The organism is Paraburkholderia sp. BGA-UO-ETr-F21, assembly GCF_059567925.1.
Map to the genome: position 1 here is coordinate 1 of NZ_JCAQOY010000027.1, position 54,074 is coordinate 54,074.

General features: G+C 59.9%; 65 protein-coding genes (1 of these 65 running past the window's edge). 20 read left to right on the forward strand and 45 right to left on the reverse strand.

The genetic code is table 11. The features are described 5' to 3' along the window. Positions 1 to 152 precede the first annotated feature (152 nt). The 3 genes from AC57B1_RS15610 to AC57B1_RS15620 are packed head-to-tail and all read left to right on the forward strand — an operon-like array spanning position 153 to position 2,546. Entirely contained in the window at positions 153 to 1,583 is a 1,431-nt protein-coding gene (locus tag AC57B1_RS15610) for a PIN domain-containing protein (protein ID WP_454862555.1), read from the forward strand. Continuing rightward, positions 1,543 to 2,010: an ASCH domain-containing protein gene (locus tag AC57B1_RS15615; protein WP_183802233.1), complete on the forward strand. Its 468-nt coding sequence runs from the start codon at positions 1,543 to 1,545 to the stop codon at positions 2,008 to 2,010. The genes AC57B1_RS15610 and AC57B1_RS15615 overlap by 41 nt, the downstream gene beginning before the upstream one ends. Beyond that, entirely contained in the window at positions 2,007 to 2,546 is a 540-nt protein-coding gene (locus AC57B1_RS15620; RefSeq protein ID WP_183802236.1) for an ATP-binding protein, read from the forward strand. The genes AC57B1_RS15615 and AC57B1_RS15620 overlap by 4 nt, the downstream gene beginning before the upstream one ends. A gap of 619 nt (positions 2,547 to 3,165) precedes the next feature. Here AC57B1_RS15620 and AC57B1_RS15625 read toward each other — a convergent pair. From AC57B1_RS15625 to AC57B1_RS15640, 4 genes are all read right to left on the reverse strand, one after another. Next, positions 3,166 to 3,762: an SEN1982 family lipoprotein gene (locus AC57B1_RS15625; protein WP_183802239.1), complete on the reverse strand. Its 597-nt coding sequence runs from the start codon at positions 3,760 to 3,762 to the stop codon at positions 3,166 to 3,168. 864 nt (positions 3,763 to 4,626) lie between these two features. Beyond that, on the reverse strand, positions 4,627 to 5,619 hold the full coding sequence (locus tag AC57B1_RS15630) for a thioesterase, FlK family (RefSeq protein ID WP_183802242.1): 993 nt from the start codon (positions 5,617 to 5,619) through the stop codon (positions 4,627 to 4,629). Next, positions 5,616 to 7,217, reverse strand: a complete 1,602-nt coding sequence (locus AC57B1_RS15635; protein WP_183802245.1) for a class I adenylate-forming enzyme family protein — start codon at positions 7,215 to 7,217, stop codon at positions 5,616 to 5,618. The genes AC57B1_RS15630 and AC57B1_RS15635 overlap by 4 nt, the downstream gene beginning before the upstream one ends. A gap of 18 nt (positions 7,218 to 7,235) precedes the next feature. Then, entirely contained in the window at positions 7,236 to 8,651 is a 1,416-nt protein-coding gene (locus AC57B1_RS15640) for a purine-cytosine permease family protein (protein WP_183802249.1), read from the reverse strand. 178 nt (positions 8,652 to 8,829) lie between these two features. On the opposite strand from AC57B1_RS15640, the gene AC57B1_RS15645 reads away from it, so the two are divergent. From AC57B1_RS15645 to AC57B1_RS15675, 7 genes are all read left to right on the forward strand, one after another. Then, complete coding sequence (locus AC57B1_RS15645) at positions 8,830 to 9,708, forward strand: LysR family transcriptional regulator (protein WP_260332560.1); 879 nt, start codon at positions 8,830 to 8,832, stop codon at positions 9,706 to 9,708. Between the two features lie 397 nt (positions 9,709 to 10,105). Next, positions 10,106 to 10,561, forward strand: coding sequence for an Xre family toxin-antitoxin system antitoxin (locus tag AC57B1_RS15650; RefSeq protein WP_183802255.1), 456 nt, complete (start codon positions 10,106 to 10,108; stop codon positions 10,559 to 10,561). Next, the gene (locus tag AC57B1_RS15655; RefSeq protein WP_087135629.1) at positions 10,558 to 11,028 is read left to right on the forward strand and encodes an RES family NAD+ phosphorylase; all 471 of its coding nucleotides are present in this window, start codon (positions 10,558 to 10,560) and stop codon (positions 11,026 to 11,028) included. Before AC57B1_RS15650 ends, AC57B1_RS15655 begins: the two co-directional genes overlap by 4 nt. Before the next feature lie 501 nt (positions 11,029 to 11,529). Beyond that, complete coding sequence (gene imuA, locus AC57B1_RS15660) at positions 11,530 to 12,192, forward strand: translesion DNA synthesis-associated protein ImuA (RefSeq protein WP_260332548.1); 663 nt, start codon at positions 11,530 to 11,532, stop codon at positions 12,190 to 12,192. Then, entirely contained in the window at positions 12,122 to 13,597 is a 1,476-nt protein-coding gene (locus AC57B1_RS15665; RefSeq protein WP_183802261.1) for a Y-family DNA polymerase, read from the forward strand. Before imuA ends, AC57B1_RS15665 begins: the two co-directional genes overlap by 71 nt. 3 nt (positions 13,598 to 13,600) lie before the next feature. After that, positions 13,601 to 16,747, forward strand: coding sequence for an error-prone DNA polymerase (locus AC57B1_RS15670; protein ID WP_183802264.1), 3,147 nt, complete (start codon positions 13,601 to 13,603; stop codon positions 16,745 to 16,747). A 19-nt stretch (positions 16,748 to 16,766) separates the two neighbouring features. Beyond that, complete coding sequence (locus AC57B1_RS15675; RefSeq protein ID WP_183802267.1) at positions 16,767 to 17,066, forward strand: DUF2471 family protein; 300 nt, start codon at positions 16,767 to 16,769, stop codon at positions 17,064 to 17,066. A 186-nt stretch (positions 17,067 to 17,252) separates the two neighbouring features. Here AC57B1_RS15675 and AC57B1_RS15680 read toward each other — a convergent pair whose 3' ends face one another. The 20 genes from AC57B1_RS15680 to AC57B1_RS15775 all read right to left on the reverse strand — a co-directional run bounded on the left by AC57B1_RS15680 (position 17,253) and on the right by AC57B1_RS15775 (position 25,085). Beyond that, a complete protein-coding gene (locus AC57B1_RS15680) occupies positions 17,253 to 17,432 on the reverse strand; it encodes a hypothetical protein (RefSeq protein ID WP_183802270.1) in 180 nt (59 codons plus the stop codon). Between the two features lie 15 nt (positions 17,433 to 17,447). After that, positions 17,448 to 17,633, reverse strand: coding sequence for a hypothetical protein (locus AC57B1_RS15685; RefSeq protein WP_183802273.1), 186 nt, complete (start codon positions 17,631 to 17,633; stop codon positions 17,448 to 17,450). A gap of 9 nt (positions 17,634 to 17,642) precedes the next feature. Continuing rightward, on the reverse strand, positions 17,643 to 17,924 hold the full coding sequence (locus AC57B1_RS15690; protein ID WP_221306637.1) for a hypothetical protein: 282 nt from the start codon (positions 17,922 to 17,924) through the stop codon (positions 17,643 to 17,645). Between the two features lie 19 nt (positions 17,925 to 17,943). Then, a complete protein-coding gene (locus AC57B1_RS15695) occupies positions 17,944 to 18,228 on the reverse strand; it encodes a hypothetical protein (protein WP_454862557.1) in 285 nt (94 codons plus the stop codon). Between the two features lie 35 nt (positions 18,229 to 18,263). After that, positions 18,264 to 19,046, reverse strand: a complete 783-nt coding sequence (locus AC57B1_RS15700) for a DUF5677 domain-containing protein (protein WP_183802282.1) — start codon at positions 19,044 to 19,046, stop codon at positions 18,264 to 18,266. A 127-nt stretch (positions 19,047 to 19,173) separates the two neighbouring features. Beyond that, positions 19,174 to 19,665 (reverse strand): hypothetical protein, encoded by a 492-nt coding sequence (locus AC57B1_RS15705; RefSeq protein WP_496417962.1) that lies wholly within the window; start codon positions 19,663 to 19,665, stop codon positions 19,174 to 19,176. Beyond that, positions 19,646 to 19,828, reverse strand: coding sequence for a hypothetical protein (locus AC57B1_RS15710; RefSeq protein ID WP_496417963.1), 183 nt, complete (start codon positions 19,826 to 19,828; stop codon positions 19,646 to 19,648). The genes AC57B1_RS15705 and AC57B1_RS15710 overlap by 20 nt, the downstream gene beginning before the upstream one ends. A 22-nt stretch (positions 19,829 to 19,850) precedes the next feature. Further along, positions 19,851 to 20,075 carry a hypothetical protein gene (locus AC57B1_RS15715; RefSeq protein ID WP_183802291.1) on the reverse strand — a complete coding sequence of 75 codons (225 nt, stop codon included), beginning with the start codon at positions 20,073 to 20,075 and terminating at the stop codon, positions 19,851 to 19,853. A 9-nt stretch (positions 20,076 to 20,084) separates the two neighbouring features. Continuing rightward, entirely contained in the window at positions 20,085 to 20,339 is a 255-nt protein-coding gene (locus tag AC57B1_RS15720) for a hypothetical protein (RefSeq protein WP_183802294.1), read from the reverse strand. 45 nt (positions 20,340 to 20,384) lie between these two features. Next, a complete protein-coding gene (locus AC57B1_RS15725) occupies positions 20,385 to 20,828 on the reverse strand; it encodes a hypothetical protein (protein ID WP_183802297.1) in 444 nt (147 codons plus the stop codon). 54 nt (positions 20,829 to 20,882) lie between these two features. Continuing rightward, positions 20,883 to 21,218 (reverse strand): hypothetical protein, encoded by a 336-nt coding sequence (locus AC57B1_RS15730; protein ID WP_183802300.1) that lies wholly within the window; start codon positions 21,216 to 21,218, stop codon positions 20,883 to 20,885. Positions 21,219 to 21,255: 37 nt separating this feature from the next. After that, positions 21,256 to 21,432, reverse strand: a complete 177-nt coding sequence (locus AC57B1_RS15735; protein WP_183802730.1) for a hypothetical protein — start codon at positions 21,430 to 21,432, stop codon at positions 21,256 to 21,258. A 47-nt stretch (positions 21,433 to 21,479) separates the two neighbouring features. Continuing rightward, complete coding sequence (locus AC57B1_RS15740) at positions 21,480 to 21,815, reverse strand: hypothetical protein (RefSeq protein ID WP_183802303.1); 336 nt, start codon at positions 21,813 to 21,815, stop codon at positions 21,480 to 21,482. Positions 21,816 to 21,839: 24 nt separating this feature from the next. Further along, positions 21,840 to 22,301, reverse strand: a complete 462-nt coding sequence (locus AC57B1_RS15745; protein WP_183802305.1) for a hypothetical protein — start codon at positions 22,299 to 22,301, stop codon at positions 21,840 to 21,842. 54 nt (positions 22,302 to 22,355) lie between these two features. Further along, complete coding sequence (locus AC57B1_RS15750) at positions 22,356 to 22,634, reverse strand: hypothetical protein (RefSeq protein ID WP_183802307.1); 279 nt, start codon at positions 22,632 to 22,634, stop codon at positions 22,356 to 22,358. A gap of 363 nt (positions 22,635 to 22,997) precedes the next feature. Beyond that, positions 22,998 to 23,666, reverse strand: coding sequence for a hypothetical protein (locus AC57B1_RS15755; protein ID WP_183802313.1), 669 nt, complete (start codon positions 23,664 to 23,666; stop codon positions 22,998 to 23,000). After that, positions 23,632 to 23,880 carry a hypothetical protein gene (locus tag AC57B1_RS15760; RefSeq protein WP_183802317.1) on the reverse strand — a complete coding sequence of 83 codons (249 nt, stop codon included), beginning with the start codon at positions 23,878 to 23,880 and terminating at the stop codon, positions 23,632 to 23,634. The genes AC57B1_RS15755 and AC57B1_RS15760 overlap by 35 nt, the downstream gene beginning before the upstream one ends. A gap of 9 nt (positions 23,881 to 23,889) precedes the next feature. Beyond that, positions 23,890 to 24,210: a type II toxin-antitoxin system PemK/MazF family toxin gene (locus tag AC57B1_RS15765; RefSeq protein WP_183802320.1), complete on the reverse strand. Its 321-nt coding sequence runs from the start codon at positions 24,208 to 24,210 to the stop codon at positions 23,890 to 23,892. Next, positions 24,204 to 24,452 carry an AbrB/MazE/SpoVT family DNA-binding domain-containing protein gene (locus AC57B1_RS15770; RefSeq protein ID WP_007183023.1) on the reverse strand — a complete coding sequence of 83 codons (249 nt, stop codon included), beginning with the start codon at positions 24,450 to 24,452 and terminating at the stop codon, positions 24,204 to 24,206. The genes AC57B1_RS15765 and AC57B1_RS15770 overlap by 7 nt, the downstream gene beginning before the upstream one ends. A 183-nt stretch (positions 24,453 to 24,635) precedes the next feature. Continuing rightward, positions 24,636 to 25,085 (reverse strand): SET domain-containing protein, encoded by a 450-nt coding sequence (locus AC57B1_RS15775; RefSeq protein WP_183802323.1) that lies wholly within the window; start codon positions 25,083 to 25,085, stop codon positions 24,636 to 24,638. Positions 25,086 to 25,201: 116 nt separating this feature from the next. On the opposite strand from AC57B1_RS15775, the gene AC57B1_RS15780 reads away from it, so the two are divergent. From AC57B1_RS15780 to AC57B1_RS15805, 6 genes are all read left to right on the forward strand, one after another. Continuing rightward, positions 25,202 to 25,486 carry an H-NS histone family protein gene (locus AC57B1_RS15780; protein ID WP_183802326.1) on the forward strand — a complete coding sequence of 95 codons (285 nt, stop codon included), beginning with the start codon at positions 25,202 to 25,204 and terminating at the stop codon, positions 25,484 to 25,486. Continuing rightward, on the forward strand, positions 25,483 to 26,070 hold the full coding sequence (locus AC57B1_RS15785; RefSeq protein ID WP_183802329.1) for a nucleoside 2-deoxyribosyltransferase: 588 nt from the start codon (positions 25,483 to 25,485) through the stop codon (positions 26,068 to 26,070). Before AC57B1_RS15780 ends, AC57B1_RS15785 begins: the two co-directional genes overlap by 4 nt. Positions 26,071 to 26,101: 31 nt before the next feature. Next, positions 26,102 to 27,019: a tyrosine-type recombinase/integrase gene (locus AC57B1_RS15790; protein ID WP_183802332.1), complete on the forward strand. Its 918-nt coding sequence runs from the start codon at positions 26,102 to 26,104 to the stop codon at positions 27,017 to 27,019. Between the two features lie 72 nt (positions 27,020 to 27,091). Then, complete coding sequence (locus AC57B1_RS15795; RefSeq protein WP_183802335.1) at positions 27,092 to 27,559, forward strand: hypothetical protein; 468 nt, start codon at positions 27,092 to 27,094, stop codon at positions 27,557 to 27,559. A gap of 168 nt (positions 27,560 to 27,727) precedes the next feature. Then, positions 27,728 to 29,212, forward strand: a complete 1,485-nt coding sequence (locus tag AC57B1_RS15800) for a 3'-5' exonuclease (protein ID WP_496417964.1) — start codon at positions 27,728 to 27,730, stop codon at positions 29,210 to 29,212. Between the two features lie 87 nt (positions 29,213 to 29,299). Continuing rightward, positions 29,300 to 30,745 carry a DUF746 domain-containing protein gene (locus tag AC57B1_RS15805; protein WP_183802340.1) on the forward strand — a complete coding sequence of 482 codons (1,446 nt, stop codon included), beginning with the start codon at positions 29,300 to 29,302 and terminating at the stop codon, positions 30,743 to 30,745. 226 nt (positions 30,746 to 30,971) lie between these two features. Here AC57B1_RS15805 and AC57B1_RS15810 read toward each other — a convergent pair whose 3' ends face one another. The 10 genes from AC57B1_RS15810 to AC57B1_RS15855 form a co-directional block, all read right to left on the reverse strand. Then, positions 30,972 to 31,355, reverse strand: a complete 384-nt coding sequence (locus tag AC57B1_RS15810) for a hypothetical protein (protein ID WP_183802343.1) — start codon at positions 31,353 to 31,355, stop codon at positions 30,972 to 30,974. An 86-nt stretch (positions 31,356 to 31,441) separates the two neighbouring features. Next, a complete protein-coding gene (locus AC57B1_RS15815) occupies positions 31,442 to 31,660 on the reverse strand; it encodes a hypothetical protein (RefSeq protein WP_183802346.1) in 219 nt (72 codons plus the stop codon). 55 nt (positions 31,661 to 31,715) lie between these two features. Then, a complete protein-coding gene (locus AC57B1_RS15820; RefSeq protein WP_183802350.1) occupies positions 31,716 to 31,922 on the reverse strand; it encodes a hypothetical protein in 207 nt (68 codons plus the stop codon). Between the two features lie 31 nt (positions 31,923 to 31,953). Continuing rightward, positions 31,954 to 32,139 carry a hypothetical protein gene (locus AC57B1_RS15825; RefSeq protein WP_116149467.1) on the reverse strand — a complete coding sequence of 62 codons (186 nt, stop codon included), beginning with the start codon at positions 32,137 to 32,139 and terminating at the stop codon, positions 31,954 to 31,956. Between the two features lie 79 nt (positions 32,140 to 32,218). Beyond that, the gene (locus AC57B1_RS15830) at positions 32,219 to 34,540 is read right to left on the reverse strand and encodes an SMC family ATPase (protein ID WP_183802353.1); all 2,322 of its coding nucleotides are present in this window, start codon (positions 34,538 to 34,540) and stop codon (positions 32,219 to 32,221) included. Beyond that, the gene (locus AC57B1_RS15835; protein WP_183802356.1) at positions 34,528 to 35,115 is read right to left on the reverse strand and encodes a hypothetical protein; all 588 of its coding nucleotides are present in this window, start codon (positions 35,113 to 35,115) and stop codon (positions 34,528 to 34,530) included. Before AC57B1_RS15835 ends, AC57B1_RS15830 begins: the two co-directional genes overlap by 13 nt. A gap of 208 nt (positions 35,116 to 35,323) precedes the next feature. Further along, positions 35,324 to 36,700 carry a metallophosphoesterase family protein gene (locus tag AC57B1_RS15840; protein WP_183802359.1) on the reverse strand — a complete coding sequence of 459 codons (1,377 nt, stop codon included), beginning with the start codon at positions 36,698 to 36,700 and terminating at the stop codon, positions 35,324 to 35,326. Between the two features lie 180 nt (positions 36,701 to 36,880). Further along, positions 36,881 to 37,309, reverse strand: coding sequence for a hypothetical protein (locus AC57B1_RS15845; RefSeq protein ID WP_183802362.1), 429 nt, complete (start codon positions 37,307 to 37,309; stop codon positions 36,881 to 36,883). A gap of 162 nt (positions 37,310 to 37,471) precedes the next feature. Next, positions 37,472 to 38,884: a recombination directionality factor gene (locus AC57B1_RS15850; RefSeq protein ID WP_183802365.1), complete on the reverse strand. Its 1,413-nt coding sequence runs from the start codon at positions 38,882 to 38,884 to the stop codon at positions 37,472 to 37,474. After that, complete coding sequence (locus AC57B1_RS15855) at positions 38,881 to 39,147, reverse strand: DUF7696 family protein (protein WP_183802367.1); 267 nt, start codon at positions 39,145 to 39,147, stop codon at positions 38,881 to 38,883. The genes AC57B1_RS15850 and AC57B1_RS15855 overlap by 4 nt, the downstream gene beginning before the upstream one ends. 639 nt (positions 39,148 to 39,786) lie before the next feature. Here AC57B1_RS15855 and AC57B1_RS15860 point away from each other — a divergent pair. The 4 genes from AC57B1_RS15860 (at position 39,787) to AC57B1_RS15875 (ending at position 42,640) form a co-directional block, all read left to right on the forward strand. Next, a complete protein-coding gene (locus tag AC57B1_RS15860) occupies positions 39,787 to 40,389 on the forward strand; it encodes a DUF1845 domain-containing protein (RefSeq protein WP_183802370.1) in 603 nt (200 codons plus the stop codon). A 960-nt stretch (positions 40,390 to 41,349) separates the two neighbouring features. Then, positions 41,350 to 41,751, forward strand: a complete 402-nt coding sequence (locus AC57B1_RS15865; protein WP_183802376.1) for a bactofilin family protein — start codon at positions 41,350 to 41,352, stop codon at positions 41,749 to 41,751. A gap of 53 nt (positions 41,752 to 41,804) precedes the next feature. Beyond that, a complete protein-coding gene (locus tag AC57B1_RS15870) occupies positions 41,805 to 42,323 on the forward strand; it encodes a hypothetical protein (RefSeq protein ID WP_183802379.1) in 519 nt (172 codons plus the stop codon). 11 nt (positions 42,324 to 42,334) lie between these two features. Continuing rightward, positions 42,335 to 42,640 carry a hypothetical protein gene (locus tag AC57B1_RS15875; RefSeq protein ID WP_183802381.1) on the forward strand — a complete coding sequence of 102 codons (306 nt, stop codon included), beginning with the start codon at positions 42,335 to 42,337 and terminating at the stop codon, positions 42,638 to 42,640. A 75-nt stretch (positions 42,641 to 42,715) separates the two neighbouring features. Here AC57B1_RS15875 and AC57B1_RS15880 read toward each other — a convergent pair whose 3' ends face one another. The 11 genes from AC57B1_RS15880 to AC57B1_RS15930 form a co-directional block, all read right to left on the reverse strand. Further along, positions 42,716 to 43,387 carry a hypothetical protein gene (locus AC57B1_RS15880; protein ID WP_496417965.1) on the reverse strand — a complete coding sequence of 224 codons (672 nt, stop codon included), beginning with the start codon at positions 43,385 to 43,387 and terminating at the stop codon, positions 42,716 to 42,718. 110 nt (positions 43,388 to 43,497) lie between these two features. Beyond that, positions 43,498 to 45,189 (reverse strand): ATP-dependent helicase, encoded by a 1,692-nt coding sequence (locus AC57B1_RS15885; RefSeq protein WP_496417966.1) that lies wholly within the window; start codon positions 45,187 to 45,189, stop codon positions 43,498 to 43,500. A gap of 14 nt (positions 45,190 to 45,203) precedes the next feature. Next, positions 45,204 to 46,070, reverse strand: a complete 867-nt coding sequence (locus AC57B1_RS15890) for an ATPase (protein ID WP_183802391.1) — start codon at positions 46,068 to 46,070, stop codon at positions 45,204 to 45,206. A 321-nt stretch (positions 46,071 to 46,391) separates the two neighbouring features. Beyond that, positions 46,392 to 46,997, reverse strand: a complete 606-nt coding sequence (locus AC57B1_RS15895; RefSeq protein WP_183802394.1) for an IncC plasmid conjugative DNA transfer DtrJ family protein — start codon at positions 46,995 to 46,997, stop codon at positions 46,392 to 46,394. After that, the gene (locus AC57B1_RS15900; protein ID WP_183802397.1) at positions 46,987 to 47,271 is read right to left on the reverse strand and encodes a hypothetical protein; all 285 of its coding nucleotides are present in this window, start codon (positions 47,269 to 47,271) and stop codon (positions 46,987 to 46,989) included. Before AC57B1_RS15900 ends, AC57B1_RS15895 begins: the two co-directional genes overlap by 11 nt. Next, entirely contained in the window at positions 47,228 to 47,746 is a 519-nt protein-coding gene (locus AC57B1_RS15905) for a hypothetical protein (RefSeq protein ID WP_183802400.1), read from the reverse strand. Before AC57B1_RS15905 ends, AC57B1_RS15900 begins: the two co-directional genes overlap by 44 nt. A gap of 10 nt (positions 47,747 to 47,756) precedes the next feature. Beyond that, the gene (traD, locus tag AC57B1_RS15910) at positions 47,757 to 49,628 is read right to left on the reverse strand and encodes a conjugative transfer system coupling protein TraD (protein ID WP_496418024.1); all 1,872 of its coding nucleotides are present in this window, start codon (positions 49,626 to 49,628) and stop codon (positions 47,757 to 47,759) included. Then, positions 49,628 to 51,016, reverse strand: a complete 1,389-nt coding sequence (locus AC57B1_RS15915) for a TraI domain-containing protein (RefSeq protein ID WP_183802403.1) — start codon at positions 51,014 to 51,016, stop codon at positions 49,628 to 49,630. The genes traD and AC57B1_RS15915 overlap by 1 nt, the downstream gene beginning before the upstream one ends. Further along, positions 51,013 to 51,960, reverse strand: a complete 948-nt coding sequence (locus AC57B1_RS15920) for a type IV secretion system protein (protein ID WP_496417967.1) — start codon at positions 51,958 to 51,960, stop codon at positions 51,013 to 51,015. The genes AC57B1_RS15915 and AC57B1_RS15920 overlap by 4 nt, the downstream gene beginning before the upstream one ends. An 84-nt stretch (positions 51,961 to 52,044) precedes the next feature. After that, positions 52,045 to 52,779: a TrbJ/VirB5 family protein gene (locus AC57B1_RS15925; protein ID WP_183802406.1), complete on the reverse strand. Its 735-nt coding sequence runs from the start codon at positions 52,777 to 52,779 to the stop codon at positions 52,045 to 52,047. A gap of 21 nt (positions 52,780 to 52,800) precedes the next feature. Continuing rightward, positions 52,801 to 54,074, reverse strand: the 3' portion of a protein-coding gene (locus tag AC57B1_RS15930; RefSeq protein WP_183802409.1) for a VirB4 family type IV secretion system protein. It continues 1,186 nt past the right edge of the window; 1,274 of the gene's 2,460 nt are visible here — the last part of the coding sequence; the start codon falls outside the window, past its right edge; the stop codon is at positions 52,801 to 52,803.

The window sequence follows — 54,074 nt, forward strand, 5'->3', positions numbered from 1 at the left end:
AGGGCCGCTCAGATTAGCGCAAGAAAAATCCAATGTTACCAGGTCAAGTCGAAATGATCCAGCACGTTTTCATAACCAAAAGTCTTATGATAGGAATTTACGCTTACCTTGCTCATACCCCTATCCTGATACCACTTCAGGATTCGCTCGTCGTGCTACAGCCGAACCTGGCGCACGTGCATCAACTATGCAACGGGCGGCACGAACTCCTCTACCATCCGGCTTCCCGCCGGGACATCCAGCGCGACAATGACGCTGCGCGGCGCGTTCGCACGTTGAGGCGGTTGGACCTGTATAGCGAGTTGCCGGAGGGGCCCGCGTGTCCCTGGAATGTGCCGGGGACATCGGAAAACGACAAGTGCGACAACTCGATCCTTTTCGCGTTGGAGCGCGACGCGGCGCATGTGCTGGTCACGGAAGATCGTGGGCTGCACAGAAAGGCACTGGCACGGAACCTCGCCAGTCGCGTCTACTTCATCCAGACAATCGAAGATCTGCTGAGTCGACTTCACGAGCCCGCGGCTGTCGAGCTGCCGGACATCATTGACGTCGAACTGAACGAACTCACGCCCCAACTGGCGGATCCGTTCTTCAACAGTCTGCGCGATGGATACGCCGGTTTCGACCGGTGGTATCGCGCGAAGGCGCGCGAAGGGCGTCATGCGTGGATCTACCGGCACGGACCGGCGAATGATCTGTCTGCGATCTGTATTTATGCCGTGCAGACGGACGAAGCATTCACTGACGCCGGCGACGAGTTGGCCGGGCGGGCTTTGAAACTTTGCACCTTCAAGGTCGGCGAACTCGTCCGCGGGCGCAAGATCGGAGAACTGTTCCTTAAAATGGCGTTCCGCTACGCGACGGCGAACGCATGCGAGCATGTGTTCATTGACGTACGGGAAGACGACGATCCTGACCAGAGCCATCCAGAACTGGTTGCGTTGCTCGTTGATTTTGGCTTCGAACGCAGGGGCACGCATAACGGAGACCGCGTATTTGTGAAGCGTCATCCTGTTGCCGCGCCCGTCGCAGATCCCCGCGCGCTTGATCCGTTTGACTACACGCGTAGTTTCTACCCGCATTTCCGCTCCGATCTGGCGATCCGGAAATTCATCATTCCGATCAGGCCCCAGTATCACCGGGTACTGTTTCCGGACTGCCCTGGAAATGAGGAACAGCGACCCAATGGCCACGGCGAACATGTCGGCAACGCGATCAAGCTCGCCTATCTGTCGCACTCACCATCGGCGCAGATCAGGCGCGGTGATGTCGTCCTTTTCTATCGCGGGTACGATAGCCACGCCGTCACGACGCTAGTCGTGGCGGAAGAATTTCGTACGCTAACCGATGCCAACGAGATCGCGCAACTCGTGAGTCGCCGGACCGTCTACACGGACAATGAGATCGAGGCGATGGTCCAGCATCCGTCGGGTGTTCGTGTCATGCTGTTTCGAACGATTGAGCACTTTGACCACCCCGTTTCACGCGCTGCGCTGCCGGCCGCGGTCCGCGGAAACATTCAATCTACCCGTTTAATCTCTGATGACACTTTTTCCCGAATCCTCCGAGCAGCTGGGCGGTAGAGCCGTTCTGCTGTCGGTCAAGCCGCGCTTTTGCGATCAGATTCTCGCACGCAGCAAGCGGGTCGAGTTTCGTCGAAGCTGGCCCGCCGGTACCGATATCGGCGTAATGGTTTTGTACTCATCGTCTCCGGTTCAGCAACTCGTCGGCGTCGCGTTCGTTGACCACGTGGAAGAACGCGATGACGAGGGCCTCTGGGCGCTGGCGTGCCAGTTCGGCGGTGGCCTGGAACGGGACGAGCTCACCGGCTACTTTCATGGAAAAAAGAAAGGGTTCGGCATCCTGATCAATGAAGTGAGGGTTGCTCCGGTGGCAGTCGATCCCAAGCATCTCTTTCGGGATTTCCGACCACCGCAGTCGTATCAGTATCTTTCGCCAGAGGAATTCTCGTTGGTGATGGCTCGCCTCTTTCCGTCGGAGCAAAAATGAAGAACACGTTTGTGGCTGGAATTCACGCCGTCGGCAAGTCGTACCTTTGCACTCAGGCGGCGTCGACCGGTGATTGGCTACATTCTTCGGCCAGCGCACTGATCAAGCAGGAATTGGGCAGCGCGAACTGGGATAGCGCGAAGCTCGTTGATGATCCGAATATAAATCAGAAGGCACTAATCGCGGCCGTTTCCAGAATCAATGGCGATGGCCGAAAGCTGTTGCTGGATGGTCACTTTGTGTTGCGCAACGCCAAAGATGAGTTCGTTTTCCTCGGAGCCGACGTTTTCGCCGATCTGAATCTTGATGGCGTAATACTCGTCGAAGCCCCGGCATCGCTGGTCGCCGAACGGCTTCAACAACGGGACGGCGTTATCCGTCGCGAGAGCGATATTCAGGCATTCCTAGATGCCGAACGCCGTCAGGCAGAATCGGTTTGCTCCGCGTTGGGTCTCAAACTGACTATTCTCGAAGCGCCTGACCAAATAGCGTTCTCCAGCGCGATCGCGGGAAGCGGATCACAAGCGGCAAGCTAAAAACGGGGACCGCTACGGAACACTGAATGTTGAAAGCGCGCTGGTTTGACTCGCCCGGCTCGAGGCTCTTCCAAATATGACGACGCTTGAGACTGGGATATGGCTCCTCATACTGTCAGATCGCATGATTGGTCAGCTTGAGGCGGCCGGCCGAAATCCGACCATTCATGAGCAGCAATAGTTAAGCTACGTGCTGCACGGTGTGTCCGGAGAAAACTTTGAAGATGCCTTGTCCAATGTCCAAGCCTTAGCCGCAGGATCTCCGGATCAAGTCGTCGTAGGTAACACCAAGCTTTTGGGCGGGGCATACACGAATGTCCGTGATGACTGCTTGTCGATGCATCAGGTCAACTTCTAATAACGTGGCTCGAAGACGATCGGGGCCGAGAGTTGCATATTGGTATCCACAAACTCGATGATCAGCATGGCTTTTGCATTTCGAGGCCCCGACGCAATACACGCGACGATATAGCCTGCCCCGATGCTGACGAAAGGAACCGGCCACACGCCGCGGGATGATTTCGAACACTCCTGCGCTTACACAGGCCGCGGGCGGACCAAAGATTGGGTCAAGATAAAGTAGTCCGAGTACAGCCGACCCGCGGTGCTCGGGCAAGAATCAGGTCGCGGGCAGCCAATGGCCGTCAACCAGCATAACGCCTAGATTCGCTTGGCCTTTGCCAATAACGTCGGTGCCAAGCACAGGAAAGGACGTCTGAAGCTGCTTGTTTTCCGCCCACTTCGGAACGTCGACCATCTCATACGAGTACGTAACGGTTGTGACCGTGTCGCTGCCGACTTTCGTTGGCTCGTCCCACTTCAGCACCTTCGTCAATTTCATCTTTCCGTAGCAGAATCGACCGTAATCCTTTCCCGGAAAAGGCTGACGCTGGTCCAAGACCAACTGTTTTTTGCCTTCTTCCGTGAGCGTGAAAATGGCCTTCTTGCGGAAATTGGTGGAGTAGTTCGGCCCCTCCTCTTTCACCGTAGCAATCCCCGCCTGCACGAAACCTACCCCGGCATCATAAAAGGCGTAGGGGTTGCCGTGATCGCTAGGTTCGGCCGTCGCAGGCCAATCCGCAAGTGGCAAGCACCGCACGGGGTTTGAGGCAAGTTTCTGGTTGACGGCCGCTGCGAAGTTGGCTTCGTTTGGCGTTGATTTGCTCGAACAGCCGACAACCAATACGGTTGCGGCGAGAGCACTGAGAGTGAACATTGAGCGCATCTGCATTATCGAATTCCAAGAATCCTAAGAGGATTGCAGGCGCGAATATTACACCAACCCGATAAATTGACTGTGCGCTATTGGAAGACATAACTCTGCAGGCGGGGCCATCGCGACGAGCTTCCGGCGAGTGGGCGTCCGGTTCTTGAGTCAGACCCCAATTAAAATTTAGATCGGCATCGACTTTCAAGACGTTAATTGGAGTAACTCGATTGCACCGGTGCAATTTCAAGCATGTTGCACCGGTGCAACTTTCCGCCTCAGTTTTAATTGAGTTTGCGCTTGGCGTAACCCTGGATATACTGTGTTTTTATACAGTATTTCGGGGTAGTCATGAGCGCCGTTCCTTTACCCGAAACAATCCATCCCACCTTGTGGACCTATACCCTAACGATGCATAGTTTGTGGCGTGCGAGCATGAACGCGTTGCGCGACAAGGCTTTCGCGTAGCTCCGCATTCGATGTATGACTACATTGAAATACATCGTTTCGAACGGGCCTCGGTAGCTTCGTGAAAGATCCGTTCCTTGGGAAAAGGATGGCTGGTAACTAAACCGGCTGTTCGAGTGGCCGCATTCTGACCCGCTGGAACAGCCGGAGCTGGCCGGTCACCGCCTGACGACGATTGGCGGCATGCGACCCGAAGCGGCCGGTCGGGCCAACGCAGCAGCAATGTCGGCTCTCGAAGTACAGCGGACCCTCGCCTCTTTGCGCATGGAGGCAAGTCGACGGCCGATGGGGTTGGTCGCACGTGATTCGCGTGAGTATCTTCTAGCGGAGAGAAGGCGCTGGCGAAGAGTTTCGCCACCGTACTATGCAAAGTCGCATAGCCTCAAGCCAGCTTTCCGTCACCTTCTAGCAATGAAGTATCCGACTGCCGAGAAAATGGTCCAGCATCTCAAGTCGATCGTTGCCCCAGAACAGGCGATCGTTGGCCAGGAACGAGGGCGCACCAAACACGCCTCTCCCGATCGCGTCATTGGTGTTCTGCTCGACCAATTCCTTGTATCGCGAAGACATCCCGGCAGTTGCCAGTTCTCGTGCATCCAGGCCGATGGATGCGCCAATTTCTCCAAGCGTCGACAGATCGCTGATGTCACGGCTTTCCGACCAGTATGCGTGCATGGTCGCCCTCACAAACTCATACGCCTTGCCTTGTTCGGCTGCGTAAACACTGCATCTAAGCGCGCGGGACGGGCGCAGCGGAAAATCCGGGTGATATCGGACCACGAGGTTCCGCTGCATAGCCCAGTCCTGCATGTCCTGCATGAACCAGCGAACGAACGCGCCTGAGGCTTCCAGTGGTTTCCGACCGCCAATTCGATCGATGAGATTCGCGAGATGCATCGGTTTCCACACAATCGGACTTCCGTGCTTCGCAGCGATCTGCACGAAGCGGTCGATTGCGAGAAAGCACCACGGGCTGTGGAAGTCGAAGAAAAATTCGACTGGTCCCCGATCGACCGGAGGCACCGTCGATGTGGAAAATCGCGTGAGGTCGACGAGTGTCCGATCATGCGAGCCCGACATGATCACGCGGTCCCGCTGCTTGACACGCACCCCAAAGCGAATAACGCGTCCTGCCACGAATTCCACAACCGATTCGCAGACCATGGCGATCCCTGGCCACGCAGGCGCAACATGTTTGACCTCAACGGACGTGCCTACCGAACCCCATCCAGTATCGTAGGAATGCTTCAAATTCAAATGACAGGTCTGCTCCACAAAAGCAATCGTCGCCGGTGTTGACACGGCCTCAACCCCCGTGTTGCCAATTGCGGCCGCGGTATCTGCATCCGTTGGAAGGTATTCGCATGCGAAACGGCGGCCGACCTCGATCGCACTCATGTCAGCTCCTTTAGCTGCCCTTCTTTCACCGCGACCTGGAGTTGACGTTTGAGGATTTTCCCGCTCGATGTCATTGGCCACTCAGAGACTGAAAACACTCTGGCCGGATGTTTGAACCCTGCGATCCTGCCGCGACAAAACTGCTTGAGATCGGCTGGCGTCAGCGGCGCATCGGACTCAATTGCCGCAGCGACAACCTCTCCATAGTAGTGATCCGGCACCGCGAAAACTGCGATTTCCCGGATGTCCGGATGCTCTCTGAGCAAGTTTTCGACTTCGACCGGGTACACGTTCTCACCGCCTCGGATGATCACGTCGCGCAGTCGCCCTCCCACCAGCTCCACACGCCCGTCATGGCGTACACAGCCAAGATCGCCGGTTTGCATCCAGCCATCGCTGTCGATGGTTCGAGCTGTTTCGACGGGATCCTCGTGATACCCGAGCATAACCATCGGGCCGCGCACTTCAAGCTGTCCCACGTCGCCAGTGCCGAGCGGCATCCGGGTGTGAACGTCGGTCACGCGCACTTCCATACCGTTGAGCGGCAGCCCGGCCGTGCGCACACGCTGGGGACTCGCAGCGTCATCGAGTGCAATCAGCGTACTCGCTTCGGTCTGGCCGTAGACCTGGACCAGCCCGTGAATGGGAAATTCGTTTGCGCAGCGCTCAAGCAAAGCGGGATCGCAATCAGCGCCGCCGCAGGTACCCGTTCTCAGTGAACCAAGCTCGTACTCTGCGCGCCCGGGATAGTTGAGCATCGCCAGATAGGAGGTCGGCACGCCAGTCAGCACCGTGCATCGCTCGTCCTCAATAAGTTGGAGCATGCGTCCCGCGTCGAAGGCACTTATACCAACATAGGTCGCGCCCGCAAGTAACGCGGCGAGGGAGTTCATGATGCAACCCGCGCAATGAAAGAGCGGGATGATTGAGGTCCAGCGATCACCCGCGACGACACCGAGGCGTTCAATCGTTCCGCGTGCGTTGCGCAGCATCCCGTCGAAACACAATACCGCCCCCTTCGGCCTGCCGGTCGTACCAGACGTGTACTGAATGCTCGCGGCGTCACGTACATTCCACTTCCATGCGTCTACTGGCGTCCCGCTATGCTCGCCAAGAAGCGCCCGATACGACAGCGTCCCTAGCGAGCCGCTTACAGGTTCGTCGAAACTGACCACGACGCGTAGGTGTTCGAGCTGCGACCGAATTGATTCGATGATTGACCGATATTCATTCGCGCGAAAACACTCCGACAGCAGGATGGCGCTGACGCGGGCATGTGACAGCACATGCCGCACGTCGTCCTCACGGAGGTGCGTGTTCACGGGGACCAGCACAGCGCCAATCGCCGCGATGGCGACCTGCGCGACCAGCCACTCGATGCGATTCTCGGCCCAGATCGCAACCGTCTCGCCTGGGCGGACGCCGGCGTGCCGCAGTGCGGACGCGAGAGCGTCCACGTCGTGCAACCATTGCGCGAAGGTGAGACGCTGGCCGGTCTCGGGAAACACCAGGCCCTCCTGGTCGGGAAAGCGGGCGACACAGTGAAGAAGTGCCTCGTATGGATCGTCGGCGTGCATATTGTCGAATCTTGCGGTCATGGCGAGTACGTCAGCGGCTCAGTTCGTGGGAATGATCAGGTGATCGGGCAGCGCGCGGCGGCGCCTTCTGGCGACGAGGCCATAAAGCAGTCCCGTCGCAACCAGGCCGATCACCCAGGAAATATCGGAGTCTGCGAGTGCTCGTGCAATCGGCCCGGTATAAAACCCGCTCGAAATGAAAGGCAGTTCAAGCAGAACGCCGCAGACGTAGACCCCGATTGTCGGCAGGTTCCATTTTCCGTAGCGGCCATTGGGATCGGAGAGCGCCTGAAGGTCATAATTCGACCCATTGACGAAAAAATAATCGACGATGCTGATGGCGCTCCACGGGGTAATAAACGCCAGCAGAAAGATCAGAAATGACGAGAACGACTTGATAAAGGAGTGTGAACCCGTTATCGCGATCAAGACCGCGAGCGACACCATGCCGAGCACGTAGAAAAACCTGTGGCGCACCGATACGGTGTCGCGGTGGCGAAACGCGCCAATGATGGTCGCTGTCGACATGTAGCTGCTATAGGCGTTCAGCGTCATCATCGTTATCTTTCCGAAGCCGACAATGAAGTACAGCGCCATTGCCATGGCCCCTGTCGCCCCAAGTCCGACCACGAACTGCACCTCGCGTCCGGAGAAAGCGGCGCCAGCGAGTCCTGCGGCGAAAACACCGAACGTCATGGCCGCTTGCGACCCGATCACGGTGCCGAGGGATGCGGCCAGAAAGATCTTGATGCGCGATGTATTAGCCGGGAGGTAGCGAGCGTAGTCGGCCACGTAAGGCCCGTACGAAATCTGCCAGGCAGCCGCCAGCGAGACCGCGAACACGAAGTGACGCGCGACAAAGTCCCTGTGCGCAAGCAGACTTCTAATATCGTGATGCGTCAGTAAGGCAGCAAACATGTAGATGAACGCGCAGACGCCCACCACACTGGCCACCTTGGCGATTGAGTGGATTGTCCGATAACCGAGTGTCGCGAGAAGCAACGTCACGGTGCCAAACACCACGATGCCCAGCCAGTCGCTAACGCTCAGGATTCGGGCGACAGCCTGTCCGGCGAGCAATGTGCCGCCTGCCGAAAATCCTACGTAAAGGAAACTCACGAGCAGGAGCGGAATGACAGCGCCGAACACGCCAAACTGCACGCGGCTGCGGATCATTTGCGGCAGACCGATCTTGGGTCCGAACGATGCCTGCAGACCCATCACCATACTGCCGAGTAGCTGGCCGATCAGAAGGCCGATCAGTGACCAGAAGACATCGCCGCCCAGCACCACGGCGAGTGCACCCGTGACGATTGCAGTGATGTTCAGGTTGACGCCCAGCCACAGTGTGAACTGTCCGAATGCCGTGCCATGGCGCTCGTTGTCTGGAATGTAGTCAAGTGAACGCTTCTCTATCACTGGCGTGGAGCCGCCAACTTCATTTGAGAGAGCCATGGCTTGAGCCTTGAAGGGAATGATGGGACGCCCGAAGCAACGCGGCGTTGCGATATCACGCAGCAGTCAGATCAAACGATCGGACGTGCAATGGATGAGCAGATAGTAGGGAACGCGCCATATAATTAAAAATCTTCGTTTTTAATCTGTTGCATCAGCGATTTTGATACATTTCACATTGCGGCAAATCGAGTACTTCATGGCAGCGGTGGAACATCGCGGCGCGGTGGCGGCTGCGAAAGCTATGAACGTCTCCCAACCTTCAATTTCGCATGCGATCGGGGAACTTGAGGCGTTATGGAACGAGCGACTGTTCACCCGCGTACCGAGCCGAGGCTTGGAGTTGACGGCGGCTGGAAAGCGCCGCTACAAGGAAGCCCGCGAATTGATGCAGCGTGCGGCGCAACTCGGCGCACGGGACACCGAGAGCGTTGTCGGTGACCTGTCGGTTGGCTGTTTCGCAACACTAGGCGCACGCCACCTTCCGCCGATCATCCGGCATTTTCAGAATCACTACCCCGACGTTCGGCTGGCGATCCAGGAGGGTGATACAGAGGAACTCGTCGAAGAGGTGGAACGGGGCACGCTCGATCTGGCGCTGATCTACGATATGGATCTGGCACGCCAGGTAGTTCTTCACACGATTGGCGAGCAATCACCCTATGCGCTGCTACCAGAGGGTCATCGGCTTGCGAGGCAGAGTGTCGTAACGATCCATGACTTGGTCGACGAGCCGTTCTTCTTACTCGACATGCCACACAGTCGCGACTATTTTCTTTCGTTGTTCCGGCTGGCTGGCGTATCGCCGACGGTTGCGCTGGAATTGCGCTCCGTCGAGATGATCCGTTCGCTGGTCGCGAACGGGCATGGCGTTTCAATTCTCGTGACTCGCCCGGTCAGTGATTTAAGCTATGACGGGCGCCCGATCGTTTGCTGTCCTTTTGACTCCACTGTCCCTGCACAACGGGTTGTCGTCGCAGCGCCGCAGACCACACAATTGCCGAGGCCGGCTTCTGCGTTTCTTGAGGTGATGCGCGACCGGTTCATGAAGTCCTGAAAAAATCGAGTAGCGCGAGACTCATGATCGAGTTCGTCACATTTGTCTCGCTGAATGGAAATCCGTAGACTGGATCTGTTTGTCGTGACTTCAAGACGGGATAGTTCAACGTTGGAACGACCGTTCCCGGGGCAGTGCCGCCTTTGGATGTCCGTCCGCGCACTCGATCCGATGTCCGAAAGTGGCCGGCTCTTGCCTGTTGGGTATTCGCAGGACACCAGCCGTCCGAGTCAGCCCCGTTTCGCAAAAGCACACCCTCCGCTACGAGCCAATTATCTCGGCGGAGTGGCAACCTCGCGTCGACAGCAACCCGCATTTGTAAGGTCGCTGGACGCGGGTTGTCGCGTCATGGCAAAACGCCTATAATGAGTGGGCATTTTGCCGATATGGAGCATCGATGGAAACCATCACTTTTATACCGACCGGCGCCGGAGATCCGCGCCGCGCGGAGTTCGCGTTTCTCGAACACCTGTTGGCAAGCCGCATTCGCGGCGACGCTGACCTTGCCGACCTGGCTCATGAACGGGTCGACGTCGACGTGATTGATCGACTCAGTGCGCAAGGCCTCAAGGCAGACGAGTTGACCTTCATTATCCCGCGGCGCACGCTGACGCACCGTCGACAGCAGCATGAACGACTTTCGACGGAGGAATCCGACCGTGCCATTCGCCTGGCCAGAATTGTCGCGCAGGCGCATGCGGCATTCGGTGGCGCCGACAAGGCGATGCGTTGGTTGCGCAATCCACAAAATCGCTTCGCTGGTCGCAGCGCTCTTGTGATGGCGGCTACGGAACAGGGCGCCCGCTTGGTCGAGGAGGCGCTTGTACAGATCGACGAAGGGTATTTCGCCTGATGGTGCTCTGGCGGATCAGTAATTTCGCCGATCTGAAAGGAGTAGGCGGGCTGCGCGCCCCCGGGCGCTGGCATACCGCAGGACGGCCAGTTGTTTATCTGGCCGAGCATCCCGCCGGTGCGCTTCTGGAAACGCTCGTTCATCAGGAGATCGGTTCCGCCGCTGACCTGCCCGACACCTACCGATTGTTGCGCGTGGAGGTCGGTGAGCGAGTCAAGATCGCCGAGTTGGGAGAGGGCGCACTGCCCGAAGACTGGCGCGAAAATCCGTCCTGGACACAGGCTTCTGGCAGCGAATGGCTTCAGGGAGGCGCCACCGCGTTACTCAAGTTGCCCAGCGCTATCTTGCCCTTCGCATTCAATTACATTCTGAACCCGCTACACGAAGACGCGACCGATATCAGCGTAAGCATGGTCATCGATGTGCGTCATGACCCGCGGATCCTGCGCCTGTTGACACGAGCTTAGTTCGGTAGGGCTATGCTGCGGTTCGTCTATACGCGGCCTATGCCGGCGTACTCCGCGACGGAGCGATCGCGGCGCGGCCTCCAATTGACTTGGCAACACACAGCGCCATTTTTTCCTGACTCAGGCATGCTCATGGTGGGCCGTTGACCGGGCGGAGCCGACGTTCGAACGTCCGCATGAAAGCATGAGCCAACGTCCGTAGGTGGCCGACTGCTGCCTCCCCGGCTTGTCTTGCAAGCCCGTGGCTCGAGAAACCCGCACTTGCTTGACGTACTGACTTCCGACCGCTGCCCCACCGCGTGGCGACGGATCTTGGCGGCTCACCCGCAATATTGAAATCTTGCGCTACAATTACTGTATATCCATACAGTATTGGGGCTGATTGTGAATCGCAACGGCACAGCCGCTCAGCAGATACGCACCCCAGAAGAACGGGCGTGCTCCATCGATGCTGCCCTCGACTCAACTATGTATCCAGAGTCGGGGGGAATAAATGTATGGATGGGAAACCAGCTCGCGCGCGGCGCGGCACGGACGGTCAGTTGCGGCGATGAGGATCTGGCGCGGGAACTGCCCGGCGGCGGTTGGCCACGCGGTGCACTTACCGATCTGCTTGTCCAGCAGACCGGGTGCGGCGAACTGCGCCTGCTTCGGCCTGCATTTGAACAGCTTGCGTCGAAGCCGGTGGTTCTACTTCAGCCGCCACATGATCTCCAGCCGACGGCGTTTGCCTGGTGGGGGTTGGACGCAGCGAACCTTTTAACGTTGAAGGCGCCCAGAACGGCTGACGCGCTGTGGGCCGCGGAACAGGTTTTGCGGGCGGGCACATGCGGTGCCCTGCTTTTCTGGCAGAACCATGTGCGACCGGAGTCTCTGCGCCGTCTGCACTTGGCAGCGCAGACGGCCGAGTCGCTATTTTTCATGGTGCGACCGTTGGCGACGACACGCGACGCATCACCCGCACCACTGCGGCTTGCGATCCGCGGTGCGAAGGACGGTGTTGATATCCAGTTCCTGAAGCGCCGTGGCCCCGCGCGCGATGAGCTGCTGTTTGTGGCGCTGGCACCCTCCCCGATCCTGAATGTAAAACGCAATGCAACTGTGGATAGGCGTCCATCTCCCGTCGTTGTGCCTCGAAGTGTTCCGGCCGAAGTGGTCGCGTGAAGCCCTCGACGCAGCCAAGGGCCTTGCCGTGCTCGAAAAGGAGCGCGTCATTGCCGCGGATACGCCTGCGCGCGCTGCCGGCGTGTGCATCGGAATGCGCCGCGGCGGCGTCGTCACGCTGGCCCCCGCCACCGCACTGCACGAGCGCGACGGCGCCGCCGAAGTCAACGTCGTGCGCGAGGTCGCGACGGGTCTGCTAAACCTATCGCCACAGGTTGTTATCGCGGAAGAAAGCACAGTGCTCGTCGACGTGTCGGCGAGTCTCCGGCTCTTTGGCGGCATCCGCGCGGTACGCCGCATGGCACGCAGCGTCGCGGACGCCATTGGCGTGACGGCCAGCATCAGTGTTGCACCGACGGGACAGGCAGCATGGCTGCTCGCGCGCGATCGCGGCGGAGTCGCCATGTCTCACGAATCGCTGTCGCGCTCCCTGGCGAGTCTGCCGGTGAGCCTGCCCCCGCCCGCACGTCGCCATCTCGACTGGCTGACGGGCATAGGCTGCGAGTCGGTCGAACAACTGATGCGCCTGCCGCGCGCAGGCCTGAAGAAACGCTGTGGAACGGCATTGCTCGATCTGCTCGACCGCGCCTGTGGAGATGCACCCGAAGTGTATGAATGGTTTGAAACACCGCCGACCTTCCAGGCACGCTTGGAATTGCCCGACCGCATCGAGCACGCGGAAGCCTGCCTTTTTGCGGCGCGCCGGCTCGTCGTCCAGTTGACGGGCTGGCTGTCGCAGAAACAGCTTGCCGTCACCAGGATCGTCCTGCTGCTCGAACACGAACGCGGGCGCGACGCGATCGACCCGACCGCAATCGAAGTGTCGCTCGCCGAGCCAACATGGCGCGAGGATCACCTCGTACGCCTGCTGAAAGAACGGCTCACGCGTGTCGAACTGGCGGCCGCCGTCATTGCGCTGCAACTCGTTGTGCAGGAGGTCAGGGAGACCGAGGCTGCGTCGGACTTGCTTTTCCCGGAGCCTGGCGGCACTGCATCCGACCACGCGAGGCTACTCGAACTGCTGGTTGCGCGGCTGGGCGCAGAAAACGTGCTGCGGCCCGCGCCGGTCGCAGACCACCGGCCCGAGGTCGCCGCACGATGGGTATCTGTGACGGACAAGACAAAGTACGTCCCGCCGGCGACGGACACGCCGCGCCCCACGTGGCTGCTCGAGGCTCCGATCAAGCTGCTGATGCGGGGCGAACGGCCGTTTTATGGCACTCCCCTGCGCACTGTCTCGTCTGGCGAGCGTGTCGAAGCGGGCTGGTTCCAGGGCGAACCGGTAACGCGCGACTATTTCGTTGCGGAAGCTGACCACCACATCTGCTACTGGATCTTCCGTGAGCGGATTGGCGCAGTTGATGACGATGAGCCGCGCTGGTATCTGCATGGACTATTCGGGTAAGCGATGGCTTCGGGTTTCTTCGGCCTGCCCGGCTATGCCGAGTTGCAGTGCGCCTCCAACTTCACGTTCCTTCAGGGCGCATCGCACGCGGAGGAGCTTGCCATACGCGCGGCGCAACTGGGCTACGAGGCGATTGCCATCACCGATGAGTGCTCGCTCGCCGGGATCGTGCGTGCGCACGTCGCGGCGAAGGAAGCGAACATCAAACTGCTGGTCGGCGCGCATTTCCGTTTGACCAATGCGGACGGCTCGCCTGCCCTTGCCTTCACGGCGATCGCGCAGAACCGCGACGGCTACGGCAATCTGTCGGAGCTCATTACGCTTGCGCGCACGCGCACCGCCAAGGGCAGCTATCTGCTCTATCCGCACGACCTTGATCATCCCGATCCGCCTTATGCGCACCTTCGCGCCCTGTCCGACTGCCTGATCGTCCTGACGCCTGAGTTTCCGGCGAAGGAGGCGCGTCTCGATGCACAGGCGGAGTGGGCTGCCCGCACGTTCGGCGAGGACCGCTGCTGGATGGGCCTGACATTGCACGCCCGCGCGCTTGACGACCTGCATCGCAATGTCGTCCTGGATGTCGCCGAGCGGCACGGACTCAATGTGGTTGCGACCGGTCAGGTGCTCATGCACGTTCGATCACGCAAGCCGTTGCAGGACACGCTCACCGCGATACGCCTGAACCGGCCCGTCACAGAATGCGGCTTCGATCTCGCGCCGAACGCAGAGCAACATCTGCGCTCGCGCCTGCGTCTGGCGAACGTCTATCCGGCCGAAGCGCTGGCGCAAACGCTGAACATCGCCTCGCGCTGTTCGTTCGTGCTGGACGAACTACGCTACGAATATCCGGATGAACTCGTGCCGCCCGGCACGACACCCACCGCCTACCTGCGGGGCGAAACCTATCAGGGGGCGCAGCGGCGCTATCCGCGAGGCATCCCACACAACGTGCAGGTGCAGATCGAGCATGAGCTGTCACTCATCGCAGACCTGAAATACGAGCCGTATTTCCTGACGGTGTATGACATCGTTCGCTTCGCGCGCAACGAGGGCATCCTCTGTCAGGGGCGCGGCTCCGCTGCCAATTCCGCCGTCTGCTTTTGCCTGGGCGTGACCGAGGTGGACCCGGCCCGCAGCAGCATGCTGTTCGAGCGGTTCATCTCGAAGGAACGCGGGGAGCCTCCGGACATCGATGTGGACTTCGAGCACCAGCGCCGGGAAGAGGTTATCCAGTACATCTACCGGAAGTACTCCCGCACGCGCGCGGCGCTGGCGGCCGCCGTAACGACGTACCGTCCTCGCTCAGCCATCCGCGACTCTGGCAAGGCGCTCGGCATCGATCCCGTTATTGTCGACCGGGTTGCAAAGGAACATCACTGGTTCGATTCGAGCGCAGACCTGATCCGTCGATTCGTGGATAGCGGGCTCGATCCCGAGACGCCGATGATCCAGCAATGGGCCACACTCGCCGCGCAGCTGCTGGGCTTTCCGCGCCACCTGTCGCAGCATACCGGCGGCTTTGTGATCGCACGCGGCAAGCTGTCCCGGCTTGTGCCAGTGGAGAACGCGTCGATGCAGGATCGCACCGTTATCCAGTGGGACAAGGACGATCTCGAAGCGCTCGGCCTGCTGAAGATTGACGTGCTCGCGCTCGGCATGCTGTCGGCAATCCGCCGCACGCTCGATCTCGTGTCACAGCAGCGCGGCGAGCCGTTCGAGATGCAGGACATCCCACCCGAAGACGAAGCCACATACGACATGATCTGCGCGGCCGACACGGTGGGCGTTTTCCAGATCGAGTCGCGTGCGCAGATGAGCATGCTCCCGCGTCTGCGGCCGCGCGAGTTCTACGATCTCGTGATCGAAGTCGCGATCGTGCGGCCGGGCCCGGTTCAGGGCGGCATGGTGCATCCGTATCTACGGCGGCGTCAGGGCATCGAGCCCGTCTCCTACCCGAGCCCCGAAGTCGAGCAGGCACTGAAACGCACGCTCGGCGTGCCGATCTTTCAGGAACAGGTTATGCAGGTCGCGATGCTCGCGGCAGGTTTCAGCGCCGGCGAAGCTGATCAGCTGCGCCGCGCTATGGCGGCATGGAAGCGCAAGGGTGGCCTGCAGCACTATCATGACCGGATCGTCGAAGGCATGCTTCAGCGCGGCTACGACCGTGAATTCGCCGAGTCCATCTTTGCCCAGATCCAGGGCTTCGGCGAGTACGGCTTTCCTGAAAGTCACGCGGCAAGCTTCGCCCTTCTCGTCTACGCAAGCTGCTGGCTCAAGCGCCATGAACCCGCCGCGTTCCTCTGCGCGATGCTGAACAGCCAGCCGATGGGCTTTTACTCGCCTTCGCAGCTGGTGCAGGACGCAAAGCGCCACGGCGTTGGCGTGCTGCCGGTTGACGTGACCATCAGCGGCTGGGATTCGGCTATGGAGGGCGATGGCAGTATGGCGCCCGTGCGGCTCGGCATGTCCGTTGTTCGGGGCATGCGTGAGGAAACAGCCCGGCGCATTGAAGCAGCACGCGCAGTCAGGCCGTTTCGCGACGTCGCCGATCTTGCCAGCCGCGCGCAACTCGACCGCCACGACCTGCAGGTACTGGCGGCAGCGAACGCGTTCAAGCCGCTCTCCGGGGACCGCAGGCAGGCACTGTGGGCGGCGGTCGCCGCGGTGCCCGACAAGGATCTATTGCGTGCAACGACACGCGAGGAAGAGGCGCCGGCACTCACGGCCCCAACGGAAGGACAGGACCTGATCGCGGACTACCGCTCGACTGGCCTTACTCTCGGCCGTCACCCGCTTGCACTGCTGCGCGAAACGCTGCTGTCCATGCGGCTGATGCCAGCCGAAGCGCTGATGCGCTACCGCAATGGGCAGCTCGCGCGGGGATGCGGGATTGTGACCGTGCGGCAGCGCCCCGGCACCGCAAACGGCGTGATGTTCATGACTCTTGAGGACGAGACGGGGTCGGTCAACGTCATCGTCTGGCAGTCGGTGCTCGAGCGGCAACGGCGCGAGGCGCTCGGAGCATCGCTGCTCGCTGTGTATGGCGTGTGGCAACGCGAAGGCGACGTGACGCACCTTGTCGCACAACGGCTCGTCGACGTGTCGCATCTCCTTGGCGAACTGCCGACGGCGAGCCGCAATTTTCACTGAAACAACGAGGAAAGACACGATGGCGAACTACAACGTCCTGTTTGACGCGCAGGCGGCCGCTGAGGAAGTCATACCGCGCGTTGTCGAGCGTCATCGCTCGAAGGGCATTCTGACGTGGAAGCTGCTTCATCAGATGGAAGAGGAAGTGCTGGCCGAGGTAACGGCTGGTGGCAGGTTCAGCGACCGATTGCTGCAGATGATCTGTGCGCCGGCGGTGCTGGAATATCCGAATGACGATCGGCCTGCGTCGTTCGAGGGACATGACTTCGTCCCGATCGTGTTCGGCGCACTGGAACGTGCATGGCGGCAGGTTCACTAGGGCGATCTTCCGGCGCCTGCCAGGAGCCTGCGGGAATCCGTCTTGCTGCGGCACACATGCCATCGCCGGGAGGACGTCGTGTGCTATGGAGAACCAGACCGGCTGCTTGAACTTGTGATGGGCGCGCTCACAGCGATGAAAAGTTTTCGCAGGTCTTTGCTATTCCAGCTCGATAACACCCGACTTCTAGTGCTCGTGCTTGCCGAGCTGCGTCTGTTCTGCCGCGTCCGCGACCTGCAACAAAGCATTCGCCAGCGCCCGGAGCGTCGCGGGATAGATGTCTTGCCCATTCCCCATAGCAGAGTCGAGCGTGACGAGCGGCGCACCATGCCGGTCTTTGCAAAGCCTGTATTCGAGTCGTTTCATGCTCTGTCTCCCGTTTCAAGTCTGGCTCTCTGCATCGACCGCATCCGGGTCGGGAACGGCGACGTACCTGTGCGGCTCGCCTCGGATAGCCGCGCCGTTATTGCCTTCACTAACCAGCGCGCGGGCCAAACTTCGATCCACTACGGCATCGCGCACCAAGACGCGGTTACCATCGGCCTCGATTGCCCAAATTTCGAACATGTCGCTTTCCTACGCGTTCATGGGCCGCCGATGCTTGAGCATCAGGCGGTTATAGCGAACTGCCGCGAACGAGATGTAGGCTCGGCCCACGGTGCGGCCGATGAACGTATTCGAGCGCGAAGCCGAAAATGAATAATCATCATGCTCTTGACCATCCGCTTGCATCACCTTTCTGCACTCCAATGCCGACGAAAAATGCTCGCCGTACCAACGGTTCACCAGCGCGACGCTCAACGCCGCTAGTAACGTGAGCAGCGCTATAACTGAGATAATCATCGTAGCCAAAGTCATCGCATTGTCTTCCGTGGCGTTAGATAAAACCGCGCGCACGCAGTTGCTGAGCGGCAATCGCACCGTTCTCACGAAGCTCGGTGCCGATACGTTGGACGACTCGATGCCCAAGGTTCTCAGGCGTCGCCGGCAACCCAAGCAGCACGCATGCAGCCTCATGCGATTGACGCACTTGAGCGTCTTCACTTTGCTCTGCCGCAATCGGGTCTTGAATTACGCTGAAGCCGTGTTTGCGGAGCGATCGAATGGCAGCGACAAGGTTGGATGCCCAGCGCTCACGCTCCGCGTCGATGGTCTGTTCCAAAGGGTGCATGTCCGATTTCCTATTTTCCGAGGGCATCAGGCCCATGGCCTATATTGTTGGTCAAGTAACTGACACTGGTCCCACGTCAACGACAAAGTCGCACTCGCTTCTGGTGATTGAAGGCCCACTTTTTCGCATGCGAAGCAGGCAAGCAAGATGGCCGTGGACGCACTCAGGATGGCTGCTGGAGTCTTATTGAGTAGTGGTCTCAGACGGACACGGAAGAGACCGTCATTTCCCTTCTCGAAGTATTCATCCACGGCAGAAAGGGACGGATGCGCAGCGTGGTGCGATAGATGTCGGTACAATCCGTCATATGCGGCGAGCGCATATCCGCGTCGTGCAAACTCCCTCATATCGATGGTTGTTGAAGCGACGTACTGATCGACGAAGTGGCGCAGTTGGTCATCGAATTGCTCGACATTCGGGTAGTCCTTCGCATTCAGCAGAGTATTCGCGTGCTTAACTCTCGAGGCATAGTCGTGACCGGCAAGCTCGCCGGGTGCGACTGCGTCCTCTGCGATCGCGAGCATCACGAAGACGGTTTCGAGCAGTCCGCGCGAAAGAGAAAGTGATTCGAGCGTCATACCAACTTCAGCCAACGCCGTTGCGCCCTGAAAGTGGGTCACGCAACGCGCGAAAAACGCGCCAACAATAAGCTGGCGTTTGTTCTTCGCAGTTTGCAGCAAACCTGCAACCTCCAGTGCAACGGATGCACACTCGTCCGAGAACGTCAGCAGTTTTCCATGCTGCTTACGCTGATCCGAGCGTAGCTTTATCGCGCTGCTGCCCGCGAAGCCTTCCGTCTCGAAAGTCATTACATCCCTCTAGTGGTCTTCATTGTGGTTTCCCAGTTTCCCGGCGCGCCGGTTGCGCGCCACGACGAATAGTACTTCCAGAGCAGCGTAATCGAACCGCCCTCATAGTCAGCATTTTTTTACTTGGTCAAAATCTCTTAAGTGCTCGAATCTGGACGCGAGCCTTGAGGGATGCCTTTATGGATATTCCCCGCGCATCAAGTGCTGAGTTTCCCGTTGAGGTAACGATGAACGCGCCGTTTTGCCAATTTAATTGCGCCGCGTAGTCGCTGTCACGCTGTGGACATAGATTTATCCATATTCGATCACGCGCACCTATACGGATCGGCAAACTCGGCGTGGTCGGTGTTTCATCAGTGCCCCAAAAGACTAGCGTTCCAACCCTGTTGATCGATCCGCCAGCGCTTATGGTCACTTCGTGCCGGCTACGGTTAGTGACGCCGAGCGCCGCACCCCCATCGTAGTCGTTGGTGCCAAGGTAGACACGAACAATCGTCCGTTCGACCCAATGATTGCGAATGATATTCCAGAGCCCCATTGCGATTCCGGCAGCCCCGATTGCTCTCGCCCACCAATCTACCGCCATATCCTTTTCCCGGTTATTGGCCGCTGTCGTCATCAGCCTGAGCAACCGAGCTACTATCGCCCGGATGGCCCACTGCCCACAGCTTCAACAGTTCCTCGGGAACCGTCTTGTCGCCGCTGATTGGGCCGAACGCAATGGTGTGGCCCACATCGCCCGCGTGAGGGCTGAATTTGAACGGCTGGATTTTCTCTACCATCGACTGCTCCAAATCATTTTCCTTAGTCGTTCGTGGCATCGCGCTTTCGGGCCCGGCACACGGCCCCGGTGAAGATAGGTAGCTTTTCGAACAACGTCATAACGAAAAGAACCACCGCGAGTACCGCCAAGGTCCAAAGCATCCAGCCAGAAACATCGCCAGGAGGATGCTTAGCTTTCCAGATTGCTCCGAACGCACCGATGCCCGAGCCGACAACCTTCCAGTAGGGTGCGAGGGTTTTCTTCATTTTCCGTGGTCAGATACCCGAGCGCTTGGCGTTCTCGATGGCGCGCTCCGCAACACGATCTACCACTTCGTGCGCGAAGCGTTCGGCCTCGGTGTTCACTATCTCGTTGCCGAGGAAGCTGGCGACGTATCCTGCCGCCGCGCCTTCCTCTGTCTCCGACGCAATCAACGCGATCGAGGAACCGTGGATCGAAAGACCAGTTTGCATGTCCCACGACAGGCCGATTGCCTTGAGCTTATCGGCGGCTTCGCGCAGGATTTCCATAGCCGGTTGGTTGTCTAGAATATTCACGATGCTTTTCCGTTGCGATCAAAGTTTGTTGAAGCGGGGCAATCGACCAAATTTTTCAGCGTACTTGAGCAACAGCACACGTTCATACACCGCTATCGTTGCCGCTGCGACTACCGGACCCTTGCGCTCGTATGGTCCTTTGGAAGCGCCCGAATACCAGATCGTGAATCGAAGGTTGCTTGTCGCAAGGTCGCCAGACTGCTTTTTGTATGCCTTGACCGCATTGTGTGATTGTTCCAATCGTCGCTCGACGTGATCGGACATCCCGATGTAAATCACAGACTCGTCAAGATATTTGTCGCCAGCGAGCGACGATCCGCCATCGACATCGCTTGTTGCCAACATATAAATCCCCAACAAACCGAAGCCGACAGGAACATCGAAATCCTGCGATGGGCGCTCTCGATTGGCCCATCGTTTCCACTGTGGGAATTCGATTGCAGGAATCTCGATCGTTTCCATGTCCGCTCTCCACTTTCCTCTGTGCCCGCACGACCGGCGCGCGCGCTTTTCCTGTTAATCGGCCAGTTCGAGCTTGCGTGACGTGGGCGCCTCAATGTTGGGAGGTGTCCGCGCGATCCCCCACGCTTGGAGTAGCCCGTCGAACGAGGGAGCTGCCACGGTTTTGATGACCGGGAGCGCCTGCCCGGTCAAACGATACTGGACTCTTGCGTTGCCGCTCGCTCCGGGACGTTTCATGCGTTCAAGCACGCCGTGTCGTACACCATATTGGACCGCATCAGAAGCATCGCGCGAGTTAAGTACGCCGTTGGCCGCAATCTGAGCAACCGTCGCTGGCTGATGCTGACGCAGCCACTGCATAAGCTTTTTCGCATTGTCGTGTGCCTTCATGATTCGCCCTCTCCCGGCATAGCTTTTCCGGTCCGTTTCAATCGACCTTGATAACTTCAAGGTCGTACTCAGCCATCCAGTCGGCACCAGCGCCGCCGTCGCTTGTCACGACGCCGTTGTCAAGTTGATTGCGAATCTGCTCTTCAAACTCTTCGAGCGAGTCACATTCCATCGTTTCAAGGTCCGCGTCCGAAACTTCAATCCTGATAATCATTTTTCGTCCTCTTGAATCGTTGCGCCGCGCTAGCGCCTTTTCCGTGGTTAGCGATACGTTCGCAGCGAATGTTCGAACGCCGTGTCTGCACGCATCTGAAACAGGTTTTTCCAGAAGAAACGACGAGGATTCCACGCAAACACCGCGAGAGCCGGAAGGCTCACAAGTTCGAGCGCTGCTTGTTTTTCTAGCCCGATGAAATACATCGCTGCCAACCCGAAAGCCGGAGCGACGCACATGAGCTTCACCGCAGCGAAGCACCAGTCAATAACTTGTCCGACCCACATTAACGGATCGCGAAGTGCTCGCCTAAACTCTGCGCGAGCGGCTTCGGTCGCGAGGGCGAACAGTTCTTCAGCCTGCTTTTGCTTTTTGTCGTCCATGTGTTCCACCATGACCAGCTTTTCCTAGTTGTGGGCCAGTCCAAGGCTCGGCCTGAACTGCTCCACCAGTTGCCCATGCAGATGCTTTAGTTCTTCGGTTGCCGCGACGACTGCCGCGCCCTCAGCCGACCGATCGGACTCTGTTCGCCGACGGTCGCTCTCGTGGCTCCGTACCGCTGCACGGTACCCGTTTATCGCTTCTTGCACGACGTCCAGATACTGGAGCAGGGTTGGAGTAAACAGGAACTGCGCATCCAACTTCCGCCTTAAAAACTCCGCAAGCCGCCTGACCTGCTCGTCACCGCTCCCATTTATGTGAGTTACGAGCGCGTCGTTGGTCGCAGCGTAGACCGCCCATCGGCGGTCGAACAATGAATGCTTCAGGGAGCGATGGCCGACCTGCCATTGCTGGAAGCCAACCCATACGCCCGCTGCCGCGATTATGGGAGCCGCTAAACCGAGTAGGACCTGAAGCCAGACGGGCATACCTTATCTCCTCTTTTTTTCCAGTCCTGTCATGGGTTCTCGCTCGTAATGCGCTCACGCATCTGAAGGCGTGTTGTCCGGGTACGTGCGTACGCAGCTTGCATGCGGTTCGACTCTTCGAGTTGGAGTATGAAAAGCGCTCGTGTTATTCGGTCCTGTACCCGTCAGCAGACGCGCGCTCTCGATGATTTCCCATAGTTGCGCCGGTGCATAGGCCCCGTCCCACAATACTTCATCGCCATTCCTGAGCCTGTCCCCATGCGCGTTCAAGCGGGCAACGTTTCGAGCGAACTCGCGTAATGCTTGTGTTTGAGATTCGGCTTCTTTATCCATGACTCTCGTTTCCTCTTTTTCTATTCGATTCGTCATCACCGCCGCGCCCAAGCGAATGCAATGGTTTGAAGCCGCTTACGTTGTCATGAGCCGCTGCTATTGCGCCCGTTGAGTTTGTTGAGTTCGTCAACCCGGCGTTTCAGGTTAAGGTTTTCATTGCTGCCATAGATGATCGCGCCGATGAGGAACATTAGCAGCACCTTAACCAAGAATGGCGACCGCTCGTTAAGCGCATCTACCAGCCACGAGACAAGAAAGTATCCCAAGACGGTGCCACCCACCCACACGACGGCCTTCTTGACACATTGAGACGGTGACAACTCTTCTGTCCACATAAGCCCCCCGATTGCTGCCCGACGTTTCCTAGGTTTCGATGGGTTCGTCGCCCGTGACTCGCAAACCTTTCGCGTTGTACCGCAGTTTAGGCACCTGTCCCTCGGCTGTCACGGCGTGAAGCTCAAGGAAGTAATGCGCGGCAAACGCCGGGGCATTCCATTCGTGGGCCGGTTCCGTGCCACCACAGTGAATTCCTGCCCAAGCAAAAAGTACTGTCTGCGAGACATCGAACGATAGTCGCGGTAGTTCGGGGCCACGGTATCTCTCAAGCGCGACCGAAAGCTCGGAGGCTTGGGCGATCGAAGCAATGCTGCGCATGTCTTTGGCCGTGTCGGCTACGCCGCGCGGGACGTACTTCAATTCGAGCACGCAGATCACCTCTCGTGCATTACAGATCATCATGTCCGGGCGGATAACACTCCCATCGGACAGCTTCAGCGTTGGTTCGACAAACACCTGCCGCTTGGTCTCGCTGTCGTCGAAGACCGCCCGTAAGTTGGCCAAAAGCAAAGCTTGGAGACTCCGCTCGGAGTTGACGTGCCCCGAGCAATAGTCCTTCTCGACCGTCTGCGTCCATGCCTCAATAAGTTGATTCCCGATCTTCGATCGTCTTGGCATATCTGTTTCCCCGTAATGCCTTTCTAATTGTTTTCCGATTTTCCTATGCAATCGCCCGCGTACCGGCTGGAAGCTCATACGCAAGTTCGTTGAGGCGTGCGAATTCTGCCTCGTGGTCTTCTTCCGCAGCTAGCGGTCGAGCATTTTCATACCATCCTTGCAAAGCAGCTTGTGCTATCGCGCTACGGATCTTGATCTCCGCTACCGGTAGCGGAGCATCATTTGCGAAAAGCTCACGAATCGCGTTTTCGGTCGCTTCGGTAACATCGCAGTAGGTAGTGTTCAATTTCATCAATTTTCCCTATTCTGCAAAGACTTCCTGCAAGGTTCGCAGGGTATCCAACAACGTGTTATCGGCTACTTCGCCCTCTTTCTTGACCAGGCGCACCTTGTCTACTGCGCGAATCTGATCGAGGAGGATCAAACCCTGTTTGCGCTTGAACGTCACGGGAATCCGAAACGGCGCTGGACGGCCCTTGGAAGTCATCGGCGCGACGATGACGGTGCGCAGGTGGTCGTGCATTTCGGGAGGCGAAACGACGACACAGGGGCGCGTCTTCTGAATCTCGCTACCAAGCGTCGGATCAAGTGCGACCAACCAGACTTCCCCCCGCATTACCATGCAAGCTCCGCATCATCGGCGTTCGAAAACTCGCCCATGACCAGCGCGTCGCCGCCGCTCTCGGCCAGAGCCCTGCTTGCTTCCGCCCAACCCTCACGGGCTTTGTGCTTCGGACGGCGCAGAACAATTGCGTCGTTCTCAACTTCCATCTCCACTTCGCTCTCCAGCCCGAGTTGCGCAAGGACAGGCTTCGGAATCAGCACGCCCTGCGAATTACCCATTCTGCGAATCGTCGTCTTCATGAATCCTCCAAAGTATGAACAATGTTAATCCGTATCGTCGGAAAAGTAAAGACAATGTTATAACCCTTGTCGTCACCTGCGTTGACCGCCGGGGCGGGGCTCATATGACTCTCACAACACGTCGCAAAACATCTGTCGCAGCTTTTTATCGGACACGGCGACGCGTTGCATCTGCCGACGCCGCTAGGTCAAGCGTCCCGCCACGGCGAGCATCGTCCCGCGACAGCGATGGTGACCGCAGCGGCACTCGTACTGCGCCCGCACGGCTGCCGACAGGCGGCCCTCTACCGCGAGCCCATAGGTGATGAAAAGCTCCTCGCCCGGGTCGATATCCGAGACCGCATGGATGTGTACCCTTCCATTGGACTCGACGGCCTCGCAATTGGCGACGCACGCGTGGTTGAGCCAGCGCGCGCTGTTGCCGCCAAGCGAACCGTCGATGACGCGCCCATCGGATAGTCCGAAAAGGAAGGTGTGCCCCTCCTTGCCGAAACGACGATGGCGGGTTATCGCCCGCTTCCAGCTCATGACGGTGCCGGCGTACTCAAGGATGAGTTCGCCCTCCCTGATGGGATGTAGCGCAAAGACGCCGCGACCGTGAACGCCCGAGCGGCGGACAGCAATTCTTTTCATCAGTACCTGTTGCAGTGAATGTCGAGCGTGCGCTCATTGGTGTGGCCCGGCTGCGGACTTGACGGCAGCTGGAGCCTGGTAGAATCGTCCTTCATTCACAACGAAAATTCAACAAAATGGAACGCTATAAGGACCTGCTTGCGCAGAAGGAGCAGTTGGAAAAGCTGATCGCCGAAGCGCATAAGAAAGAGGCCAGTGCGGCGCTCGAACGGGTGCGCGAGGCCGTCGCGGAGTTCGGCTTCACGCCGGAAGACGTCTTTGGTAAGCGTCGCAAGGACGCCGGCGTGCCGGTGGCGCCGAAGTATCGCCATCCCGAGACCGGCGAAACGTGGAGCGGGCGCGGCCGCGCACCGCGCTGGCTGAAGGATCAGGACCTCGAACGCTTTCGCATCCCCGAATGACTGCCGCAGATGACGGCGCCGGAAAGGCGCGAATCTATCTCGCCGGTTTCGACGTGTTTCGCGCCGACGCACTGGAATACGGCCGTTCGCTGCAGAGACTTTGCGCCAGCCTGGGATTCGAGGGGCTTTACCCGCTCGACGCGATCGCGCCGGCGAACCTGTCGCCTCACGACAAGGCCGCGTGGATCTATCGCGCCAACGTGGCCGCGATCCGCCGCGCCGATATCGTGATGGCCAATGTGGCTGACTTTCGCGGCGTTGGCGAGCCGGATAGTGGCACCGCGTTCGAGATAGGTTTTGCCGCCGCCCTGGGAAAGCCCATCTGGGCTTATCGCGACGACCTGAGCGCACTGCGTGAGCGCGTGCCGTGCATTGCGACCGCGCTCGGCAATGTCTGCGAGCGCGGCTATCTGGTCGAAGACTTTGGGCTCCCCGTCAACCTGATGCTCGCGGGCGCGGTGCAGATCGTCGAGGGCGGCCCGCTCGCCTGCCTGCACGCGATCGCCGACGCACGAAGCAAGGGGATGACTCCCTCGTCCTGCAGACGGGGTGGCGAATCGCAGATTCGTCAGGTGTTGGGGTGACGTCAATTCAGTATATAAGGTACTGCATGTGATGAACGAGGCGCATCTCTGGACAGTCGAGCCGCACACCGCCTACCTCCAATGGCAGACCACCGACGCGGCCGGTGCGGATCGGCGGCGATTCTCCCAACGCTCGATCATTCAGCACGGCGCGATGTTCGACCGGTTCCTTCGCCATCTGGTCAGCCGCGGCGTCGCTCTTGCGACCTTTGGGCCCGAGCACCTTGAGTCATTCTTTGGCGACGTCGACAACCGCTGCGCCCCGGGCACGACCACGCGTCTGCGTTACGTCAAGCTCATCGACCGGCTGTGTCGTCATCTCGTCGACATCGGTCTGCGGGAGAACAATCCCGCGGCACCCTTCGCGCTGTCGGCCGCCTGGCCGGAGGACGAGCCAGAGCCGCTCTTCCTCGATCCGGCCGCCGACGCTGCGCTGCAGGCCTACGCCCAGCCCGACGCCGGCGACGACGCTCGCCTGTGCCGCAACCGGGCCGTGGTTGCGCTGCTCCTCGGCGCGGGCCTCACTGCGGCCGAACTTCGCGGCGCGCGCTGGCGCGATATCGCTATCGACGGCATACGGCCGCAGGTACGGGTTCCCAAACGAGGTGCACGCCTTGAACGTACAGTCGCGCTGCCGCCGTTTTCAACGCCGCCGTTAGGCGCGTGGCAGCGGGCGCACCCCGGGTCAGAAGGGACGCTCCTGTTTCCGGCGCCGCAGACAGATGACAAACCCATCAACGACGTCCTGCTCGGTGCGATCGTGCGGGGAGCACTGGACGCAATCGGGTTCGCCGCGCCGGACATGAGCCCCCGCGTGCTGCGCAATACCTTCGCGCGTCGCCAGCTGCTATCGGGCCGGACCAACGAGCAGACGAGCGCGTTACTCGGTCTCGCCAGTCAGCGCACCGTCACGCGGCTTCGCGCCACCATCGGCAGCCCGGCGACTTGACTTCGCGCCCCACTCCGTAGGCTGGTTTTACCGGTGCATCCGTTCCGGTGTAACCTTTATTCGGAGTGCTACATGCCATACAGAACATCTTTCACGGATATGGCCTATCCCGATGAAGCGGGCCGGCCATGCGCGCTTCAGTTCCGCATCGCGCTGACCGCAGCAACGGAGCGTCTTGCCGTCGTCCATCTGCTGGAGACGCGGGCCGATTACCAGGGTCCAATGGAGTCGTACATCGTCCGGGACCAGATCCTTAATCGCATTCTTGAGATTCACCTGCGCGGCGTGCCGCTGAACGCCATCCGGCTCGTCGTCGAGAGCGGTGGTCAGTCGTCGCTATTTCCTATCGATTTCGACGTCGGAGACTACATCAAGCGGGGCAATCCCTACGAGGCAACACACGTCACGACAAGCCGCGGGCTGTTCAGGGAACGTGTCGCGATCCGGTCCGAGTCTGTCGTCGCCGGGCGCACCCGCGTACAGACCAGCCACGCCCAGCCCATTGCCGTCCCGCGCGACATCGCTAACGCGCTGCGCTAGGCGTGTGACGAGGTCGCCCAGCGCGCAAGCTCGAAAGGCGGTGCAGTTAAGCCGTCTTTTGCGAGCGCGTGCATGCGGCGACCTGCCAGAATGTTTGAGAGCTTCTGTATCCGATGACCTGCAACCGCACATCACAGCCCTTCGTTGCCCACCACCATTCGAGAACGCATGAAAACAATCAAGCCGACGGACGAGCAGCTCGACGCACTCGAGACGGTCGCCTCCGGCGCGACGGTAAAAGTGAAAGCGTACGCCGGCGCCGGCAAAACCTCGACGCTCGGGATGATTGCGGAACGGTTCAGCACGAAGCGTGGCCAGTACCTCGCTTTCAACAAGGACATTGCGACGGAAGCCAGGCGGAAGTTTCCGCGCAACGTCATGTGCCAGACAGTCCACTCGGTCGCCTTCCGGGCCAGCGACAAGGCGCTAACCGCGCGGCTGAACCTCCCCAAGGAGCCGCCTCACCTCCTGGCCGCCCGGTACGGGCTCGGGCCCATCCGCGTGCCGACGATTATCGGCAAGAATGTCGAGCTATCCGCCTTCCAGGTTGGCCGGCTCGTCGCCGACGGCGCGGCGCGCTTCTGCCGCTCCGCGCAGGACGAGCCGGAGGCGTGGCACATTCCGGTGGACGAGATGATCACGGAGCAGTCGGCCGACGAGTTGCGGACGATGCTGTTGCCCTTCGTGGAGCGCTACTGGAACGAGAGCATCGACCCGCAGGGGAAGACCGCCATCACCCCGGACACGTATCTGAAGACATGGGAGCGGTCGCGGCCGCAGATCGGCGCGGATTTCATCCTGTTCGATGAGGCGCAGGACAGCGACGGCTTGATGCTGTCGGTCCGGCGTCGCCAGGAGCACGCTCAGGTCATTTATGTGGGCGATCCGTATCAGCAGATCTACGAGTGGCGCGGCGCGGTCAACGCGATGGAATACATCAACGCACGCGAGTGCGCGCTCACCGAGTCGTTTCGCTTCGGACCGCACTTTGCCGCGCTTGCTTCACGCATTCTGAACCTGCTGGGCGAGCGGGTACCGCTTCGCGGCCAGGCCAGCGTCTCATCGACCTTCTTCGAGGAGCATGACCCAACACGGAGCTTCGACGCGATCCTCTGCCGGAAGAACGTGACCGTCATCGGGACCCTGGCAAACGGCCTGCAGAGTGGACACAAGGTTGCGGTGCGAGCGAACGTCGAGGAGATCCTCGCATTCGCGGACGGCGCAGACCGCTTGATGCGGGGTCAACGCACATTCAGTCCTGCATCGCTCGCACTGTTTGAAACGTGGCGCGACGTCCAGCAATATGCAGCAACCCACGCGGGTCGCGACCTTCTGCCCCTCGTTCAGCTGATTGACCGTGAAGGTACCGCGTATCTGCGCGACCTCCTGTCCCGTGCCGCTCCGGAAGCGGAGGCGGATTATGTGGTTTCGACGATCCACCGCGCCAAAGGTCTTGAGTGGAACCGGGTGAAGGTCTGCGGTGACTTCCGTTTCAAGACGGAGGACGACGGACGCACGACGATGACCGACGAAGAAAAGCGCCTGCTGTACGTCGGTCTCACGCGAGCCCGCCATGAAATGGATGTGTCCGAGCTTCGCAACGATCTGCTCAAGGTCTTTCACGACGCTGCTCCGTTTCAACCCGGTCGGTAGCGCTAGGTGTCAGGCCCGACACCGCTCGCCAGCCGTGCGCCTCGATATATCCTAGAATCGCCCCTCAACCCAGATCGGCCGAACTCTATGGCAGGCATTCCGAAAGACCAGTCCACCCGCCGCTCGAAACGCTCCGTCACCCATGAACCCGTATTCGATGCACGGGAGCCCATCACGCACGGAAGGGGGAGGGAGTACCGGGACACCGAAATCCCCGCCCTTACAGCGTTTGTCGGTAGCCTGTGGGAGGAACTCCATTCGGCTGACGTGAGCCCGGTGCCGCGTTGCCCGCATTGCGCCGGCAGCCGCGCTCGCCTGCACCAGCGGCCGAATGAGTATCATGCGGTGCCGTACTTCCGTTGCGTCGACTGTCGCCGTTTGTACACCCGACTGACAGGCAGCCCCATCGCCCGGCTGCGGTTCGCGAAGAAAATGCCGGAGTTCTTCCGGCTCCTGTCCCAGCCTGTGCCGCTCGAGGAGGTGTCCCGCCGTCTGGGCGTCGAGTACGGTGCTGTCTCGAACTGGCTGATGCGCTTCCGGCAACTGATCGCGCTGCACGATCCCGACGGCCACTGGACGCCGTTCGTCAGGCTTGGCCTGAAATACCGGCCACACGGCGAGTGTCCGAAATGCGGCCACGATGGGCAGCTGAACAATGGAGGGTTTAGCGCCGACGACCGGCGACGTGCGAAATGTCCGTCGTGCGCCTACCTGTGGCCGCTCGACATTGGCACGACCGGTGGTGACATACCAGTCGTCGTCGCCAACGATCTGGCGCTCAACGCGGCCGCGCGCCGCCGACGCGCTGGGCTTGAGGCCCCGGACCTGCCACGTATAGAATCCGCTTCGGTCCGAACCCAGCCCCGCCGCGCACCGCTGCTACTGCCGGCGCCCCTTCTTTCGCCGCTCGACGCGGGTCGGTTTGATTTCGGCGGCCCACTGCGCCACAACAGTCCCCTTCCGCGCCGGCACGTGGAAGACAAGGAACTGACATCCTTCCTGAAACGCCATGTCGACCAGATCCTCTCCGACAGCGTAGAACCACCGCCGTGCCCGCATTGCGGCAGCGACAACACGCGACTTGCCTCAGCGGAGGGTGCAGGCTCGCCTCTGCCGCAGTTCCAGTGCCGTGCGTGCGCACGTCTGTATTCGCGCGCGACCCGAACACCGTTGGCCAGGATGCTTCGCAAAGACATCCTTTATGGGTTCCTGCCGCTGCTTTCACAGCAACGGCCGCTTGCTCATGCCTCAGAAGAGCTTGGAACGAAGCCTGAAATAATCAAGGCCTGGGTCAGCCGGTTCAGGGAGTGGCTCCTTCACCTGGACCCGACGGGGGATTTTGAACGGCGCGTGCGGCTTGGTCTTAAGGCTCCACGGCCGTTGATGGACTGCCCGCACTGCCTGCAGCGGGTCGAGGCGCGACCGCACGGTTTCAAACGGACCAGGAAGCGGACCGCGGCCGAACTCAGGCGGCGCCTGTTCCGCTGTACCGGATGCGACGGCTTCTTCGACGTCAGTATCGACGCACTTTGAGCGGAGCGCCTACCGCGCTGCCTGACGCTGTCGTTGCCTCTGGATAAGCTCCGTTGCAATCCACACAACGAGCGCCGCGGCGATGATGCTGGCCGGCCCTGATAAGTCCTATGAGCACGGGAATCGCCGCCTCGATCTTTGTCATGATTTCGTCGAAAATCGAATGCTCCGTTGTAAACGGGAGCACGCCCCTACGGGAGCGCTCCCGTAGGGGTATAAATGCAGGCTAGGAAGACTCCACGACCCGGATATGCTTCATCCAGGTGACGCCTGATGGAAGACGCCTGATGAGCGCAAGCAGACCTGCGTCGTCGGGATTGCGCGCCTCAACAAATGTGTCGTTAAGAATCGCGGCCTGCAGGTAGAACAGAAGCGCGAGCGCTCCAGTACCATGTTCTTCGGCTACCGTGCCAAGGGTCTCAACTTCATCCAGAAACTCACGGATGAAATTTGAAGACTGGCTCGCGCGATGCATCGTAACGATGGCCGCCATTGCCAGATCCGCGGCGGCGCCCAGATCGTTCTCCGGAATGTCATGGGTTGCGACTGCGCCAGAATCGGCGAGACACCGCATCACGTCGTCGAAAAAATCAGTGCAAGAGTAAGTCATTGGCCTGCTCCACAAGAGGATTGCCGGCAGGCCGTCCCCGTCTGGGGGCCAGCCCCGGCGGGTAAGTAAAAAAAATGCTTCAGAGGTTACGTCGGCACACAGTCGCCATGACGCGAGTCGCGTCGGGTGCCTGTGGACACGGCTACTTTCAGGCGCCGGTCAAACGGCGACGGGCTCGCGCCAGTTGCGCGGGTTGCTTTGCCGGCAGTGACGGACAAAGCGGCCGCCGACTGCTGCTCCCAGAACAGGCATGCAACGGCCAGTAACGCGCCAATTGCGGCCGCGGCAGTGATCTGCTGTTTCATGAAGGCTCTCCATGCGCAAGGCCCCGACACTCTTTCGAGGTCGGGGCCTTGCGGATCAGGAACTGGTTTTGGGATGCGCGACCGGAAAAACCAGCACGCGACCATCGTTGCAGAGAATGAAGTCGCCCGGCTCACCTCGTGGCTGCTGGATGAGAATCGTCGATATGTGCCTCGACGGCTGAGGCTGGGCCTGCGGTTGAATTGTGCAGGCACAGAGCGTCGAACTGCCTGCTGCCAGAAGCAGCATCATCAGGTTGGTCATTTAAAGAACTCGGTATGAAAAGGAGAGCCGCTTACGCGGCCCGCGATTCGAGAGGGATGCTGGCGTGGTGCGTTACCCACTTGCCGCCGACGAGGACGTCACGCAGGAGCGTGCCGTTCAGGACGTAGGTGTGGACAGTACCCGTGCGCTGCATTGCAGGCCGAACGGAGACGGTGACCGCTCCGGTTCGTGCATACATGTCGTATTTCTGTTTCATGGCGTTCCTCGTTGAAAAAATGGCGAGGGAACGCCCCTGTGGGGAGCGATCCCCACAGGGTTGAAAGATGAATTGACGCTCAAACGGCAAGCGCCTCTACGTCGATAACGGCGTCAGCTTCCGCAACCAGGTCCGGCGTTTGCGAGATGAAAAACTCCCGCTCATAGCCGCCCTGCCGCAATACCTCCCGCTTCATCCGCATGAACTGCAGCTTGCGCTGCGGATCCAGCGGACCATCGGACTCATCGCTAAACAGCGTCTGATACGGCTGACCCGCGTTACTGGCCAGATACAACGCAATGCCGCGCGTCAGACATTCGTTGATCCAGACCTTCTGGCCACCCGACATCACCGCTACTGCCTTGGTGCTGTCGATATCAGCGTCGTGCACGAGGATTTCAAACCCCTCACGCACCGCGCCATTTGCCAGCTCGCGCTGCGTTCGGATCTCAACCGTGAAGCGCATGCCATAGCACGCAAGCAGGAGGTCGTTCACCATTTTCGTCAGCGCCGGTCCGGCGTCGTCAATCGTCAGGGCGATAACCCCTTCGTTGCCGAGGCCTTTTGCGAGCAGCTTCCAGCGCGCGATTTCGTCGGAGATGCTTTGCACGCGCGACTGCGTCGCGTCGAAACCCGCGAGCTCGGCTGCGATCGACTGCCGTTCGACCTCACGGGTGGCCTGGGAGCGGATCAGCGATTCAATCCGCGCCTCGGCCGATGCGATGGCTTCGCGGCACTGCGTCAACTGCCGGTCGATATCGGCGATAGCACCGGTCACGTCGTCGACGCCGAGGCGGGCGACTTCCGCGTCCAGTTCCCTCGCTTCGGCTGTCAATTGCGTTTGCTGCGCCTCCCGGCGAGCAGACAACGTCGCTTCCTCAGTCTCAAGCGCGGCGAGTTCTGCTTTGGCCTTGCCCAGTCCTTCAGTCGCGGCATCAAGCAGAGGCTTGCGTGCGGCAAGATCGACGGCCTTCTGCAGGTCGCGGCGCGCGGCTGCAATCTGGTCGTTGGCAGACTTAAGATCTGCGCGCTTGACGACCAGCTGCTGCACCTCCGGCGTGAGCCGCTCGACAGCTTCGCGTTTCGCCCGGAATTCGGCACGTAGGGTGTTGAGCGATATACGTTGCTCCTGCACCTTCGTGTCGGCTTGACGCGCCTGAGCGAGCAACGGGCAGGTGTTGTGCATTTCGTGGCCGGCGCAGGGCACGGTTCCGATCACACTCGCCTGCTGCTCCAGAGATTTGAGAAGCGTTGCCCTTGAAGATCCCTCCGACTCAAGCCCTTTCAACCGGGATGAGGTGGACGTCAATTCGAGCTGCTTTGCTTCCAGAAGCTCAATGGCTGACTGTATCGGCGCAACACGGGCTTCTTCCCCACCGATACGGGCCTGAGCGACGTCGCGAGCCGCGGCCGCACCCAGAATCGCCTCTCGCTGTGCAATCACGGCAGTGTGTTCCGCAATCGCTGAGTTCAACGACGCGCGCCGCTGGTTAAAGCGCCGGGCATCAGTTGTGGCGTCAGTCACAAGCGCTTGCAGTCCCGCAGCGATTTGACTGCGTCGCGTGGCCAGTTCCCGTAACCGGGCCTGCGCACTCGCGTTAGCAGTCTGCTTAGCCACGAGAGCCGCGCGCTGGTCAATCAGTGAGGCCGACCGCGTGTTCAGGGCTTCCCGACTCTCCCGAGTCGAGGTGATGAACTGAGCATCGGACACGATGGCCTGGTCGACCACTACGACACGATCACGCTTCGCGCCCAGCGTTACGAGCTGCTGTTGCGTGGCGTCGAGAGTACGACCGAGCACCCTGGCGACTTCGGCCGCCCGCGCAGACAGCGCGCGAAGGTCATCGATATGCAACAACTCCGCGAGCAGAGCCTTGATCTCGCTTGCTCCGTAGGAAGCGAGCGGGCGCCGGTTCTGCGCAGAAAACACGCTGGTAAAAAATGATTCCAGCGAGCCGCATACCGAATTGACACACAGATCGTAGGTCTCGGCTTTTCCGTCGGAAACGGTGCCGTCGCCGGTCTGCATGGGTTGCCATCTACCATCGCCATCACGCCAGGCCAGAAAATACTCGGCCTTGCCCGTCTTGCCCGGTTTCCGGAACGCGAACGACGAACGGTATCGAACCCCGCCGTGCTCCCATTCGAACTCCTTGAGTGCCTGCGCCCCGTAGACGTGATCCCAATAAGAGAATCCATCGACAGACAGCTTGGTCGCGTGAGAGGGCATGATCCGGTACGGATGCAGGTTGTCCATAATCGTGGATTTCCCCGCGCCGTTCGGGCCTGTGAGCGTGATCAGACCAGTCGGCAGCGCTTCAAGATCGAGCGTGAGGCTCTCCCGCTTCATCCCGTCCCGAACACCGATAAACCCGGTGAGCGTCAGCGTCAGTGGGCGCATGGCTGCACCTCTGATGCGTCGAAGAAATAGTCGGAGGGCAGCCACGGCGCATCGTCGTCGTTGGAAAACATCTGGCCAACGATCGAATCCGGCATCGCGGAGCGTTGCGTGGCTTCTGCGTTCCGGGCGGCAGCCGCAGCCGCCGCTTCTGCGGCTTCGGCTGCCCGCTTTTCAAGCGTGCCATCAACCGCATCGCTTACGCTCTGACAGACGGCAGCGAATTCCGCGCTGGTGCGCTGGATCAGCTGATTCCAGTTATCAAGGCCAGTCAGCGCGAGCAGCTCGCGCGGCCCCCACTGATTAGCGTAGCCCGTTTCGAACGACCAGAGCAGGTTTTGCATCTGGACGTCCGGTACGACAGCCAGTTCGGCATGAGCCACGTTGACGGCCGCCGCGAGAATCAGGAATCGCCCAGATTGGGCAATGACTGCACCGCGATGTTCGCCAAACGGCGTGTGATAAATCCCCGCGTTGAATCCGGCATGACCTGTAAGGATCTTGCCGATATCACGCGGTGCGCGGGTTGCGCTGAAATGACGGACCCATTGGGCGCCAGCAGGATAAAGACCAAACATGACGACACTCCACAGAAGATGGGCGGAGTGCATCCCTGGAAGGGATGAATCCCCGCCAGGGTTGATAGAAAAAATGGATGCAGCGGACTGCTATCGATGCGTCGATGACGCGGGTAAAACCTTGTTCCGATAGCGCACACGCGCGCGCTATCGGAACAACGCTGTGTTCCGCGCGGGAGTGCCGTGAAGGCCACTCCCGCTATGGCGGCTAGGCCGCAAACAGATCATCGTTGAGCCAGTCGAGCGTTGCCGGTGCCGACGTGTTGGATGGCTGGCTTGCAACGTCGCCCGCGCCTTCGCCTGCCGCTGTCGTTGCTGCCTGATGAGGCAATACAACAGCGAGCGTGGGCGAATGCGCATGCGCACTGAGACGTTCCAGTACACCGGCCGCGATTGCTTCCGCATCGACCACAGCGAGCAGCTGCAATCGCTCCTGAAGCGCGCCAGCCTCGACGTTCGCAAGATCGCACCAACGCGCGAGCTTGCCCTCCACAGTCGTTTCCAGGCTGATGCCCTGAGCGCGGCTGCGCACGACAGGCAATATCCGGGCTTCGACCTTCAGATCGGCTGCGCCCGCGAACATCGCCTTGATAGCCTCGCGATCGACAGCCTGACGGTGCTCCTCGTCTATTTGCCAGCGCACCCGCACGAACTTGTCGCCGGCGGCCGCCGCGATCTCTGCGAGCCGCTCCATGTCGGGCGGTCCGTCGAAATCGATGCAGACCATCTGGCGCGAAGGCGTTTGCACGAGCTTAGCCGTCGCGCTTCCGGGTTCCACATCCCATGTGAGGTAGCCTTTGTCGCCCTCCTCGCCATAGTGGAACCGGCCGATGGAGCCGGGATACGCGACCAGCCTGCCGTCCCGTTCCCATTGCTGTTCCTTATGGATATGGCCGAGCATGAAGGCATCACATTCCGCCTCGAAAAGTGCCGTCAGCGAAAACTCATGGTCGAACCCCGCCATCACCACACCGTGCTCGGTCGTGCATCCGTTGACCGTGCCATGCGACACGCCCACTGTCCGGATACCCGACGCGCGAAGTTGCCTGTTCACCCGGCCTGCCGCCGCCAGAAATGCGGCAAGCACATCGCCCAGTCCCGTACCCGCCTCAAGCGCGCCAACGCTTGCAGCAAGCTGGCCTTTGTTGACCGTGGGAAGGCAGGTGAAGACAACTTCGGGATGCACGCCGGTGAACCGAAGAAGCTCCTCATCCGAAAACACCGGACCTTGCGATGCCCAGAAGCGGCCATCGATCAACGCAACCTGCGAAACACGATCGGCAACGAAGATCTGATGCGTGCCGCCCATCAGCGCAAAGTTGTCAAGCGTCCCGGGAGGTTCGTGAGAAAACGTGCCCTGAAGCATGAGAACTGGCATCGCGTTGGACAGCCGGTGAATCTGCATAGCCAGTGCATTTAGCGATGGCGCATGGGCATCCAGACGATGATCCGTCGAGTCGCCCGAGACCACGCCAACTGCAGCTCCGCGCGCGATCGCATCGCTGACAGCGAAACCAAAGCAGCGGTCGGATTCAACGAGATTGTCCGGCGCGTAATGCAGGTCAGAAAAATGTGCGAGTTGCAATTTCGCCTCCAGAATGAAAAATGGCCGCCCGAAGGGCAGCCAGAATGTGATGCGCCCGGATGGACGCGCTTACAGTGAATGTTGAACTTCGATGCGCAGGCTGCGCGGCAATGGGAACCACTGCGACCTGTCACTCAAGCCGCCAACCCGGAAGGGCCGTCTATGGCGACAGGTGAGGTTTCAGTTCAATGCTTTGCCCGATGCTGCGAACTGCGCGGTAGCTCCCTTCCAGTCGAGCGAGTTAATCGCGGAGTCCAATGCCTCGTAGAACAGTTGATTCGCGACTGTCTGGCTAGGGGTCTGTTTCGTGTTGATCCGGGTGGCGACACCGCTCTTCGATGCGATGACCCGGTCTGGATTCACCACGGAGACGTGCGCCCATGCGACATTGACACCATCCAGCACGGTTGCCGCACCCTCGACATAGAGTCGCAAATGATGACCATTCAACATGGCGCACTGCGCGTCGCTGATCGGATAGCCACCGTTCTGGATGACGATCTGACGCAGATCATCGGTCGTGCTCTCCGGCACAGAACAGGAGAAAGCGGGCGCCGAGGACAGTCCAGCAATGGTGGCCAGGAGCAGGAGTTTCGCGAGCTTGTTCATGGTTCCTCTTGGTTGAAATCGCCGTGATGGCGTGGATGGCCGCTCGTGCGGCATTGTTCGATGCGCGAGATGCGCTGTCGAAACGATTTGAGTAAGCGCCGGCTTGCTGAAATGGTCTCGTGCAGGAAGAAAGGAGGCCAGCCCCGAAGGGGCTGGCCTGGGTTAGAAGAGGTCAGCGAGAGACGTTCGCGGCTTGGCCGCCTCGATCTCCCGGTCAAGCGCTGCTGTATCGGTCAACGCCCTGGCCAGCCGATCGTTCATGCTGTCGACATCGGCTTCGCGTTCTGCCCAGCCCCGCCCGTAGGTGGTGTGCGCATAGACGCGGAACGCCTGCTTGCGGTCGTCTGCACTCAGACCCAACCGTTGCAGCAGGTCGGACATCCGATCGCGTTTGTCGGACAGTGACTCAGGCGCTTCCGCGCTGCTTCCCGCTGCATTCGACAGGACATGTTGCAGGAGTGGACCCGGCCCCGATTGCGCGGACGATGACGTGTTTTGCGGCTCCGCCGGATCTGTCGCAAGTTCAACCGGATCGACACCATCAGGACCAGATTGCTTGCCCGACTGCGAGACAACGACGATCGACTGATCGACATTGCCAAGCGGAACGACGTTACCGCCCGTTTCAATCAAAGCCACAGCCTGATTGGCGGCGTCAAGGGCCGGCACCGGATCATCGGCCGCATCGAGCAACGCGCCGATGTCGATGTCAGCATCAAGCACCGTCAACGGTTGCGTCGTTCGGACCGCCTCGCCGTTTTCGTTGATACGGGTGATATCGAACTCCCGCTTTGTGATCCAGAATCGCGTCCCCGTGAGCTTTCCACGTGCGAGCAATACGGTTTGCATCGCGGAGTAGGCTTTCTGAAGCACGTAGATCGAGTTGGTCGGCAGTTCGATGAGACCCAGACCTTTGATGTCCGGCACGGCGAAAATGAAACTCGCCGACAGGTTGCATTGACGCGCCTGGTACTGCGGGCACTGTTCGGGATCGCAGATGCCATCGGTAATCGCGTCATCCTGGCGACGGATGACCGTGCGGCCGCCAAAATGCCGGACAGCACGTTGCGCGCGCTGGTCGCGTACGACCTTCGCATACGTCATGCAGTAGCGGATGCCATCACGTTCGTACTGCGACCAGAACTTGCGACCATTCGTACCGTAGACGGTCATCTGGTTCGGCAGGTTCTGCATCCAGTCATTGAACGCAAACAGCACGGGAAATCGATATAGCTTTACGCCGTCGCCACGATCCTCACCGTAGAGCTTCAGGATCTCGTCGGCGACGTCCGGATTGGTGAAGTCCGTGCGTCGACACGTGAAATACGGCGTGTTTCTCGGCGCGAGCGCGTTTTTAAGGTTGCACTTCGATTCGAGCGCACTTGAAATCGTGTCGAACGAATCGCCTGCCGCAACCATCGCGTTGTACAGCTCGACAGCACGCGGATTTGCACGGCCTTTCGATGTAAGCACCTTGATGCCCGGACGGATATGCCCGATCACCGGCGGACGCAATGCCCGCTCTTCAACGACGCTGCGAACAGGGCCGTTAACCAGATTGACGACAGCGTTCATGAGAGTTTTCTCGCTAGAAAGAAAATGGCCGTGGTTCGCAACTCGCTGGCTGACTGCTCCAGTTCGTGTGCTGCCGCTTCTCCTCGGCGCTCGGCTACATGGGAAAGAAAAATGCGTCGGTCCGGATCGCTGTATTTCGCGAACTGGGCGACTTCGCACCGCGCCCGCCATGCTGGCGATGCGGTATCTACGGTAGGACGCTCCTCGGCGATGGTGCGGCTGATCGCTTCGGAAATGCGTGCATCAAGACGGTCTGGAAGCAATGAAGACCTCCTTTGGAACAGAACTACAGGACGAAAAAAAACGCGTCCCTCAAGGTGAGGAGCGCGTTTCGGGATTCGATGGAAATGACCCGGGCGCCACGACCCTTCCGGGGTCGTGGCGCTCAGGGAGCCCTAAGGCTCATATACGAGGACGTAAGTCGCCCTCGCGCAGCATGGTCACGCTGCGTAACAGCCCATTTTCGGAAGATATTCATTCCGCCGCAGGATCACGGTTCAGTCGACTACGATCGTTCTACCCAGACGGGTCTGGAGAGAGACACCCGGTGTCCGGGTCCGAACGATGTCGCGGCGCAAATGAATGCGGCCGGCGACGAGTTTTATGACTGAATGGATGGGGAGCGCGGGCTAGGCGCTCATCAGAAGAAAATTCCACACCAGTAGCCAACTGGTCGGAGCATGCCTCGGGGTACAGATTCGGGCACGGCTTGTACAGAAGATGGACTCCGGGCTGGCCGGGTCAGATCGATGCGTCAGCGACGCAGAAAGTAGAGTCAGTATTACGCAAAAATGATGAAGCGCGCACCAGAAAGATAACGAAAACAGCGCAGCTTTTGCCCGTAAATCGTCTGACGTGCGCGAGCAAAATGGCCGGTGAGAGAGACCACCCGAAATAACCACATGGCCGCCGTTCTTGAACAGACACCGGAGCCGGACCCGCGTCCAGCGCCGCGGGTCGCCCCGCTACCAGATCAGTCCACTGCCGCTTCTGAGGGTAGTGGACTGAAGCCCATCGACCGCCTCACGAGCGATTCACGCCTTGCGCGGATCAATCCGGAATCGGACGCGAAGACTGTCCTTCGCTATTCATCGCAATTCGCACGGAACTACATCCGCTCCGATTACAACTTCTGCGCAGCGAAGATCGCAGTTGCGCGTGGCGGCAAGGTGCGTGCGCTCGAATCGTCGTTACGCGAAACTTCCGAGTGGCTGCGCAAGACCGAGAAATGGCTGCTGCGTCATCAGGTTCGTCCGATCGAACTGCCACACGACCTGATCGAACTGACAATCACCCGTCCCCTGGCGGGATTGCTCGTGCGTTGCCTCACGCAATACGACCGCGTCTATGCGCGTGCAACCGAACGAGTGCTGACCGGCAAGATAACCGGCGACGACCGCGCCGGCATTCTCAATAACGCTGAGCGCCGTCTGAAGCAGATCGTACAGATCTGCATGCCGGACAACGATCAGTACGAATTCGACGGCGAGCGGCGCGAGCAGTAACGCTCCGCCATTCTCAGCAGACCACGACAGTTTTCCCCATGCGACTTGACATTGCCGCATGGTGGTTATGCTCGAAGTGTCAAAGGAGAGACTATGGACCTCAGGGATATTCAGGCACTGCATGCGCAGTACACCGCGCAACCAGTCATCATCGATATAGCGAGTCACGCAGCGGCCATGCCCGCCCTTCCAGCACCGGAACGGGGCCAAACTGTCGGCACGCGCGCCATGGAACTCGTTGCGGGCCTGCGCAAAGCCGGAAAGCCGGCGCTTGTCGCGCTCGCCATCGCGGCGGTGGCCGCAACGGGCGGTATGAGCATCGCGCGGATCTGGCGTGCAATGCACGAAACGGCGGCGACGCCACCTGTCGTCGCCGCGTCCAGCGCGCCGAATAGAGTTCACCTTGCAGCGAGCGAGCCAACAGGCGATATGCCGATCAACGTCACACCGCCGCACCCTCTCACGTCGAGTGACTTCGACTCGAGCAGGCCAGCCACACAGTCGGCACTCTCGAACGTCGACACCCGTGCGCTGTCCGGTGCGACCACTACGTCGCCGGCGGACCACGCTGCTCCGGTCGCTCGCGCCGTTGAACAAAGTGTCGCCGCTGCGTCTCCAATCCGCGCCCAGCGCCCGACGGTACCCACTACAGCGCCAGTGGCTACGCCTTCATCATCACCTTCCCTGCCATCCCAGTCCTCTCCTACGGCAACCGCCGCGGTCGCTCAGGTTGCGCCGCCCGTAGCGCCACAAACCAGGACTCCGGTCGCGGCGCCGGCAGCGGCACCGGAGGCAGAAAAGTCCAGTACCCGTCCCGCGTTGCGCCCTTTGCATCACATCACGCGTCACCCTGCGGCGACGGCTGGCAATGAAAACTCGCCCGAACCCGCGGCTCCCGCACAACCCAAAGCACAGCCCGGCAAATCCGGCGACGTGCAACTTTTTTGACGAGGCTAACCGATGAAGCCCCAACCGCTTAACGTCACCCTCCTCTCGCCGGGCCTCTCGATTCACGGCAATGTCATTCTCGATCACGGTATCAGCTGTTTCGGCATCGTCGACGGTACCGTCGTTTCAAATGCCGGTCTCCTGCACATCGGACAGGGCGGCATGGTGAAAGGCCAGGTGGAGGGCGAGCACGTTCGTGTCGATGGCACCGTTGAAGGCGATGTCCACGCTCGCGGTGTGCTGGAAATCAACGGCCGCGTCAAAGGCAATGTCTACTACTACGGCACGATCCGCCTTGGCCCGCGTGCTTCGCTCGAAGGTCAGATCAAGCGCAAGAGCGATCTGACCATCGAGAACGCGGGCGGCAATGTGCAGCAGTTGTCCCGCGCCGCAGCGAGCGCCGCAGCTATCTGACATCCGCCGCTCACCAAAAGACTCTCTTCAACACGCACCCTGGAGTTCCACATATGCATCGTTCCATTAGATCCTTGAGTACCATTCTCGTTGCAGGTTCGCTGATTGCAAGCGCACACGCCGAAACCCAACCGATTCGCCAGCAACTCGACGTGGCGTTATACAAGGACGGCCATCAGATCACTTTTGGCACCTCAATCATCGCCGACGAATTTTCGGGCAAGAAGCCTTTTGCGTTTTCGTCTGGTACAAACATCGGCTACGGTGCATGCACGAAGGTGGCCGGCGGAATCAGCTTGAAGAGCGAGAATGTATTCGTCGGGCGAGCAGTGTTTATTGAGCCGGTTGAGGTTACCCTGAGCAAAGCGAAACTCTCTGTCAGCGTTCAGGACGATGAATTTGCAGGCAGGCGTGAAGTTGGCCCGGCCGACTGCCGGTCCGAGAGTATCGACACAAAGGGTCTGAGGGTTGAAAAGATTAACGTGGATATTACAGACGGACAGCCGGTCGACGTGCCACTCGGAGACGCTCATTATCGTCTCACGCTGAAATTGCATGGTTTTGATCTGTGAGTCAGGTTCGCATGATCCTCGGTTTGATAGACGCGATCGGGCGCATGCGCAAGGTGCGAAAGATCATTGGTTTCAACGGGGGCGGGGTGTACAAGCGCATCGACGAAAACCGGGAATTACTGGAGCTTTTGACGGAAAAGGCCCCCGATCTGCTCGCGAGCCATCCATGGGTGGTGTCCTGGCTTGATTCGCAGGATCAGTTCCTTTGCGAGCTTGCGTCCGTGGTTCCTGTCACCGAGGGGGTTTTCATCCCTGGCAGCCCGCATACGCCGCCGGTGTTTCCGCGGCCATGGCCAGCTCAGAATAGCACTGTATAGTGGCTGGGCAGCAAACGAAAAAAGGGGCGCGTCTGTGAACTGCGCCCCTTTTCCTTTTCTGATCTCACCCTCGCGTCACGGCCACATTTCGGCATCGGACCGGAAAAAGAGCGCCTGATATCCTGGTAGATACACAGTCTGATCGTTACGGTCGACCTTCAGACCACGAGCTTCTAGCCACAGCGCCAACCATTCGATTACCCGATCCAGCGCATGTTCATTGGCCTGAGCCGCAAGCCGCACGGCGTGATGGAGGCTGAGCGTCGCGTACGCTACCGAATCGCCAAATTTCAGAAACGGCGAGGCAAGGTGATGTCGTTTCCACGTCAGCGCGAAGAGTTCCGCCATTTCAGTCGCCTTGATGAGCGGAGCAATCTCCTGTTCATGCACCGAGGCTGACGCCCGACGTAGCGGCGGCTTGTTGCTGTCAATCCTGACACCGAACCCGTCAAGGACCGCGCGATTTGCTCCGTGCCACGAATCCAGCATATTGTGCCCGATCCAGACTCGCGAGCGTAGTGCCTCGTTGAGCCATGCCCTGCACTCGTCGTTGCCCGACAGATAGAAGCCGGCGACCGCTAGCGGCGCCCAGTCATCCCGGCCGATCGCGTAGTGATAGCCTTCGCCGTCAGCGTGCCACGCACACAACGCGTCGCCATCGGCGCGCGCGCGGTCAAATCCGTCGGCATGGAGTTGGTGCGGAGGCGGTCCCGAGGGTTGGGCTCCATCCTCGGGAATCAGGCGCATTGACGATGCTGGCACGTAGCCGAGTCTGCGTAAAAATCTTTCGAGCATGGGCGTTTCTGACTCGTTTTCATGGGTGTTGGCGGCCCCGCGTATGCCCGCGCCGACATTGGTTATGGGACTGCCGACTCAAGGACGAACCGCGAGACGGGATTCTTCTTGATCGTTGCGATGGTGAGGCCGTCGCGCGCACGGGTCATCGCGACATAGAAGAGCCTGCGCTCCTCAGACTCGGTACTCTTCTCGTCCGGCACCACACCCTCTTCCGCGCGCGAAATCCACACGTGGTCCCACTCAAGCCCCTTTGAACTGTGCATCGTCGTCAGCACCAGCGCACCTTCAGCAGGCTTGTTGTTATCGCGTTTCAGGTATTCGATCCGGTCTGCAAATGTCCCGATCAATCGCGACAGGACGTCGTAAGTGGCCTGAATCGCACGGGTCGCCTGTTCGTTTTTTGAGTACGTCATCATCAGCTCAAGCACGCCATCAAGCACGAGTGAGTAGAAACGTCGCTCGCACATCTCCTGCCATTCCAACAGGCGTTTCATGAAACTGCGGTATACCGTCGCGGTATCCTCAGGCAGCCCGATCGCGACGAGATCCTTTTTCAGACGCTGAACGAGCACTGGCCCCATGTCGCGGTGCAGGACGCCCAGCAGTGGCGAACTCATACCCATGTAGCCGAGGACCGCGTCCAGCCCGTTCTGTTTGCGCCCTTCTGCTACCTGCAACAGATTGCACATCAGCGCGCCTTGGGGCCTGTTGATGACCGAACTGCCCGAGGCGCGGAAATACGGCACGCCGTGCGAGCGGCACACAGGCTCGATAGGGTCGAGAATCCGGTTCGTGCGCGCGAGAATTGCACAGGATTTGCCCGCCGTCAGGAGCGGATGCAATGTCTCGACAGCGGCTACGGCGTCCGCATACTCATCGTCGGAGCGCTTTGTGGCGATGGTGCCACCTGCCCCCCTTTCCGCCTGCAGGATTTTCGGAATGCGCTCGGCATTGTTCCGGATCACCCTGTCGGCCGCCGCGAGAATCTCGCCGTAGGAGCGATAGTTCATGCCCAGCACCACACGTTGCGCGTTGAATGTTTCGGCAAAACTCTCCATGCCCCTGAACCCTAGCGCGGCACGAAAACCGTAGATGCTCTGGTCGTCATCGCCAACGATGGTGACCTGCGCACCCGCTTTCGCATGCAGCTCGACCCATCGATACTGCAACGGGTCCGTATCCTGAAATTCATCAACGAGCAGATCGGTGAACCGGTATGGCTCGATATCGCCCCTCTCCATGCCAGCGACGGAGAGACGCAGCATGTCCTGAAAATCGATCTTGCCGTTGCGCTCAAGCGCTTCCTGATAGGCCGCGTAGATCTGTGCGTCAGGTGTCCCCGCCTCGACCCGGCCAAAATTGGTCTTGATGCGCTCGATCACGGGTACAACCTCTTCCGGCTTCCAGTTCAGCCCGAGTTCGGCGATCACCCGCGCAAGCAGCACCATGCGATCGCCGTCTGACGCGATGTCCCGCTTGCCGAGCTGCTTGAAGGCAAGCGAGTGGAACGTCCCCCCGATGAGGCGCTTTTTTGCGCCGTCCCCGGCTATTGCAAGGATGCGGTCGCGCAGTTCCACCGCCGCATCCTTGCTGAACGTTACGGCGCCGACAATCGCCGCGGGATTCGACAGGAGCAACGCGGCCTTCGCCGCGATGGTTTTGGTCTTGCCAGCGCCGGGGCATGCGATCGCGACGCAGTGCAGCCGCTGTTCTGCTACCTCTCGCTGCTGCGGATTGAGGCCCTCAAGCATGGTGGCAGTTCCGGTTAGCGGCCGCGCACCGTGGTCATCAGACGCAAGTGGGTCATATAGCCCCGCACGCCCACCGGATGGAATTTGCGAAGGAATCGCATCGTTTCCTCATCGACGTCGGACTGATCGCGCACGCCGTTCCAGACCAGGAAATCAAAATGATCCATTACCTTATCGAATTTCATCAGGAGCGATAGCACGCGCATGGAGAAGCGCGAGTAAGCCTCAACACCGATTTCCAGCGAAGGCTTTGTGACGCTCGGCGCGAACACAATGTCACCCTGCTCGCGCAAGCGCGTTTCCGTCTTTTCGCGAAAGCCCTGCGCCACGCTCAACTGCTCGTCGACATAAGCTTCGAGTTCGCCGACCTGCTTTTCGAAGAAAGCCGTCACCGTGCCCTGATCTTCGGCACCAAATGTCGAGCGGCCGAATCGCTGGAGATTGATGCTCATGCGGTTCAGGTACGGCCACCATTGTTCGAACAGCGGTTTCAGGCGCGTGTGGTTCAGGCGAACGGCGGCCTGCACGACAGCCGCGCCCGACAGTTGACGGTTCATCAGCTCGCGACCGATTTCGCGACGACGCTGCACGATCGCGGCGCGCTCGGCCGGCGACAGTTCACGGAACATCTTGCGTGTACGTGCCACCTGTTCACGCTTTTCGGTGGCTTCAGCCTCGCTGATCATCCCTTCCTTCTGAAGGGTGTTCGCGGCATCTTCCATCTGCTGCAGTTCGAGCTCGATCTCGCCGCCGTCGGCACCGTCCGTGGTCGCCGGCGCTGCCACTGGCGACGCCGTGCCCGCGTCAATGCCGGTCTGGGGATGGGCGGCCGCAGGATTGCTGGCTGTTTCGAGGTTCGTCTCTTCCGTGATCGTGGTCATAGTGGTTCCCTGTGGAAAGCGCGCGCGAACGCGCGCGGTACGACCTTATTGTTACGACGCCAGACAGTGAAATGCGCCCGAAACATGGTCGATTTCACTCTGCTTTCGCGACGGACAGGGATCTGATGCGGTCGATAGCCGCACGACGCGGATCTGGCGCGCACACAAAGTTGTGCGACGCGCCCGCCGTGAGCGTGACGTGATCTGAAGATGGCAAGGAAGGGATCCGGAACGCCGGAATGTCGGCGGGAGACGCGTGATCCGGTTCACGGTGCTAACCCGGAAAGCTACATGGTTTGCTGGAGCTTTCCGGGAAAAGTGTTACTGGAATGAGGACGACGCCTTCCAGAGCAGAGCGCCGAGAATGGCGGCGACGCCTATCCAGTATTGCGCGAGAACAGGGATGGGCGCCGCTAGCACGGCGAATGCCACACCAAATACGAGCAGGATGCCGTGGCCGGCCAGGTGAAACGAGAGCGGGCTGGCGAAACCGGCCGCGGACGCCTTGATCTTGCGCCGGACCGAGCCGTCAACGAACGCTGCGACACAGAAAACGAACGTGCCGAACAGCCATAGCTTCATCACGCTCGCACGATAGATGATGCGATAGACCTCAAGCCAGAAATTATGGACCCAGCCGTGTGCGAATTCAGAGATGCCTGCCTCACTGATTTCGCCCGATCCTGACGCATCGAGAGTCGCGTGGATGATGCCAGAGTCGACAAACCAGCGCCGAAAGCGCGCATTGGTCAGCACCACGACCTCGTCAGCACGCTCGGCTCCAACGACGGCCTGCACCGAGTCCGCCTCTTCAGGCGGAACGGAAAATAGCGCCCTGTCCGGAATCGCAGGCATGACAAAGAGCGCCAGCAGCGGCACCAGAAAAAACCACCACTTGACGTGAGTGGCGAAGCGACTACCGGCCATAGGCGTGCGCTCCCCACTGGACCAGCACCGGCAGCAGCCGCGAAACCATATACAACGGGAAAAGGATCAGACCGAACATGCCGAGGTAAAAGTGCATGGGCCGACGCGAAACAAAGAGCGCCATCCCGTAAGCCCTCGCCCCGGCGCCACGCGTGAACTCGGCAGGACGCGATTCATCCATCACGTCCTGCGCACGTGCCGTCAATAGCGCGCGCTGCGCCAGATCCAGATCAACCCTCGACAGCTTCGCTATCAGGATAGGTGTGAGCGACATCGTAGTCCTCGAAGTAGAGCCGGAAGTTTTCGCCTGTCAGTGCACGCGCGGCAAGCTGGAAGGCAACTGAGCGCTGCGTGACGATTTCGGGGCAGCGCTCCTCCACCATTTCGGTCGTTAGACCGGTGTGGCGCGCCTCGAACTCGGTCACGGGTTCGAGCATGGTCGGCCACACGTGGTAGCGCTCGCCATCGCGTGCGATGTAGCGTTGCGCATAAAGCCGGTGAGCATGAGTGAACAGCCCCTGCATGAACGCTATGTGTGGATTGCCTATCTTGCGCGTGCGCTTGAACTCGGCAATTGCAGTGTCGAGCATCTCCTTGACGAGCGGTTCGGCCTCGCCCATGAACTTTTCCCCGATGAAGTCAGCCACGCGCGCGCAGGCAAGCTCGAGCTCCGGTGCCAGCGTGAAAACGGGAATCAGGCGGGACGACAGCTTGTGTTCGCGAATAATTTTTTTGAATACGGCAGACATGCGTAGGTTTTCAGCCTTGAAGGATTGGAATGCGGCCCTGGTACACGGCGGCGCCCGAAATGCGCATGAAATACTGCAGGTTGGGCAAACTGTGAATCAGGCGGGTTGGAATCAGCGGCGCTTTCTCCAGTTGAAGCGAACGCGAAACACCACCGGTAAATTCACCGATATGCGCTTCGGTTCCCGTACTCGTACTGCCAGTGATCGTAATGTTGCGGATGGCAGTCTCCCCGACCTTGTCCGAGAACCATTGCGCTGTATCGGTGTCTTCGAGTCTAAGGATGATCTGGTTGTTCAGATTGCCCAAAACCTGCAGCATTTTCGCGGCATTTCCAAACTTCGCCTCCAGGTCGGCTCGCGTCTGGAACGCGACGAACGCCTTGAAGCCTGCACCACGCCCCTTGTTGAGGATCTGGATCACCTGCTCGTTGATCGCTTCAGCCACCTCGTCGATGATCAGCACGACGTCGGGCGGTGTTTCGTAGAAGTTGTAGATCGAACCACACACCGCTGACACGTCGGCCAGCAGCATCGACGCGATGGCTTTGGCCACAATGCTGTTGGAGAGCGAATCGAGGCCGATATGCAGGATCGCCTTCTGGCGGATAACCTTCTCGATGGTCCATACCTCGCGCTCGTCATCGAAGTCATCGACCTTCGGCGCGAGCATGAGACCTGTTTCGCCCGTTGCCAGCATCTGAAGCAACGGCAACGCGGACGCAATGATCCGCATGTAGTGCTCGCGGTCATGCGTGTGGGTTGCAATCAGACCGTCGATCGCTTCGTGGCCCAGCTCCTGCGCTGCAAATCGCGCGCTGTATAGCCCGATCATGCCGTCGACGAGCGTCGCGCCGTTATTGCGCGCGCCCTGACGAGTCGTTTCAGTTGCGACCTGCTGCTCCCAGTCGGTCAGCCCCTTCTCCATGAAAAAGCGCCGCAGCGCCTTTTCGAGCAATGGGGCGATACCGCCCTGCGCGTACTTCAGGATCGAGCGCAGATTTGGCTTGTCGCCGATGTACAGTTCGCCATTGACCGAGCGGCTGATAAACAGATAGGCAAAATCGCGGAACGGCCCCTCTTCCATCAACTGGGCGATCCGTGCCGGGATTTCGGACGGCTGCGACCAGCTGTCGAGCGGCTCAAGCCGCACAGACTCCGACGGTTTCGCCTGATTGAAATACAGGAACTTTCGGCCAGTGCGCGCCGCTTCCTTTTCCGCACGCAGCTTCCAGTCCTTGTCGTTCTTCGGATCGACATTGATCAGTACGTCGCCGAGGTGAATGACCTGCGTGGAAATGACTTCATACGTGCGCGTCTTGCCCGAGCCCGTAGTACCGCCCACCGCCGTGTGGCCGCCCATCGACTTGTAGTGGAAAGGCACCAGCGCTTTTTTTGGCTCCAGGCCATGAATCCATGATGCGCCCTGTGGCATGCGGTCCCGAATGCTGTCCTTGGGCGCGAACAGCCCTTCGATCGCGTCCTCGATCTTGCGGCCTGTCCTGGTCTTGTTCAACCATTTCGGCAATCCCGGGATATCCGTCGTTGGCATGCGCAGGATGTCGTGAGCGATCTGACAGTGCTTCTGCGTCCATTCGAAGCCGATGCCGAGGTACATCGAGTTCGCTTCTTCGCGCATGCGCTTCTGGATTTGCAGCAGCTTGGGAATTGGCAGGGTCGTCAGCCACTTGGTGGAAATGGCCATACGGAATTTGAGCGCGCGCCAGATCTGGATCGACCGCACCAGAAGGAAGGTCAATCCGACGAGTGCAAAAACCCAGGCGTAGGGCATGCCCGACAGCGGCAGCATGACGATCGCGGCGAGCCAGAAGACCGCAGCCCGAATCTCATACACAGGGCGGAAATGATTGATATACGGAGTCATCATGCCGGTTGATCGAGAATGAGTTGGCCAGCACGCGGCGTGAGCGTGATCTGGTTCGCTTCGTCAGCAACCATCAGGCTGCGCTTGCGCATGTGCTCAACGAGGGTGCTGCTGCTGACCCCGTAGCCGCCGACGAGTCGCTTCGGCAGGACAAGGCCCTTGTCAGTCCACTGGACTGTCGCCTTTCCTGCGGCGACATCCTCACGCAATGCCTGGAACAGCTCGCGCACGAGATTTGGCACACCCTTGAGCACCTCATCAAAGGTCGCCGGCGGCGCCAGGTCGCGACGATCCGCCGCCGCTTGCGAGGGCGTTTTCATTGCGGATGGGTCGACGGCGGGTTGCGGCGGTGACGTGGCCGCGGGTGTTATGGTGTTCGGGATTCCCAGCGCCTCGTGGAGCGTTTGCGGGGACGCCTTCGAGGCTCCGCCTTCCTGTTCAGGGATCGGTTGGGGCGGAGTTCCGCCCGGAGCGGCCGGGACGCCCGCCGGGCCTACTGGCAAGGCTACCGGGTTTCCGACCGGCTGCGGTGCCGGCGTACTAGCTGGCGGTGCGCCCGCCAATCCCGATTGTCCTGCAGGACCAGCCGGGGCGGCGGGCGCCTGTGCGGGCTGTACCGGGGCTGGCGCAGCCGCAACCACCGGTTGCAGCTCGGCAGCCACGTGAACTGCCGACGGAACGTCGAACTGCACCGGCGCGAACACCGCACGCTGCGCCTTGCGATCGAATTCGTCCGCGGTGCTCACCCCCTGCCGTACAACTTTGTGAAGGAGCGATTCGGCTCCGAGGGGCTGCATGCTCGGATTGATCGCGCCAAACAGGTCCGATTGCACCTCGCCATCGAGTTCCGAAAGAAGCCCCGAGCCCACGAGGATCTGCGCCAGCATGCCGGTGCGCATCCGCTCGACCGCGAGCGGTTGCGCCCTGCGCGAGACACGATATTCGGAACCGGCAAGCCACGGCCCCACCGCGCCATGCACGGAGGGATTCCAGGCCTGCTGATCCTTGTCCCGTTGAATGACAAAATGCCGATATGGCTCATCGAGCCGGGAGCAGACCGCCGCAAGGAAGACCGCATAGTTGTATTGTGGCTCGACGCGCCGGCGTTGCTCCGATGGCAGATTGGTGCCAAATTTCTGCCCGCCCGCGAGCCGCATCGAATAGAAGGCGGTTTCCACCGTGCAACGGAAGGCACCACCTGGCTCCCGATACAGCTCGGGACTGAGCGGCAACGACGAAAACCAGGCGCTGCATGACTGAAGCACACTTAACCACTTTCGCGCGAACTCGGCTTTGCTTACCTCGTTGGCGCACTGTGCAATGAGATCGACGCGTCGCTGATGCTGCGTCATCAGCGCGTCGCTGGTCGTGGATGCGTGTAGCGTCATACCACTCCCGCCGTCGCGGTCTTCGCGATCTTCCCGATGACCGCGCCACTGGCGTTTGCGCCACCGCCAAACATGCCTGCGATCTTCGGAATCTCGAAGGAGACGAGGAATACGAAGAACGCGAGATCGAACACCTGGGCGGCGGCACCTGACGTACTCAGGCCCAGTGCAGCCGCATCGTGCACCGCGTCCACCATGCTATGCGTAACCAGACGCATCAGGATCGCAGCGACCACGATATACATGCCCGCACTTACCATGTAGTCCAGCCACGTTTTGAAATAGCCGCGCGTGAACGACGAAAAGCCCAAAGCGAACGCGATCTGACCCATCACAACGCCGGCCGCAAACTGCAACTGCCCGATGTTGATGAAGAACACGAATATGATGGAAGTAATCGACAGGAGCGCCCAGGCGAGAAACAGCGGGATCGTCGCGATCACGATGTCGGGAATCATGGTGAGGTGAAAGCCAATGCCGGACCATGCCTGTACCGCGGAATCGAAGACCTGCCCGGCTGCGTTGCTCATGATGCTGAGCGAGCTCGTCATGTTGGCGCCGCCAATGTCGTTGGCCAGCGAGACGAACCACTTGTAGAAGCCCGGTGCCCAGCTCGCGAACCCGACATATATCGACGCGAAAATTCCAAGAATCCCGAGTTCTTCGAACAGCGCTACCCATGCCATAACCGGGTCTTTCGTCGCTGCAAACCTCACGGCCGCGAGGACGATGGTAATGACCGCAAGCCCACTGGCGAACTTGTCGGATTCGCTCTGAATGCTCTGGGAGGCAGCGACGGCGGTATCCATGACCGATGAAAACAACGCCGTGATCTTGTCGATTGCCCGGATGTTACCGGCGGCAGTTTCACCCGCGCTCACGTAGGGGTTGGCCGTCGTTCCGCTGGCGGCATTCGCCGGGGCAGTGTCGGCGAACGCCGGCAACGCGATGATTGGAACCAGCACCGCGACGAGAACGACGGTCAGACTTCTCAGCTTATGAAGCATCATGGTTGACTCAGCATTCCATCAATTGCCATAGGCCGCGCGTTCGGCCGCCTGTTGGTCAAGGAATGCTTTCGCGTTCGCCGACCGGGTTTTGTCTTCCTCGTTATCCACCGACTGCTGCTGCGCATCTTTTTGCACCTTGCCCGCTGTCATCTGCAGCAGATCGCTCATCTGGCTCGACACGATGTCAAGATAATGCGTTGTCAGTTCCGCCGTCGCCTGCGCGGTCGGGGTGAGCGACATCTGCGATTGCAGATCCTGACGGCGTTGCGCAAGCGTCTGGATGTGTGTCAGCACGTTATTGCCTGTCTGCATCAACTGCGTGGCCTGGCTGTCACGCTGGGTGTAGAGCGTTCCCATATCGGCGAACCATTGCGCATTCGATTTCCCCGAACGCGAGATCATGGTCTGAACGTGAGACAGCCACTGGTTGCCGTTCTGGAGATCCCCATACAGGCTGGTCGCGTTATCGGCGAGTTGCTTGTACTTCGAGATGTCGCCTGTAATCTGGTCGTACTGTGCCTTCATCGCGGCCGGGTCAAGATTGACGGCCTGAAGCAGCTGGTTGGCCATCATCTGGTATTGGTAGGCGATGTTGCTGTCCTGATAGACCTCGGTCTTGACCGACTTCAGTGCCGTGATCGTGTTCTGGATCAGGTTGGACGGGTCGATGACTGCCAGTTGGGCCTGCGCGGCTTGAGACGCGAAGAGTGTCATGCCCACTGTCAGGCTAAGACGTGCCAGAATCTTTTTCATGTTGGATTTTCCCGTTGGGGGTCAGTCGAGTGTCATCATTTCGGCGAGATACCCTTCGCGCCAGTTGGCAGAGCCTGAGCCGAAGTGCTTGTCGAGCACCGCCTGCGCGCGACCGTCGGAGCGCAGCACCGCGAGCGTTTCCTTCGGGAAGCTCGCCTGAAGCATGCGTGTCTGGGACGGCGTTACCCACAGGTAGTCGCGGTTTGGTGCGGCCTGCGCGATCATGTCGATCTGGTCGAGCGTGAGGCCGAACTTGTCGCGGTACAGATGCAGGTTGTTCTTCGCATCCGGGTTGGGCAGATAGATGATGTTCGGGATGTTTTCCTTCAGCACTTCGAAGTCCGCGATTCGCGCGACCTGCGCGAGCGATTGTGTTGCCATCATCAAGGTAGCGTTCAGCTTCCGGATGGTCACTGCCCAGATTTCCAGGCGCCTGTAGAAGCGCTCATTCTGGAAAAAGAATCCCGCCTCCTCGACTTCGATCACCGTGTAGCGCTTGCCGTCAAGCCACTGCGCGATCCGGTAGAAGGCGTAATCCATGAAGAGAGCGGCGGCCACCGGGAAGTTGTTGAACAGGTCGCCCATCTCGATGGAGATGTCGTCGGACAGCGTGAAGGCGTCGTCGACGTGATCGAAGAACCGACCGTTTTTCTCGCCCTTGGTCCAGACAGCGAGGCGCTCCCGTAGCTCGGCCGGAAGAATCGTGTTCAGGAACGAGAGCGTCCAGAACTCCGGACCATAACCTTCGCCGAGCGTGACGACGGCCTCGAAAATCTCCCGCTCGTTTGCCTTGCTGCAACGGAACGAATCATCTTCGATCGCCATCTGCACCCATTCGGCGACATAGGGGAAATGCTTTTTGTCGCCCAGGAGGGAAAGCGGATTAACCGACGTTGCCGCCTCGAAGCGTCCGGTCGCATCGATGAAGCGACCACCGGCCAGTACGGTCGGAATGCGTGTCGAGCGGTCCTTGTCAAAGCGCACGCGCCGCGCGCCGTGACGGCCCGTCTGTGACATGAGGAAGTTGAGCATGATCGACTTGCCCATGCCGATCGGCCCGAGCACGAGCAGGTGCGAAGCGCCGCCGGGCCGATGCAGGTTCACACGCTGCAGCGTCTTGTGGCGCGTCGGGAGCATGGTCAGCGGGCCGGTCTTCTGGCCGGACTGTTGCGTCAGCCAGTCGTTGACGGTACTGCCCTCAGCTACGCTGCGCACGGGCGCGATATCCGACACCGCAGGCGTTTCAACGAATTGCAGCCGCTTCTGCTTGTCCCAGCGACCTGGGAGCGTGGTGT

Bases quoted from the DNA above. Each gene is read 5' to 3' on its own strand.
- AC57B1_RS15615 (WP_183802233.1), top strand. From the start codon at position 1,543: ATGACACTTTTTCCCGAATCCTCCGAGCAGCTGGGCGGTAGAGCCGTT.
- AC57B1_RS15620 (WP_183802236.1), top strand. From the start codon at position 2,007: ATGAAGAACACGTTTGTGGCTGGAATTCACGCCGTCGGCAAGTCGTAC.
- AC57B1_RS15625 (WP_183802239.1), bottom strand. From the start codon at position 3,762: ATGTTCACTCTCAGTGCTCTCGCCGCAACCGTATTGGTTGTCGGCTGT.
- AC57B1_RS15630 (WP_183802242.1), bottom strand. From the start codon at position 5,619: ATGAGTGCGATCGAGGTCGGCCGCCGTTTCGCATGCGAATACCTTCCA.
- AC57B1_RS15635 (WP_183802245.1), bottom strand. From the start codon at position 7,217: ATGACCGCAAGATTCGACAATATGCACGCCGACGATCCATACGAGGCA.
- AC57B1_RS15640 (WP_183802249.1), bottom strand. From the start codon at position 8,651: ATGGCTCTCTCAAATGAAGTTGGCGGCTCCACGCCAGTGATAGAGAAG.
- AC57B1_RS15650 (WP_183802255.1), top strand. From the start codon at position 10,106: ATGGAAACCATCACTTTTATACCGACCGGCGCCGGAGATCCGCGCCGC.
- imuA (WP_260332548.1), top strand. From the start codon at position 11,530: ATGGGAAACCAGCTCGCGCGCGGCGCGGCACGGACGGTCAGTTGCGGC.
- AC57B1_RS15665 (WP_183802261.1), top strand. From the start codon at position 12,122: ATGCAACTGTGGATAGGCGTCCATCTCCCGTCGTTGTGCCTCGAAGTG.
- AC57B1_RS15670 (WP_183802264.1), top strand. From the start codon at position 13,601: ATGGCTTCGGGTTTCTTCGGCCTGCCCGGCTATGCCGAGTTGCAGTGC.
- AC57B1_RS15675 (WP_183802267.1), top strand. From the start codon at position 16,767: ATGGCGAACTACAACGTCCTGTTTGACGCGCAGGCGGCCGCTGAGGAA.
- AC57B1_RS15680 (WP_183802270.1), bottom strand. From the start codon at position 17,432: ATGAAACGACTCGAATACAGGCTTTGCAAAGACCGGCATGGTGCGCCG.
- AC57B1_RS15685 (WP_183802273.1), bottom strand. From the start codon at position 17,633: ATGTTCGAAATTTGGGCAATCGAGGCCGATGGTAACCGCGTCTTGGTG.
- AC57B1_RS15690 (WP_221306637.1), bottom strand. From the start codon at position 17,924: ATGACTTTGGCTACGATGATTATCTCAGTTATAGCGCTGCTCACGTTA.
- AC57B1_RS15700 (WP_183802282.1), bottom strand. From the start codon at position 19,046: ATGACTTTCGAGACGGAAGGCTTCGCGGGCAGCAGCGCGATAAAGCTA.
- AC57B1_RS15705 (WP_496417962.1), bottom strand. From the start codon at position 19,665: ATGACGACAGCGGCCAATAACCGGGAAAAGGATATGGCGGTAGATTGG.
- AC57B1_RS15710 (WP_496417963.1), bottom strand. From the start codon at position 19,828: ATGGTAGAGAAAATCCAGCCGTTCAAATTCAGCCCTCACGCGGGCGAT.
- AC57B1_RS15715 (WP_183802291.1), bottom strand. From the start codon at position 20,075: ATGAAGAAAACCCTCGCACCCTACTGGAAGGTTGTCGGCTCGGGCATC.
- AC57B1_RS15720 (WP_183802294.1), bottom strand. From the start codon at position 20,339: ATGGAAATCCTGCGCGAAGCCGCCGATAAGCTCAAGGCAATCGGCCTG.
- AC57B1_RS15725 (WP_183802297.1), bottom strand. From the start codon at position 20,828: ATGGAAACGATCGAGATTCCTGCAATCGAATTCCCACAGTGGAAACGA.
- AC57B1_RS15730 (WP_183802300.1), bottom strand. From the start codon at position 21,218: ATGAAGGCACACGACAATGCGAAAAAGCTTATGCAGTGGCTGCGTCAG.
- AC57B1_RS15735 (WP_183802730.1), bottom strand. From the start codon at position 21,432: ATGATTATCAGGATTGAAGTTTCGGACGCGGACCTTGAAACGATGGAA.
- AC57B1_RS15740 (WP_183802303.1), bottom strand. From the start codon at position 21,815: ATGGACGACAAAAAGCAAAAGCAGGCTGAAGAACTGTTCGCCCTCGCG.
- AC57B1_RS15745 (WP_183802305.1), bottom strand. From the start codon at position 22,301: ATGCCCGTCTGGCTTCAGGTCCTACTCGGTTTAGCGGCTCCCATAATC.
- AC57B1_RS15750 (WP_183802307.1), bottom strand. From the start codon at position 22,634: ATGGATAAAGAAGCCGAATCTCAAACACAAGCATTACGCGAGTTCGCT.
- AC57B1_RS15755 (WP_183802313.1), bottom strand. From the start codon at position 23,666: ATGAGCTTCCAGCCGGTACGCGGGCGATTGCATAGGAAAATCGGAAAA.
- AC57B1_RS15760 (WP_183802317.1), bottom strand. From the start codon at position 23,880: ATGAAATTGAACACTACCTACTGCGATGTTACCGAAGCGACCGAAAAC.
- AC57B1_RS15765 (WP_183802320.1), bottom strand. From the start codon at position 24,210: ATGGTAATGCGGGGGGAAGTCTGGTTGGTCGCACTTGATCCGACGCTT.
- AC57B1_RS15770 (WP_007183023.1), bottom strand. From the start codon at position 24,452: ATGAAGACGACGATTCGCAGAATGGGTAATTCGCAGGGCGTGCTGATT.
- AC57B1_RS15775 (WP_183802323.1), bottom strand. From the start codon at position 25,085: ATGAAAAGAATTGCTGTCCGCCGCTCGGGCGTTCACGGTCGCGGCGTC.
- AC57B1_RS15780 (WP_183802326.1), top strand. From the start codon at position 25,202: ATGGAACGCTATAAGGACCTGCTTGCGCAGAAGGAGCAGTTGGAAAAG.
- AC57B1_RS15785 (WP_183802329.1), top strand. From the start codon at position 25,483: ATGACTGCCGCAGATGACGGCGCCGGAAAGGCGCGAATCTATCTCGCC.
- AC57B1_RS15790 (WP_183802332.1), top strand. From the start codon at position 26,102: ATGAACGAGGCGCATCTCTGGACAGTCGAGCCGCACACCGCCTACCTC.
- AC57B1_RS15795 (WP_183802335.1), top strand. From the start codon at position 27,092: ATGCCATACAGAACATCTTTCACGGATATGGCCTATCCCGATGAAGCG.
- AC57B1_RS15800 (WP_496417964.1), top strand. From the start codon at position 27,728: ATGAAAACAATCAAGCCGACGGACGAGCAGCTCGACGCACTCGAGACG.
- AC57B1_RS15805 (WP_183802340.1), top strand. From the start codon at position 29,300: ATGGCAGGCATTCCGAAAGACCAGTCCACCCGCCGCTCGAAACGCTCC.
- AC57B1_RS15810 (WP_183802343.1), bottom strand. From the start codon at position 31,355: ATGACTTACTCTTGCACTGATTTTTTCGACGACGTGATGCGGTGTCTC.
- AC57B1_RS15815 (WP_183802346.1), bottom strand. From the start codon at position 31,660: ATGAAACAGCAGATCACTGCCGCGGCCGCAATTGGCGCGTTACTGGCC.
- AC57B1_RS15820 (WP_183802350.1), bottom strand. From the start codon at position 31,922: ATGACCAACCTGATGATGCTGCTTCTGGCAGCAGGCAGTTCGACGCTC.
- AC57B1_RS15825 (WP_116149467.1), bottom strand. From the start codon at position 32,139: ATGAAACAGAAATACGACATGTATGCACGAACCGGAGCGGTCACCGTC.
- AC57B1_RS15830 (WP_183802353.1), bottom strand. From the start codon at position 34,540: ATGCGCCCACTGACGCTGACGCTCACCGGGTTTATCGGTGTTCGGGAC.
- AC57B1_RS15835 (WP_183802356.1), bottom strand. From the start codon at position 35,115: ATGTTTGGTCTTTATCCTGCTGGCGCCCAATGGGTCCGTCATTTCAGC.
- AC57B1_RS15845 (WP_183802362.1), bottom strand. From the start codon at position 37,309: ATGAACAAGCTCGCGAAACTCCTGCTCCTGGCCACCATTGCTGGACTG.
- AC57B1_RS15850 (WP_183802365.1), bottom strand. From the start codon at position 38,884: ATGAACGCTGTCGTCAATCTGGTTAACGGCCCTGTTCGCAGCGTCGTT.
- AC57B1_RS15860 (WP_183802370.1), top strand. From the start codon at position 39,787: ATGGCCGCCGTTCTTGAACAGACACCGGAGCCGGACCCGCGTCCAGCG.
- AC57B1_RS15865 (WP_183802376.1), top strand. From the start codon at position 41,350: ATGAAGCCCCAACCGCTTAACGTCACCCTCCTCTCGCCGGGCCTCTCG.
- AC57B1_RS15870 (WP_183802379.1), top strand. From the start codon at position 41,805: ATGCATCGTTCCATTAGATCCTTGAGTACCATTCTCGTTGCAGGTTCG.
- AC57B1_RS15875 (WP_183802381.1), top strand. From the start codon at position 42,335: ATGATCCTCGGTTTGATAGACGCGATCGGGCGCATGCGCAAGGTGCGA.
- AC57B1_RS15880 (WP_496417965.1), bottom strand. From the start codon at position 43,387: ATGCGCCTGATTCCCGAGGATGGAGCCCAACCCTCGGGACCGCCTCCG.
- AC57B1_RS15885 (WP_496417966.1), bottom strand. From the start codon at position 45,189: ATGCTTGAGGGCCTCAATCCGCAGCAGCGAGAGGTAGCAGAACAGCGG.
- AC57B1_RS15890 (WP_183802391.1), bottom strand. From the start codon at position 46,070: ATGACCACGATCACGGAAGAGACGAACCTCGAAACAGCCAGCAATCCT.
- AC57B1_RS15895 (WP_183802394.1), bottom strand. From the start codon at position 46,997: ATGGCCGGTAGTCGCTTCGCCACTCACGTCAAGTGGTGGTTTTTTCTG.
- AC57B1_RS15900 (WP_183802397.1), bottom strand. From the start codon at position 47,271: ATGTCGCTCACACCTATCCTGATAGCGAAGCTGTCGAGGGTTGATCTG.
- AC57B1_RS15905 (WP_183802400.1), bottom strand. From the start codon at position 47,746: ATGTCTGCCGTATTCAAAAAAATTATTCGCGAACACAAGCTGTCGTCC.
- traD (WP_496418024.1), bottom strand. From the start codon at position 49,628: ATGACTCCGTATATCAATCATTTCCGCCCTGTGTATGAGATTCGGGCT.
- AC57B1_RS15915 (WP_183802403.1), bottom strand. From the start codon at position 51,016: ATGACGCTACACGCATCCACGACCAGCGACGCGCTGATGACGCAGCAT.
- AC57B1_RS15925 (WP_183802406.1), bottom strand. From the start codon at position 52,779: ATGAAAAAGATTCTGGCACGTCTTAGCCTGACAGTGGGCATGACACTC.